Consider the following 56,488-nt stretch of genomic DNA (forward strand, 5'->3'; position numbering starts at 1 on the left):
CGACCAACTCACCAACCAAGTCGGCGAACTCACCAGCCGCGTTGACCAACTCACGAACCAGGTCGGTGAACTCGCGGCTTTACCTGCACGATTCGTCACGCTCGAGACTCAGATGGGCAATCTGCAAGCGCAGGTGAATCAACTCGAGGGGACCATCCATCAGAACTCCCGGACCCTCGACACCGTCGTCGAACTCCTGCGCAAACAGCAACCCGCACGACGCAGGGACGAACTCGAGCCTCCATTCTGAAACCAACGACCCGTTCCATTCGGACGAGCCCGATGTGCGGTGCAGCGGCCCGGCCCAATGCACCGCAGATCAGAGCCGTTTTCGCAGGTCGACATGCCGGTAGCGACGGATAACGTTGCGTGCCATGGGAATCGCCGCGTCCGGCGCTAGGGTTTCGCGGTCGACTGCGCCCGGGTCAGGAAGCGGCGGTGGAGTGGGGGGTGGCGGGGAAGCGGAGGAGGAGTTGGGCTATTTGGTCGGGGGCGTCGAGTTGGGGGCAGTGGCCTAGGCCGGGGAGGGGGAGGAATTCGCTGTGCGGGAGGAGGGCGTGTAAGGAGCGGGCGGCGGCGAGAGGGATGATGCGGTCCTTGGTGCCATGGGCGATGAGGACGGGACAGGTGAGGGCGAGCGGGCCGTGCCCGGCGGGATGTTCGCGGGCGTAGCGGACGGCGTCCCGACCGCGGGCGGCGACGGCCGCCATGTCGGGGATCGAACGGACTGCGCTGCTGAGGAATTCGGGAGTGGCGGCGAAGCCGGGGCCGTAGACGAAGGTGGCGACGGCACGGTGCACACCCCAGTGCACCACCGAAGCCGGTACCGGCAGCACCGCGAGCAGGCGGAACAACAGCCGGTACTCACGCAATCGGCCGACCCGCGCCAGCCAATGCCGAGCCAGCAGCGGCTCGTCCAACGCGACCACGGCGACGACCTCGTCAGCCGAATGCCGGGCCGCGGCATGCAGCGCGGTGGCCGCGCCGAGCGAGTTGCCGACCACGGTCAACGGACCGTGCTCGGCGATGATCGCATCGACGAACGCATCGAACTGCGGGGTCAACGCACCGGGCCGACGCCGATCCGCCAGGCCGAAACCCGGCAGGTCGACGGCGAACGCCGCACGCCCGGCGGCCGCGAGCGCGGTGAGCACCCCGCGCCAGGTATCGGCGCTGTCCGCATACCCGTGTAGCAGCAGGATCGGCGGGCCGGTACCCGCGACGGAAAGCACCCGGGTACGGACTCCGTCGTAGCGCGCGGTGGTTTCGGTGATCATGGCCGATGCCCTTCACGAACGGTGCACCCCGAAAGATGCACCGGGACAACGGCGTTGCAACGGCACAGCACGTTCGGAGCGCACACGCCGTTGTAGTGCGCCCCGAACGACGAGCTGTCAGGCCAGCAGGCCCTTGGCGATGTGGGTGACCTGGATTTCGTTGCTGCCCGCGTAGATCATCAGCGACTTCGCGTCGCGCGCGAGCTGTTCCACGCGGTACTCGGTCATGTACCCGTTACCGCCGAACAATTGGACGGCCTCCATCGCGACCTCGGTGGCCGCCTCGGACGCGTACAGCTTCATGGCCGAGGCCTCGGCCAGCGTCGGCGGCTTGCCCGCGCGGCCCCGTTCCAGCGTGTTGAACACCATGTTCTGCACGTTGATGCGCGCGATCTCCATCTTGGCCAGCTTGAGCTGCACCAGCTGGAACCGCCCGATCTCCTGGCCCCAGAGCTTGCGGCTCTTGGCGTATTCCAGGCAGAGCCGGTGGCATTCGTTGATGATGCCCAACGCCATGAACGCGACACCGACCCGTTCGGCGGTGAAGCTGGACCGGGCGCTTTCCCGGCCGTCGCCGCCCTTGTGCTCCTCGGTTTCGCCGAGCAGCCGGTCCCGGCCGAGGCGGACGTTGTCGAAGAACAGCTCACCGGTAGGCGAGGCGTGCAGGCCCATCTTCTTGAACGGCTTGCCCTGGGTGAGCCCCTCCATGCCCTTGTCCAGCACGAAGGTCAGCACTTTGCGCTCGCGCTTATCGGCGCCGTCGCCTTCGTCGAGCTTGGCGTAGACGATCATCACGTCGGCGAAGGGACCGTTGGTGATGAAGGTCTTCTGCCCGTTGAGCAGGTAGTCCTCGCCGTCGCGTTTGACGTAGGTCTTCATCCCGCCGAACGCGTCGGACCCGGAGTCCGGCTCCGTGATGGCCCACGCCGCAACCTTTTTCATGGTCACGATGTCGGTGAGCCAGCGCTGCTTCTGCGCCAGCGTGCCCCGCGACATGATAGTGGTGGCGCCGAGACCGATGCTGACACCGAGCGCGGTGACCACGCCCATGCAGACACCGGACAGTTCGCCGATGAGCACCGCCATCAACGATTCCTGCCCGGCGAACGGGCTACCGCCGGAGGACTTCTGCTTCTTCTCCGGCTTCGGCTCGCCCGCCGCGATGGCCGCTTCCTTCGCCTCCTGCTTGGCGAGCAGCTTCGTCACCGCTTCCTCGCCCATCGCGTCGATCCCGAACTCGCTGAACAGCTTCCGGATGATCGGGTACGGCGAAAGCTCGCCGCTGTCCAGGGCGTCCAGGTTGGGCCGGATCTCCTTGTCGATGAACGTCCGCACGGCGTCGCGGATCAGCAGATCGGTCTCGGACCATTCGAACATCGTTGTTCTCCTAACGTTGCGGCGAGCTCAGGGCAGCCGGGCGGAGATGTCGTCGATCAGCCAGGGCCCGTCGGTCTCGATCGTCTTCACATCGTGCCAACCGGCCAGCTCGGAAATGGCGCCGCCCTGTACCGCGAAGACCTTGCCGGTGATCGGGCACTTGTCCGAGGCCAGGTAGGCCACCAGCGGCGAGATGTTGGCGGGGCTGAAGGCGTCGAAGCCGCCCTCCTCCACCTCGTCGGCCTCGGCGGCCATCATCGCGCCCATGCCCGGGGTGGCGAGGGTGAGCCTGGTGCGCGCGATCGGCGCGATGGCGTTGACGCGTACGCCGTAACGGGCGAGTTCGTCGGCGGCGACGAGGGTCAGCGCGGCGATCCCCGCCTTGGCCGCGCCGTAGTTGCCCTGGCCGGCGTTGGGCACCGTGGTGCCGGAGGCGGACGCGGTGTTGATCACCGCCGCGTTCGGCTGGTTGCCCGCCTTGCTCTGGTCTTTCCAGTAGGCGGCGGCATGGTGCAGCACGGCGGCGTGGCCTTTGAGGTGCACCGCGATCACCGCGTCCCATTGCGCTTCGTCCATGCCTGCGATGAACGCGTCGCGCAGGATGCCCGCGTTGTTGACGACGATGTCGAGCCCGCCGAGCTCGGCGACGGCCTGGTCGACCACTCGCTTCGCGCCGTCCCAGGTGGCGATGTTGTCGGTGTTGGCCACCGCCTTGCCGCCTGCGGCGACGATCTCGTTCGCGACCTCTTGCGCGGGGGTGGTGTCGGTACCCTCGCCCTCATTGCTGCCGCCGAGGTCGTTGACGACCACGGCCGCGCCCTCGCGAGCGAACAGCAGGGCGTGCTCGCGGCCGATGCCGCGCCCGGCGCCGGTGATGATGGCTACTCGACCTTCGAGTGCACCCATCGATGTCTCCTATTCCTGAGGTCTGTGCTGAATTGTGCGGCCTGGTAAGCGTTTTCGCTCAGTCCGCGATCTCGGCGAGCCCGTCGCTGAGCACCACGTCCGCGCCACGCACGGTTTCGAACGCGTAGGTGGTGACACCGTCGGCGGAGCCGACCTGCCAGATGCGGGTTTCCAGGTCGTCGCCGGGGAAGACCATCTTGGCGAACCGCACGGCGAATCGCTTCAGCCGGTGGACATCCGAACCGCCCACCTCGGTGAGCACCGCCCACGACGCGAACGCCATGGTGCAGAGGCCGTGCGCGATGATGCCGGGCAGCCCGGCATCCTTGGCCACCTGCTCGTCGAGGTGCAGCGGCACCGGATCGCCGGAAGCCGGTGAGTAACGGAAGGTTTGGTCGTCGTCCACGTGCTGGGCCACGACCGCCACCGGCGGCTGCGCGCGCAGGCTCTCGTCGAACTTGTGCGCCGGCGCCGCCGTGCCGACCGATTTACCCGCGTCGATGTTGCGGAAGAAGGCGGTCAGGTACTGCTCGTTGACCAATTCCCCTTCCTCGGTACGACATTCGATGAGGATGGTGATGGTCGTGCCGTTGGACCGGCTGGTGTATCCGGTCGCCTTGGCCCGCGAGACCAGCTTGTCGCCGGGCTGGATGGCCCGGTGGAAGTGGAAGTCCTGCTCGCCGTGCACGACCCGGCCGAAGATGTCCATCGGCGCGACATCGATCACCGGCATCATCATCGCCTCGAACACCGGCACGATGGCGAAGACCGGCGAGGCGACCCGGCCCGCGAGGTGTGCCTCGATCGGATCGTTGGTGGCCGCGGCGTATTCGCCGATCCGTTCGCCGGTGACTTCGAAACGCTCGTCGTCACACCAGGTTTCCAGGCCCGCGTCGTCGAACTCGACCAGCCGCGCCGCGGCGGTCTCGGCGGTCATGCCGAGGCCAGCGCGTCGAGCTGCTCGAGGGACTTGTCCAGCTGCTTGAGGCCGTCCTTCTCGACCGCTTTGCCGAGCGCGCCCTTGATCAGCGCGCCCTCGAAGTCGCCGGACACCAGGATGGTGCTGCCGCCGTCGCCCTTGGGCTGGATGTCGAAGGTGAATTCGGTTTTGACACCGGCCATTCCGGTGCCGCCGAGGGTGAGCTTGGACGGCTGCGCGACGGAGACGACGGTCCACTCCAGCTTGTTCGCCATGCCGAGCATCACGATCTTGGCGACGAGCTTGGCGCCCTCGGTGAGCACGGCGGGCGGCTCCTCCATGAAGCGCTCGTGGATGGTGAACCACTTGTCCCAGGTCTGCGGGTCGGAGACGACCGCCCAGAGGGCATCGGGGGTGGCGTTGACGTCCTTGGTGGCTTCGATGTGTCCCATGAGTTGACTCCTCGTCGAGATATGTTGTGCGAGTTCAGCGGTCGGATGTTCGGTGCCGGTCCGGCTCAGCGGTCGGCGCGCTGGTAGGCCGTGACGACCGCGGCGCCGCCGAGGCCGATGTTGTGCTGCAGCGCAGCGGTGACGCCGTCGACCTGCCGCTTGTCCGCGGTGCCGCGCAGCTGCCAGGTGAGTTCGGAGCACTGCGCCAAACCCGTTGCGCCCAAAGGATGTCCCTTGGAGATCAGGCCGCCGGAGGGGTTCACGACCCACTTGCCGCCGTAGGTGGTCAGGTTGTCGTCGATCAGCTTTCCGGCTTCGCCCTCGCCGCAGAGACCCAGCGCCTCGTAGGTGAGCAGCTCGTTGGCCGAGAAGCAGTCGTGCAGTTCGATGACCTGGAAGTCTTCCGCGCCGAGACCGGCCTGCTCGTAGACCTTGCGGGCCGCCTGCACGGTCATGTCGTAGCCGACGAGGTTCTTGGCGGTTTCGTCGAAGGTGGACGTGAAGTCGGTGGTCATCGCCTGGCCGACGATCTCGACCGCCTGCGCGGCGAGGTTGTGCTTGTCCACGAACGCCTCACTGGCCAGGATCACCGCGCCGGAACCGTCCGAGGTCGGCGAGCACTGCAGCTTGGTGAGCGGGTCGTAGATCATGCGCGCGCCGAGGATGTCGTCCATCGAGTACGCGTCCTGGAACTGCGAGTACGGGTTGTTCACCGAGTGCTTGTGGTTCTTGTAGCCGATCTTGGCGAAGTGCTCGGCCGTGGTGCCGTACTGCTTCATGTGCTCGCGACCGGCCGCGCCGAACATCCACGGCGCCACCGGGAACAGCACCTCGGAGATCTCGGCGAGCGCCATGATGTGCCTGGCCATCGGCTGCTCGCGGTCGTCCCAGGTGGAGCCGAGCGAGCCCGGCTGCATCTTCTCGAAGCCCAGCGCCAGCGTGCACTCGGCCAACCCGCCCCGAATCGCTTGTGCCGCAAGGTAGAGCGCGGTCGAGCCGGTGGAACAGTTGTTGTTGACGTTCACCACCGGGACACCGGTCATGCCGAGTTCGTAGACCGCGCGCTGACCGGACGTGGATTCGCCGTACACATAGCCGACGTAGGCCTGCTCTACCAGGTCGTAGGCGATGCCCGCGTCGGCGAGCGCCTTGGTCCCGGACTCCCGCGCCATGTCCGGGTAGTCCCAGTCGGTCCCGTCTTCGTTCTTGCGGCGGCCCGGCTTCTCGAACTTCGTCATGCCGACGCCGACGACGTAAACCTTGTTCGCCATCGAACTCCTCAGATAGTGCCTAGCCCGGCGGCCCCCGCCGGGTACCGCCCGCAGGCGGACGACGCTGACCGATCCGTCCGGATCGAGCTGAAACAAACATACAGAGATGTATGTAAGTACGCAAGGTTGTCACCGGTACCCGCGGTTCCATCTACGTGTTGTCCAGCCGTCCGACACGCTTCTACGACATACCGTCGGAGGTGTATGTATTGCCAGTTCGTGCTGGTATCCGGGTCGGTTCGAGCAGCCGCCGGAGTACACCGAGCCGACCGCTGTGACCCAATTCACCGCCTCGGCGGTCGTAACAGCCGCGTAATGGTCCGGAAATTCATCGTCCACAACCGTGTACGACGGTCGACACGTCGCAGATCGTCAGTGCGAACATGAGGAGAAGAACGTGGTCGAGCTCGATACCCGGTCGTCGAATTCCGACGGGATCGCCGCAGCAAAAGAAACACTCGAGGACTACACCCTGCGGTTCGCGCCACGGAGTTACCGGAAATGGAGCCCGGCCGTCGTCGGCATCTCCGCCCTCGGTGGCATCGCGTACCTGGCCGACTTCGCCATCGGCGCGAACATCGGCATCGCCAACGGCACCGGGAACGCGCTGCTCGGGATCGGACTGTTCGCCGTCGTCGTGATGCTGACCGGCTTCCCGCTCGCCTATTACGCGGCGCGCTACAACATCGACCTCGATTTGATCACGCGCGGTAGCGGATTCGGCTACTACGGGTCGGTCATCACCAATATCGTGTTCGCCTCGTTCACCTTCATCTTCTTCGCGCTCGAAGGGTCGATCATGGCCCAGGGGCTGGAACTCGGCCTGGGCATACCGCTGTGGCTCGGCTACCTGGCCTCGACACTGATCATCTTCCCGCTGGTCATCTACGGCATGAACACCCTCGCCAAGCTGCAGGTATGGACGACGCCACTCTGGCTGCTACTGATGGTGCTGCCGTTCGGGTTCCTGCTCGTGCGCCACCCCGATTCGGTGTCCTCGTTCTTCGCCTACGGCGGCGAAAACGGTTCCGGCGTCAGCTTTTCCGGCACGCTGCTGGCGGCGGGCGTCTGCCTGTCACTGATCGCCCAGATCGCCGAGCAGATCGACTACCTGCGCTTCATGCCGCCCCGCACGCCGGAGAACGCCCGCAAATGGTGGAGCTGGATGCTGCTCGCCGGGCCCGGCTGGGTGGTCTTCGGCGCGCTCAAGCAGGTCGTCGGACTGTTCCTCGCGGTGTATCTGATCGCGAATGTGCCTGCCGCACAGGGGATCGCCAACCAGCCGGTGCACCAGTTCCTGGAGATCTACCGCGATATGGTGCCGGGCTGGCTGGCCATGACGCTGGCCGTCGTGCTCGTCGTGATCAGCCAGATCAAGATCAATGTGACCAACGCGTACTCTGGCTCGCTGGCCTGGACCAATTCCTACACCCGGGTCACCAAGAGCTACCCGGGCCGGTTGATCTTCCTCGGCGTGAACCTGGTGATCGCGCTGATCCTGATGGAAGCCAACATGTTCGACTTCCTCAACAACATCCTCGGCTTCTACGCCAACTGCGGCATCGCCTGGATCGTCACCGTCGCAACAGATATCGCGGTGAACAAGTACCTGTTGAAGATCTCGCCGAAGCAGCCGGAGTTCCGGCGCGGCATGCTGTACGACTTCAACCCGGTCGGCCTGGTCGGCTTCGGACTGTCCGCGGTGCTTTCGATCATGACGTTCTTCGGGCTGTTCGGTGAGCTGCTGAAGCCGTACTCCCCCATCGTCGCGGTGGTCGTCGCGTTCCTCGCCACCCCGCTGACCGCGATCGCCACCAAGGGCAAGTACTACCTGCGGCGCAGCGACGACGGCATCGATCTGCCGATGTTCGACGAACACGGCAACCCCTCCGGCGAGACCCTCACCTGCCATGTCACCGGCCTCGAATTCGAGCGCCCCGACATGATCGCCTCGGCCACCCCCGGCCCCGAAGGGGAGATCCAGTACATCAGCTCGCTGGCCCTGTCCACCGACAAACCCGGCCACCACCTGCTCCCCCGCCAGCACTGACCACCCCGCCGGCGGGACGCGACCGAACGGCACACCTGCCGCACCGGTCTCGTCCCGCCGACGGCGTTATCGGTTCGGCACGCCGGAGACGATGATCTTCAGACCCTGCTGCCCATGATCGAACTCCTCGCCCCGGCATTGCGGGGCGAATAGTCGCCGCGCCTCAGTCGACGGTGCGGACGCCGGCCAACGCCGCGGCGGCGATGTCGTGCAGGTGGGCGGTGGCGCGACGCCAACGGCGTTGGGCGCGTTCGTTGTCCGGGTCGATGAAATTGGAGACGAGGATGCCGCGCAGGGCATCCATCGCCGTGTAGATGAAATCGCGGGCTTCCTTACGCCGGATCTCGTCGGGGACGAAGCGGGCGACGGCCATCAGGACGGCGTTGTTGACGAACGGCTCGACCTTCTCCATCGCGGCGGCGAGCACGGGGTCGGTGCGGCCCGCCACCCACAGTTCGACGGTGGCGATGAACAGCGGGCCCTGGTGCAGTTCCCACAGGAACTCCAGCGCCGCCCCGACCGGGTCGTCACCGCGCTCGACCTTGGCCATCTCCCGCATCGCGGTCTCGGCCCGCAGCTGCGCGAGATGGCTGATCGCGGCGACCACCAGGTCGGTCTTGGAGCCGAAGTGATGCACCTGCGCACCGCGGGTGACGCCGGCACGTTCGGCGACCCGCGGTGTGGTCGTGCCCGCGTAGCCGTACTCGACCAGACAGTCGATGGTCGCGTCGAGCAACCGCGTGCGCATCTCGGTGCTGCGTTGCTCCTGGGTGCGGCGCTGCGGTTTCGCGACTTCGATCCTGGCCATCCGGCGATTCTACACTTACATACAGCTCTGTATGTTCAGGTGCGGCGCACCGTCAGGCGATCAGCGCCGCCGCCGCGACGAGGCGCGCATCGCGGCGGGCCGCCCAGACGGTGACGGCGAACAGCACCACGCCGATCACGGCGAGGCCCGCGCCGACCATGGCGGGCGCGGTGTAGCCGAGCCCGGCCGCGATCACGGCGCCGCCCAGCCAGGCGCCCGCGGCGTTGGCGATGTTCAGCGCGGCATGGTTCAACGCGGCGGCCAGCGTCTGCGCCTCGTGCGCCACATCCATCAGCCTGGTCTGCAAGCCGGGGGCGAGCGACGCGCCACTCGCGCCGACCAGGAACGCGCCGATCGCCGCGGTGTACGGATTGTGCGCCGCCGCAACGAATCCGGCGAGGATGACGGCCATGCCGATCATGGCGAAGTAGATCGCGCGATCCACGCCGCGGTCGGCGAGCACGCCGCCGACGATATTGCCGACCACCATGCCGACGCCGAACAGCATCAGCACCAGCGGAACCAGGCCGGCGGACATGCCGGCGACGCCGGTGAGCGTCGTGGTGATGTAGGTGTAGACGGCGAACATGCCGCCGAAGCCGATCGCGCCGACCAGCAGGGTCAGCAGCACCTGGGGACGACGCAGCGCGCCGAGTTCGGTGACGGGATTGGTCATCGTGATGCCGGTGAGTTCCGGGACGAACTTGATCAGTGCGGCGACGGTCGCCAGCCCGATCACGGCGACCACGACGTAGGCGTCGCGCCAGCCGAGATGCTGGCCCAGCCAGGTCGCAGCAGGAACGCCGACAACATTGGCGGCGCTCAACCCGAGCATAACCGCGGCGACCGCTTTCGCGCGCTGCCCCACCGGAGCGAGGGTGGCGGCGGCGAGCGAGGCGACGCCGAAGTACGCGCCGTGCGGCAGACCGGAGACGAACCGCGCGGCCACCAGCGTGCCGAAGGTCGGTGCCAGCACGGTCGCGATGTTGCCCAGCGTGAACGCCGCCATCAACGCGATGAGCAGTTTCTTCCGGGACACCCGCGCGCACAGCGCGGCGATGACCGGCGCGCCGATCACCACCCCGAGCGCGTACGCGGAGACGGCGTGTCCCGCGGTCGGTTCGGAGACGCCCATCGCGTGGGCGATATTGGGCAGCAGGCCCATGGTGACGAATTCTGTTGTGCCGATGCCGAATCCGCCGAGAGCCAGCGCGAGCATGGCCGGAATATGCCAGCTCGTCCGCTCAGCCTCGGGGCGTGCGGGTACCTGGGTGGCGAGTGGGGTGGTCACGTATTCATGAAACGCCTCCCGCGGCGGTTTCGCTTCCCGAGTAAACGTGAGTTGAAACACCTTTAGTTCGAGAAAACATGCAGGTCAGCAGGAAAAATCGCCCAATTTGGACGCGCCGTCCATTCGACCTGGCAATTTTCATTCGGAAACACTCGCGTACCCCGAGCGCACCTCCCGACGCCCCCACCGAATGTGCGCGGCGTCATCCCGCCTCCGGTTCGGTTCCGCCGACGAGCAATTCGGGCTGCCGGACCTCCGCCAGGGTTCAGCCGCGGCAGCTCACGGCGCCAGCGTTCACGCCGCAGGGGGTTCGCGGAGTTCGAAGGTGCGGCGGTATTCCGCGGGCGTCACGCCGACCACGGCGGCGAAGTGCCTGCGCAGGTTGGCGGCGGTGCCGAGGCCGCACATCCGGCTGACCCGATCGATGGGGTGATCGGTGGACTCGAGCAGCGATTGCGCGCGGGCCAGGCGCTGGGTCAGCAACCACTGTTTCGGCGTCACCCCGATCGACTGCTGTACGCGGCGATGGAAGGTGCGCGGGCTCATCGCGGCGCGGGCAGCGAGCTGGTCGACGGTGAGCGGCTCGGCGAGGTGGGCGCCGGCCCATTCGAGCGCGGGTCCGAGATCTGCGGCGGCCCGCGCCGTAACGGACAGGTCGACGAACTGGGCCTGTCCCCCGGCGCGGTTCGGCGGCACCATCAGCCGCCTGGCCAGCCGGTTCGCCACGGCCGCCCCGAAATCGCGACGCACCAGATGCAGCGAGAGATCCAGCGCGGCGGTCATTCCCGAGCTGGTGAGGATGTCCCCGTCGTCCACATAGAGCGCCGATCCGTCCACGTCGACGGCGGGAAAGCGCCGAGCCAGGATCGCTGCGTGCTCCCAGCCCACGGTGGCCCGCCTGCCGTCGAGCAGACCCGCGGCGGCCAGTACGAAGGTGCCGTTGCACAGCGCGACCATCCGCGCGCCGCGCCGATGCGCCGCGACGAGGGCGTCGATCAGTTCGGGCGGCACCGGGCGGTTGTCGGTCGTGCAGTCGTAGGCGATCGACGGGATGAAAACCGTATCGGCCGCGACCAGTTCGGCCACGCCGTACTCGGCGCGCAGGAAGGCGCCGTGCCCGATTGCCGATTCGGCCGTGCCGGGCAGGACCGAGCAGATTCGCAGCTCGTACCAGTCCTCGGCGATATCGGGCTGCGGTGTGCCGAAGATCGAGGCGAGCACGCCGAGTTCGTAGAGGTCCCAGGGATGCATCGCACCGGGCGTGACGGCGATGGCGACGGTGCGGCCGGTCATGCCGCCCAGGATATGGCAGGAAGCGTGCGCCGACGGTCGGTCCTGCCACTCGTGCGACACGACCCGACCGCGAAGACTGGGACGCGGGCGCCCACCCGACACTCACACAGATCTACGGAGGAAACGCATGACCAGCGAAAAGCGCACGCGGATAACGGTGCTCGGACTCGGGCGGATGGGCTCGGCGATCGCCGGACGCTACCTGGCCGCCGGCTATCCGACCACGGTGTGGAACCGGACGCCGGGCCGCGCGCCGCAACTGGACGAGCGGGGCGCGCACCGCGCCGCGACGCTCGCCGACGCGCTCGCGGCGAGCGAACTGATCATCGTCTCGCACGTCGACACGCCCGGCGTGGCGGCGCTGCTGGAGACCGTTCCCGGCACGCTGGCGGGACGCACGGTGCTGAACGTCTCGACGGGCCGCCCCGACGACGCTCGAGCGCTCGCGGCGCGGATCGCCGAGCGGCGGGGCCACTTTCTCGATGGTGCGATTCTCGGCATGCCCGCGACCGTGGGCACCGCGGCCACGCTCGTTCCCTACAGCGGGTCGGCCGAAGCCGCGGACACCTACGCCGCGGTGATCGCGGAGCTGGGCGCCACCACCTATCTCGGGGCCGACACCGGCCTGGCGGCCTTGCACGACATGGCGGTGCTCGCGGGCATGTACGGACTGTTCGGCGGTTTCTTCCACGCGGCGGCGATGCTCGGCGGCGCACCGGCCACCGTGCACGGACTCACCGCCGACTTCCTGGTGCCCTGGCTGCGTGCGCTGCTCGACGTGCTACCGGCCCTCGCCGCCGAAATCGACGCGGACGAGTTCGCACCGACCTTCGCGAGCATCGCGGAGATGGGTTCGGTGCTGGAAACGATCCGCGGCGTGAGTCGCGAGCAAGGCGTGCCCACCGACCTGCTGGACCCGTTGCAGCGCCTGCTCGACGTGAGCGCCGAACGCGGTCTCGGCGCGGAGAACTTCCCCCGCGCCGCCACGGTGCTGCGCGACCACACCGTCGCGGCCTGACCGGAAAACAGTCCGGGCACCCGTACCACCGTGTGGTGCGGGTGCCCGTAGAGTCGTCCCCGGCGCCGGATTCGCTTCCAGCGCCGGGACATTCAGCTGGTCAGCGCAGGGCGCGGGCCAGGTTGGCGTCCAGCGCGCCGAGGAATTCCTCGGTGCTCAGGTAGCCCTGATCGCCGCCGACGAGCAGCGCGAGATCCTTGGTCATCTGGCCGCCCTCGACGGTCTTGATGACGACATCCTCGAGGGTCTGCGAGAAGCCGATCACCTCGGGGGTGTTGTCCAGCTTGCCGCGGTGCTCGAGCCCGCGCGTCCAGGCGAAGATCGACGCGATCGGGTTGGTCGAGGTCGGCTTGCCCTGCTGGTGCTGACGGTAGTGCCGGGTGACGGTGCCGTGCGCGGCCTCCGCCTCGCAGGTCTTGCCGTCCGGGGTCAGCAGCACCGAGGTCATCAGGCCGAGCGAACCGAAGCCCTGGGCCACGGTGTCGGACTGTACGTCGCCGTCGTAGTTCTTACAGGCCCAGACGTAACCGCCCTCCCACTTCATGGAGGAGGCGACCATGTCGTCGATGAGGCGGTGCTCGTAGGTCAGGCCCGCCGCGTCGAACTGGGTCTTGAACTCGGCGTCGAAGATGTCCTGGAACGTGTCCTTGAACATGCCGTCGTAGGCCTTGAGGATGGTGTTCTTCGTGGAGAGGTACACCGGGTAGTTCTGCTGCAGGCCGTAGTTGAACGAGGCGCGCGCGAAATCGATGATCGAGTTCTTGAAGTTGTACATGCCCATGACGACGCCGCCGTCCTCGGGCATCTTCACGACCTCGTGCTGGATCGGCTCGCTGCCGTCCTCCGGCGTGAAGGTCACGGTGACCGTGCCCGCCTGATACACCTTGAAATCGGTGGCGCGGTACTGGTCGCCGAACGCGTGCCGGCCGATGATGATCGGCTTGGTCCAGCCGGGCACCAGGCGCGGGACGTTGGAGATGATGATCGGGGCGCGGAAGATGGTGCCGCCGAGGATGTTGCGGATGGTGCCGTTGGGCGAGCGCCACATCTTCTTCAGGCCGAATTCCTTGACGCGGGCCTCGTCCGGCGTGATGGTGGCGCATTTGACGCCGACGCCGTGGCGCTTGATCGCCTCGGCGGCATCGATGGTGACCTGGTCGTCTGTCTTGTCCCGGTACTCGATGCCCAGGTCGTAGTACTCGAGGTTCACGTCGAGATACGGATGGATCAGCTTGTCCTTGATGAACTGCCAGATGATCCGGGTCATCTCGTCGCCGTCGAGTTCGACGACGGTGCCTTCAACCTTGATCTTGGACATGGATCTTCGTGTCCTCCTAGGATGGTGCCCTCATTGCACGGCCAGGCGAACACGCTTGTGAGCGGACCCCAGCTGTTCCAACAGACAACGTATATGCCCCGCGTTGTCCGCGAGACGTGTGGTGCAAACAAGACAAGCGTACTGCTGCCGCCGTTCGCGGTGTGCGGGCAGCCCCCCGAGTGAGAAACCCCACGAACTTACTGACTGGTAGTTCCCAGCGCAATTCGCCGGTTGGCCCCGGCGTCGCGCACCGGCGGCTACGGCGCAATGCGCAGGTCGCCCGCGTCCCCCACGATAGGTCCGCGGACCGCCGCCTGGCGATCCGCGGACCGAGTCGTTATCCAGATGATCAGACCCCGACGTGCACCGGGCGCGCCGCGTCGTCGGCGCCCTCGATCAGGTTCGCCGGCCGGTCCCGGATCATCAGCCAGATCACCGGGATGGCGGCGAGGAAGAATCCGGCACCGACATAGAACGCCACGTCGTAGCTGTGGATCGAAGCGCGGGCGAGCAGGTTGTCCAGCGTCGCGTGGCTCTCGGCGTAGCTCTTGGCCGTCTGCACCGAAATGGTCGTCAGCAGGGCCGTGCCGACCGCGCCACCGACCTGCTGCGCCGCGTTCAGCAGCGCACTGGCCACACCCGAATCCGCTTCTTCCACCTGATGCAGCGCGACGGTCTGCATGCCGACGAACAGCGGGCCCATGCCGAGCGCGATGAGCAGCTGCGCGGGCAGCACGCTGGTCGCGTAGCCGTCCCCGAAACCGAGCTGGGCCAGCCACAGCAGGCCGAGCACGCCGAGCACGGCACCGGCCACCATCAGCGGCCGCGGACCGAGCTTCGGCAGCAGCGCGCTGGTCACGCCCGCGGAGATCGCGATGCCCGCGGGGAACGGCAGGAACGCGAAGCCCGCCTTCAGCGACGAGTAGCCGAGCGTGATCTGGAAGTAGTAGCTCAGGAACAGGAACATCGCGAACATGGCGATCGGCACCAGCAGCGCGGCGAGGAACGCGCCGCCCCGGTTGATCTCACCCGGAATATGCAGCGGCAGCAGCGGATTCGCCGAGCGGCGCTCGATCGCGACGAACGCGATCAGCAGCGCGGCCCCGGCCACCAGCAGGCCGAGCGTGCTGCCCGCCAGCCAGCCGTCGTCGGCGGCCCGGCTGAAGCCGTACACGATCGCGATCAGGCCGAGGGTGACGGTGACGGCGCCGGGCACGTCGTAGCCACCGGTCCGGGGTGTCGGCACATCTTTGACCGCCCAGGCCAGCGCGCCGACCAGAGCGAGCAGCGCGATCGGGGTGTTCACCAGCAGGCACCAGCGCCACGAGGCGTATTCGGTGAGCGCGCCGCCGGCGATCAGGCCGAGCGCGGCGCCACCGGCGGAGATGCCCGCGAACAGGCCGAAGGCCTTGGCCCGCTCACCGGGTTCGGTGAAGGTCACCGAGAGCAGCGAGAGCGCGGCCGGCGCGAGCAACGCCGCGAACGCACCCTGCAGGGCACGCCCGGCGAACATCTCGGCCCCGTTCTGCGCGAGACCGGCAAGTGCCGACGCGGCCGCGAAGCCGATCAGGCCGACGATGAAGATCCGCCGTCGGCCGAGGTAGTCGGCCAGCCGACCGCCGAGCAGCAGCAGGCCGCCGAAGATCAGCGTGTACGCCGTGAGCATCCACTGCTTGTTGCCGTCGCTGATGCCCAGGTCCTGCTGCGCGAAGGGCAGCGAGATCGTCACGATGGTGGCGTCGAGCACCACCATGAGCTGGGCCAACGCGATGACGCCGAGGGCGAACCAGCGCGCTGAACTGCCTTGTTTTTCTGGAACTGCTACCGCTGTCGCAGTGTCGGTCACTGTCTTCTCCCTCATTTCTCAGTGGAGCCATCCTGACATCGCGCGACATTTGGCGTCAAGAGAAAAATGTCGTATCACGACAGTTGTCCGTTAATGACACGATCCGGCCCGATTGCGATAGCATGGACGTATGCTCGAGTCACCGACGCCGACGAGTGCGAACACCGCGGTCCCCGCGCCGCAACCCCACCCCGGCCTGCGCGAGCGGAAGAAGCAGCAGACGCGGTTGCGCATCATCGAAGTCGGCCTGAACCTGTGCGACGCACAGGGATTCGACGCCACCACGATCGAACAGATCGCCAACGCGGCCGATATCTCGCCGCGCACCATCAACCGGTACTTCGAGAGCAAGGAAGACATCGTCCTCGGGCCGGTGGTCGACTTCGGCGCGGCCGTCGCGGAAACCCTGCGCGAACTGCCGCGCACCGGGAACGAACTGCACGCGCTGCGCGAAGCTTTCCTGCAGGTCGTCGACCGCGCGTCGACGAACGACAGCACCGACCCGGTGACCTTCCGCCAGTTCCAGCAGATGCGGCGGATCATGCGCAGCAGCGCCGCGGTCAGCACCCGCAGCATCGACCACGCCGAGAGCAAGAACGTCGCGATCGCGAGCGTGCTCGCCGAACGGCTCGACACCACACCCGACGCACTGCCGGTACGGCTCATCCTGGGCGCCTGGCAGCTGATCGGGCACGTCGGCATGGAATGTCAGGAGGCAGTCTTCGACGACGATGATCTCGAGGGCGCGGCCCAGGCCTCGCGCGCGGCGTTCACCACGACATTCGACGAGTTCCTGCGCCTGTGCAGCGGCAGCGGCAGCGCCGCCGCGGGGTGAGGTTGCGGCGGGCGCGGGCGCGCCGGTTATGATCGCCGTCAGGTCATGAGTACCAGCGCCAAGCCCCGGCTCGCTGGTCGGCAACCCTCCAGCAGCGGTGGGGTGCTCCGGGTGATGACCCGGCTCTCGACGGTCGAGAGCAAGCGCGCTTCCAGGAGGTTCCCGAAATGTGTTGTTGTTCTTCGCCTGCGCCCCGATAACCGAGCAGTTCTGGCGAGCAACCTTTTCTTTGGAGCAAAACCGAGATGACTGACCCCACCGTGTCCGAGGTCGATCCGAGCCAGTGGTCCTTCGAGACCAAGCAGGTACACGCGGGCCAGGCGCCCGACGCCAGTACCGGCGCCCGGGCCCTGCCGATCTACCAGACCACCTCGTACGCCTTCCGCGACACCGACCACGCCGCCGCGCTGTTCGGCCTCGCCGAGCCGGGCAATATCTACACCCGGATCATGAACCCCACGCAGGACGTGGTCGAGCAGCGCGTCGCCGCGCTGGAGGGTGGCGTCGCCGCGCTGCTGCTGGCCTCCGGGCAGGCCGCGGAGACCTACGCGATCCTGAACCTGGCCGCGGCCGGCGACCACATCGTGTCCAGCCCGCACCTGTACGGCGGCACCTACAACCTCTTCCACTACACGCTGCCCAAGCTCGGCATCGAGGTGTCCTTCGTCGACGACCCGGACGACCTCGAACAGTGGCGCGCCGCGATCCGGCCGAACACCAAGGCGTTCTACGGCGAGACCATCGCCAACCCGAGCAGCGCCATCTTCGATATCCCCGGCATCGCCGCCGTCGCGCACGCGGCCGGACTGCCGTTGCTCGTGGACAACACGGTGGCTACGCCGTACCTGATCCAGCCGCTGGCGCACGGCGCCGACATCGTGGTGCACTCGGCGACCAAGTACCTCGGTGGGCACGGCTCGGCCATCGCCGGCGTCATCGTCGACGGCGGCACCTTCGACTGGACGGTGACCGACGCGCAGGGACAGTCCCGCTACCCCGGTTTCACCACCCCGGACCCGAGCTACCACGGCGCGGTGTTCGCCGATCTCGGTGCGCCCGCGTTCGCGCTCAAGGCCCGCGTGCAGTTGCTGCGCGACCTCGGCGCGGCGGTCTCGCCGTTCAACGCGTTCCTGATCAGCCAGGGCATCGAGACGCTGAGCCTGCGGCTGGAGCGACATGTGGCCAATGCCACGGCGGTCGCCGAATTCCTGCGCACCCACCCGGACGTGACCTCGGTCAGCTACGCGGGTCTGCCCACGTCACCGTGGTACGAACGCGCCCAGCAACTGGCGCCGAAGGGCGCGGGCGCGATCGTCGCGTTCGAGCTGCGCGGTGGTGTCGATGCGGGCAAGAAGTTCGTGGACGGATTAGTCCTGCACAGCCATGTGGCTAACATCGGAGATGTGCGTTCTCTCGTGATCCACCCCGCGTCGACCACACATTCGCAGCTCACGCCGGACGAACAACTCCGCGCGGGCGTCACTCCGGGGCTGGTCCGGCTGGCGGTGGGCATCGAGGGGATCGACGACATCCTGGCCGATCTGCGCGCCGGCTTCACGGCGGCGGCGACGTGACGGTGGGTACCGAACCGAGTTTCCGCCGTTCGTCCGGGGTGGCCCTGCCACCGCCGGACGGACGGCTCGGGATCATCCCGGTCGGTGACATTCGATTGGAGAGCGGCGCGGTCATTCCGCAGGTCCATCTCGCGGTCCAGCGGTGGGGCGAGCTCTCCCCCGAGCTGGACAACGTGGTGCTGGTCGAGCACGCGCTCACCGGCGACTCGCACGTGGTCGGCTTCCCGGACGATATCCACCCGCTGCCCGGTTGGTGGGACGGCATGGTCGGTCCGGGCTGTCCGCTCGACACCGACGAGTGGTGCGTGATCGCGACGAACGTGCTCGGCGGCTGCAAGGGCAGCACCGGGCCGTCGACCCTGGCGCCCGACGGAAAGCCGTGGGGCGCACGGTTTCCGGAGATCTCCATCCGCGACCAGGTGACCGCCGAGGCGGCGCTGATGGATCGGCTCGGCGTCACGCGGCTGGCCGCGGTCGTCGGCGGATCGATGGGCGGCATGCGGGTGCTGGAATGGATGGTCGGCAGCCCCGACCGGGTCGGCGCCGCATTGGTGCTGGCCGTCGGCGCCCGCGCCACCGCCGATCAGATCGGCACCCAGACCACCCAGATCGCCGCCATCAAAGCCGATCCGGACTGGCAGGGCGGTGATTACCACGACACCGACCGCGCGCCGATGACCGGCATGGGCCTGGCCCGGCGCATCGCGCACCTCACCTACCGCACCGAGGACGAGCTCGACCACCGTTTCGAGAACAGCGCGCAGGGTGCCGAAGATCCTTGGCGTGGTGGACGTTACGCGGTGCAGAGCTACCTGGACCATCAGGCCGGCAAGCTGTGCAACCGGTTCGATCCGGCCACCTACGTGCTGCTGACCGAGGCGATGAACCGGCACGACATCGGCCGCGGCCGCGGCGGGGTGCAGGCGGCGCTGGCCGCGACGCCCGTGCCGTGCGTGGTCGGCGGCGTCGACTCCGACCGGCTGTATCCGCTGCGCACCCAGCAGGAACTCGCCGACGGGCTGCCCGGCTGCGACGGCCTCGAGGTCGTGCACTCCAGAGACGGTCACGACGGCTTCCTCACCGAGGCGGCAGCGGTGGCGAAGCTGCTGACCGAAACGGTGCGCCTGGCCCGCGCCGCCCGCCAACCCGCCACCTGAGGTTCACGCGCGCGATTGTCGCGGCGCGCAAGAACTGTCGCGGTGGGCACGAACTGTCGCGGTGGGCACGAATCGTCGCGGTGGGCACGAATCGTCGCGGTGGGCACGAATCGTCGCGGCGCGCACGAATCGTCGCGGCGCGCACGAATCGTCGCGGCGCGCACGAATCGTCGCGGTGGGCACAGAAGCGCCGACGAGTTCGTGCGCGTGGGGCCGGCGCGCACGAATTGTTGCCGCAGGCGTGGACTGTCGCGGCGCGCACGAGTCGTCGCGACGCGCGGGAATTGTCATGGCGCGCACGGAATTGCTTATTGATTCGTGCGCGGGGTGCTGAGATGTGCGCGGCGGCAGGGGTTATGGGGCTGGGGCGCCGACGAGTAGGCGGACGATGGCGTGTACGAAGCCCTGTAGGCGTTCGCGGGGGTACTCGTCAGGTTCGCTGACCGCCAGCCGCCCGAGCATCTCGGCGACCTGGAGCAGCGAGTTGGTGAGCAGCGCGGAATCCACTCCCGCCCATCGCGGTTCGAGTGCGGTGCCGATTCGGACCAGCGCCTCGGCCTGATCGAAGATGCCCGCCCGCGAATTACGCAGGGCCTCACGGTATTCGTCGGGCGCGTTGCCGGGCCCGGCGAGGATCAGCCGCCAGCGGGTCGGATTCTCCAGTGCCACACCGACGAACGCCTCGACCGTGGCCGAGGCCGCGACCACGGGGTCGGCGCCGATCAGATCGGTCGGCAGGGTGGCGGCGACCTGTTCCAGGCCGCGCTCGCGTTCCCGTTCCAGCAGTGCCGCGACGAGTTCGGCGCGGGTCTTGAAGACGGTGTAGAGCACCGGCTTGCCGACGCCGGCCTCCTGCGCGACCGCCTCCATGTTCAGCTCGTGCAGTTCCATCCGGCTCAGCACCGTGAACGCGGCGTCGAGCAACTGGGCCCGGCGCTGCTCGGGCGGCAGGCGCGGCGCGTAACGGCGACGCGGCCGCTCCGCCGCGGTACGCGATGTGGTCACTGCCGCCTCACCTCCATGCGGTCCATCCTGACAGCATTCGCCCACCTGCGGGGAATCCGCCGGTCACAAATGCTACGCCCCCGTTGTATTCGACGCACGCAATTGCTACGGTTGCGTTGTATTCACCCCCGCGCCCAGGGGCGATCACCGCAAAGGAGCACGTGATGCACTTCGATCCGACCACCCTGCGCCGGGACGACTACGGGTTCTTCGGCCCCGATTCGCCCAGCTGGAAGATCTGGACCGCGCCGACCGCGGTGATCGGGTTCCAGCGGGCCGTGGTGCTCGAGCACTTCGACCCGTACCTCACCGCCGCCGTCGCCGACTCGCAGGGCATCTACAGCAACCCGCGCCGACGGCTCGACCACACCTTCTCCTACTTCCTGATCGCCGCGATCGCCGACGGACGCACCGCCATCCAGGCGGCCGAACACCTGATGCAGGTGCACGCCCCGATGACGGGCATCGAACCGATCAGCGGCAACCGCTACAGCGCGAACAGCCCCGAGACGCAGCTGTGGATCCACATCACCGGCTGGCATTCGGTGCTCAAGGCCTACGAGATGTTCGGACCCGGCCCGCTCGCGCCGGAAGAAGAGACCCGGTTCTGGCACGAGTGCGCCATCGCGGCCGAACTGCAGACCTGCAAGCCGGCGGACGTACCACGATCCCGCGAGGAGGTACGCGCCTACTTCGAGCGGGTGCGCCCGCGCCTGTGCACCTCCGAACGCGCCGAAGAGGGCATGCACCACCTGCTGTGGACCTCGCCGCGCAATCGCGCCGGACTCGCGTATGCCATTGGCAGCAGGCTGCTTTCGCTCGCCTCGGTGGCGACGCTGCCGAAGTGGATGCGCAAGCTCGGCCGCTTCGATCGCTGGGGCATCGTCGATCTCGCGGTGAAGATTCCCGCAAAGGTCCTGGTGTGGAGCTTCAGCCGATTCAATTCGTTCGGGCTGCTCGCCGCGGCGCCGTTCATCGCGCCGATGGCGGGCCAGATCCTGAAGGAGCACATCAACGCCGCGCCGCCGACCCGGCCGGAAACCGTCACGCCGGCGCAGGCCCGCGCGCTCTACGGCAGCCGCGGCGCCCGGGCGGTACCGTCGCTCGTCGCGGAATCGGCCTGACCGGAAGGCATTTCACGGGATCCGCCCGCCGCGTCGAGGGGTGCGGCGCGGCGGGTCCCGCGCTCAGAAGACGCCGAGGGTGTTGATCGTCGCGGCGATGAAGACGATGGACGAGCCGAGCAGGGTCAGTGCGCCCACGTCGAAAGGCTTGCTGCGCACCGCGAGCAGGCCGACCCGCGCCGTCGGCAGGCACAGCCGGAAGGCGGCCGCCAGCAGGGTGGCCCCGCCGAAGAACAGGGCGCCGCGGCGCCACCGATCCTGGGCCACGAACACGATCGCCACCAGGATGACCAGCGTGACGAGCACGAGCGGCAGGTGGCAACGCAGGAACTGGGCTCCCGCGCCACCGGTCCGCTGATCCACTCTCGACCGCTCGACACCTGTCACCCCCCGATTCTTACAGACCCGCGTATCCCACGCCGCCGGCGGCCGCACTGGTCGCGCCGGGCGGTCGGCACGTGGCGAGTCCCACCCTTGCCGGGTTATTACTACCGAGCGTAGTTTGAGAAGGGATCAGCGGTACAGAAGGTGGGGCCATGCGAGCACTGACACGGATCAGGCATTATCTCCAGGCGATGCGCCAGGCCAAGCGGCACCGCTCGGATCTGGTCGGCTGGCAGCTGCGCCGGCCGCAATTACTGTTCAGCACAGCGGTGTTCGAGACCTCACTGCTGTTCTCGAACCGACTGGACCCGAAACTCAAGGAACTGGCCGAACTGAAAACCGCAGGCCTGGTGAACTGCGAGTTCTGCCTGGACATCGGCTCCGCGCTGGCCAGATCCGCGGGGCTGTCCGAACCGCAACTGCTGGACCTGCCGCGCTACCAGACCAGTTCCGCCTACACGGATTTGGAGAAGCTGGTCATCGCGTTCGCCGAAGCCATGACCAGCACGCCCGCGATCGGCATCGACGAATTACGTGAATCTCTGCTCGTCCATCTGTCCAAAGCGCAGCTGGCCGAACTGGCCGTCACCATCGCCTGGGAGAACCAGCGCGCCCGCGTCAATCAGGGGCTGGGTGTGCGCCCGACCGGCATGGCCGAAGGCGGCGTCTGCGCCCTGCCCGAACGGCCCGCCGCGGCCGAATAGCCCTGCGGTCTAACTCATTCGGTGCACCGCCCCGAGAAATGGGGGCGACGGCGCGTGGGTGACATCATCTCGACCATGACTCGACGATTTTCCCTCCTCGCGCTGCTCGCCGTCCCGGCCGCGGCGCTGGCGCTGCCCAGCACCACCGCCCACGCGATCCCCGGCCTCGACGCGCCGGTGATCGAAGAGGTCTTCTCGGTGTCGGGCACCGTGTCGGCGAAGTTCCACAACCCGAACAACGATGGCGTGTGCTGGATCTTCAACGCCAAGACCGGTGAAATCTTCGGCGGCAACAACCCGACCTCGTTCGCCACCAACGACCACAAGATGGTGCAGACCTCGACCGGCAACGGCAGCCTGCCCGCCGGACAGGTGATCGACGTGCGCGGCGCCTGCGCCTGGGAACGCCCCACCGGCCCGCACGACAACGTGACCGTCACCGACATCATCCCCGTCACCGTGGTCGGCAAACCCAGCACCGGCAGCTTCGGCTGACCCACCCGGTCCCGGGTGGTAGCCGCAGTACGATTAGCGCTATGACCGCAGCGCACGACTATGAAGACCTGCATCGCTTGGTCGATCGGCTGACGCCCGATCAAGCGCATGCGCTGCGCGCGGTCGCATTGCAACTGGTTGTCACCGACACTCCAGAGCAGAGCCCTACCAGCACTGAGCCCGGCAAGCGACGACGACACCTCTCGTTCGCCGGGGTAATGGACGCCGAGCCGGATCTCGCTGCGCGGTCGGAAGATCTGCTCCGCGAAGAACGTGGTCGGCAAGCCGAGTGATCGTCTGCGACACAGGCCCGCTCGTTGCAGTGCTGAACAAGAACGACGCGGATCATCAGCGCTGTCTAGACCTCCTGGAAACCCATCCTGGGCCACTGCTCGTCCCGAGCCCTGTGCTCGCCGAAGTCTGCTATTTCCTGGAGACTCGCGTCGGCCCTTCGGTCGAGGCGTCCTTTCTGGAATCAATCGCCCGCGGTGAGATCGAACTCGTCGATCTCACCCGAGCCGACCTTTCCCGGATGGCGGAATTGGTTCGGAAATATGCCGACTTCCCGTTGGGCGCGGTTGATGCCGCGGTCCTCGCTGTCTCCGAACGCCTCGACACGCACGAAGTCGCAACCCTGGACCGCCGGCACTTCAGCGCTGTCCGGACCCGCCATTCCACACCCCTTCGGCTGCTCCCTGACTGACCGGCCCCGCAACGGAATGCCGGCACCTGATTGACTTGGGGGCGTGTTCCGTCTGATGTTTCATGAGCCCGCTATTCCCGGGAACACCGGGAATGCGATCCGGTTGGTGGCCGGGACCGGGTCCGAGCTGCATCTGGTCGAGCCGTTGGGGTTCGATCTGTCCGAGGCGAAGCTGCGGCGGGCCGGGTTGGATTACCACGACCTGGCCTCGGTGACGGTGCATCCGAGTCTGGCGGCGGCGTGGGCGGCGTTGCGGCCGGAGCGGGTGTTCGCGTTCACCACGCAGGCGACGACGCGCTACACCGAGGTCGCCTACCGCGCGGGCGACGTGCTGCTGTTCGGGACGGAACCGACCGGGCTGCCGCCCGCGGTACTCGACGACCCGCAGGTGACGGCACAGCTGCGGATTCCGATGCTGCCGGGCCGCCGCTCGATGAACCTGTCGAACGCGGCCGCGGTCACCGTATACGAGGCGTGGCGGCAGCTCGGTTTCCCGGACGGCGTGTAATCCGGCTCAGCGGTCGATCTCGAACCGCTTGTGACGGGAGGTCGCACCCGCCGCCAAGCGCACGGCGCTCTTCGGAACCCCGTAGTGCGCGGCGAGCAGTTCGAGAGCGGCCTTGTTCGCTTTGCCCTCGACCGCGGGGGCGCGCACATACAGCTGCAAGGTCCCGTCGTCGAGGATTTCGACGAGCGGACCCTTGCGGCTGTTCGGTTTGATCGTCGCCCGGACGATGGTCGGCACCGCACCCTCCCGTCGGTCGCCCATAAACGGCTGGGCTCCAACAGTATTCGACGGCGGGGCGGGTCCGCCCTCGATCTCGGACCCACCCGGCCGCAGTCTGCTCAGGACTCGGATTCCGCCGAACTCCCAGTGCCCGAAGAACTCCCGGTGCCCGGTGGATTTCCGGCACCCGAAGGCTTCCCGGTGCCCGAAGAGCTTCCAGCTCCCGAAGCACCGCTAGTGCTCGAAGAACTCCCGGTGCTCGGAGTACCGCTCCCTGAAGCACCCTCGGCGCCTGCGGAACTCGTGCCCGCAGGCCCACCGCCCGGCCGCTCGGCACCCACCGCGACCGGCACAGAGTGACCCGATTCCCCGTGCGCCGGACCATTCGCCCCGGCCTTCTTCCGCCGCAACACCGTTCGCACGATGCCCCACACCACGGCGGCGAGCACCACGAGGAACCCGAGCCACGGAATCGCCTTGCCGGTGAACACCACCGCGTCCTTCAGCCAATCCACCAGTGAGTTCCAGCCGTCGACGATGCCTTCCCAGAAGCTGTCGGCGCGCTCCTCGTCGACCTTCTTGGTCGTGGTGGTGATGTCGATCGAGAGGCTGGACAGCGCGACCTGGTCGTCGAGGTGGCGCTTCTGCGCGGTCAAGCTGTCCAGTTCGCCCTGCCTGCTGGACAGCGCCTGCTCGGCGTTGAGCAGATCGGCGGTGTTCGTCGCGTTCGCGATGAGCCCGCGCAGCCGCTCGACGGAGGCCTGCAGCGCCTTGATCCTGGCGTCCAGGTCTTCCCACTGCATGGTGACGTCGTCGCGGTTGGTGCTCACCCGGGTGACCTTGCCGATGCCGCCGAGCCCGTCGATGAACGCGTCGGTCTTGTCCGCGGGCACCCGGACGGTGAGCGTGGCGCTGGCGTCGGTGTCGCCGGTGCCGGGCTGCTCGGTCCGGCTGTCGATCCGGCCGCCGACCTCGCGCACCCGATCGGCGATCTTGCCCGCCGCGTCGATCGGCTTGTCGGCGGTGATCTCCACGCTGCCGGTGACGATTTCCTTACGCGCCGAGGCGGTTTCGCCGCTCCCGGTGTTGTCCTTGCGCGCGGGGCCCTGGTCGCGCAGCGCGGGCGGCGGCACGGCGGCGGGCGCGGGCGCCTCGGTGGCGTAGGTGGAGGGCCGGCCCGGCGGCGCGGACTTCTTCGCGTCGTCGGCACCGCAGCCGACGAGCAACGTGAGACCGAGCAGGCCGATGCACAGCACAGCAAGCTTCCGCATGATTCGCACAGTAACCCCTCTGACTGCGGAAACGGCCCGACATAACGGTTCTCTAGAACGCTTCTAACAGTTCCTTAAAAGCGACGGCGGGCGCGGCCGCCGCCGCGGCTCAGCGGAAGTCCCGTGACTTCGAATCGACCCGCAGTTCCAGCCTGCGCAGGTGTTCGGCGACGACGGTGACCGCGCCCTCGGCGTTCTGCACCCGGCCCCGGATGAGCAGGGCGGGCGCACTCTGGGCCAGGCGGCGATAGCGCGTCCACAACCCGACCGAGCAGACGACGTTCACCATGCCGGTTTCGTCCTCCAGGTTCATGAAGGTGACACCGCCCGCCGTGGCGGGGCGCTGCCGATGGGTCACCGCGCCGCCCACCAGAACTCGCGAACCGTCGGGCACCGTGAGCAGATCGGCGGCGGGGACCACACCGAGCGCGTCGAGCCGCGGGCGCAGGAATTCGGTGGGGTAGCTCCCCGGGGAGACCCCGGTCGCCCAGACATCGGCGGCGGCCAGTTCGAGATCGCTCATGCCGGGCAGCGCGGGCGCGGTGGTGGCGGCGCCGGTGCCGGGCAGGCGATCGGGACGTTCCCCCGCGGCGGCGCCCGCGGCCCACAGCGCTGCCCGCCGGGTACCGCCCAGACTGCCGAGCGCGCCCGCGGTGGCCAGCGATTCGGCTTGCGCGACAGTGAGTTCCACCCGTCCGGTCAGGTCGAGGAAGCTGGTGTAGGGCCGCTGCCCCCGGGCGGCGACGATCTTTTCGGCCAGGTCGGTGCCGATGTGCCGGACCGCCGCGAGACCGAGCCGGACCTCGGTGCCCCGGCGTTCGAGGGTGGGTTCGGCCCGGCTGGCATTGATGTCGGGGCCGTGCACCACCACCCCGTGCCTGCGGGCGTCGGCGACCAGCGATTGCGGCGAGTAGAAGCCCATCGGCTGGGCGCGCAGCAACCCGGCGCAGAACGCCGCCGGGTAGTGCAGTTTGAACCACGCCGAATAGAACACGATCGAGGCGAAGCTCTGCGAATGGCTCTCGGGGAAGCCGAAATTGGCGAAGGCATAGAGCTTTTCGTAGATTCGGTCGGCGATTTCGCCCTCGATGCCGTGCAGCTCGCGCATGCCTTGGTAGAGGCGCGCTTTGAGCCGCTCCATGCGTTCGGGCGACCGTTTGGAGCCCATCGCGCGGCGCAGCTGATCGGCCTCGGTGGCGGTGAATCCCGCGACATCGACGGCCATCTGCATCAGCTGCTCTTGGAACAGCGGCACGCCGAGGGTCCGGGCCAGCGCATTCTCCAGCGCCGGATGGTCGAAGTCCCAGTCCTCCAGTCCGTTGCGCCGCCGGATGTAGGGGTGCACCGAGCCGCCCTGGATCGGGCCGGGCCGGATCAGTGCCACCTCCACCACCAGGTCGTAGAACGTGCGGGGCCGCAGCCGCGGCAGGGTCGCCATCTGCGCGCGCGACTCCACCTGGAACACGCCCACCGAGTCAGCGCGCGAGAGCATCTCGTAGACCGCAGCCTCTTTCAGGTCGAGTTTGTGCAGCTCGACCACCTCGCCGGTGTGCTCGCGCACCATGTCCATCATGTAGTGCAGCGCCGAGAGCATGCCGAGGCCGAGCAGGTCGAACTTCACCAGATCGATGGCGGCACAGTCGTCCTTGTCCCACTGCAGCACGCTGCGGCCGGGCATCCGCGCCCACTCCACCGGGCAGACGTCGGCGATCGGCCGGTCGCAGATCACCATGCCGCCGGAGTGGATGCCGAGATGCCTTGGGAGGCCTTCGATGTCGCCCGCCAACTGCAGCACTTCGGCGGGGATGTCGGTGTGCGCCTCCGCCTCGACACCGGTCCACCTGCTCACCTGCTTGCTCCAGGCGTCCTGCTGCCCCTGCGAAAAGCCCAGTGCGCGAGCGGCATCGCGCACCGCGGACTTGCCGCGGTAGGTGATCACATTGGCCACCTGGGCGGCGTACGCGCGGCCGTACTTGGCGTAGACGTGCTGGATGGCCTCCTCGCGGCGGTCGGACTCGATATCGATATCGATATCGGGCGGGCCGTCGCGCTCCGGGGAGAGGAAGCGCTCGAACAGCAGGGTGTTGCCGACGGGATCGACATTGGTGATGCCGATCGCGTAGCAGACGGCCGAGTTGGCCGCCGAACCCCGGCCCTGACAAAGGATGTCGTTGTCCTGGCAGAAGCGGACGATATCGTGCACCACCAGGAAGTAGCCGGGGAACTCCAGCTCCTCGATCACCGCCAGCTCGTGCTCGATCTGCTGGTAGGCCTTGGGATTTCGTTCCCGCGGCCCATAGCGCGCAGCCGCGCCCTCGAAGGCGAGCCGGCGCAGATAGGACGTCTCGTCGTGGTTCGCGGGCACGGTGAACGGCGGCAGTTTCGGGGCGATCAGCTTCAGGTCGAAGGCGCACTCGCGGGCGAGCAGGACCGCGTTGTGCACCGCCTGCGGGCACTCGGCGAACAGCCGCGCCATCTCCGCGCCGGAGCGCAGGTGCGCGCCGCCGGTGGGCGCCAGCCAGCCCGCGATCTCGTCCAGACTCTGCCGCGCCCGGATCGCGGCCAGCGCCATGGCGCGACGGCGCTGCCGCGGTGCGGCGAAATGCGCTCCGGTGGTGGCGATCACGGGCAGGCCGAGCCGCTCGGCCAGCGCGAGCAGGTGCGCGTTGCGTTCGTCGTCCTCCGGGATGCCGTGGTGGGTGAGTTCCACGCTCACCCGGTCGGCGCCGAAACGTTCGGTCAGATCGCGCAGCGCGGCCTCGGCGTGCACGAGACGGGTACTGCCCGAACGTAAGTCGTCCGCGAGCGCGCGGCGCAGATGTCCTTTCCGGCAGCCGGTCAGGATCTGCCACTGGCCGCCCGCCGCCGCGGTGAGGGTGTCGAGGTCGTAGCGCAGGATGCCCTTCTCCCCCGCGGCCATGTGCGCGGCCGCGATCTCCCGGGAAAGCCGGCGGTAACCCTCCTGACCGCGGGCCAGCACCAGCAGATGCGGTCCGGCGGGGTCGGGGGATCCGGTGCGCGGCACGGAATCCGGGGCATCGATGTGCCCGCTCCGCCCGGCGCCGTTCCCGTCCGGATCGGGCGCGCCGAGCACACCGTCCGGGCCGGTCGCCGAATCCCGTTGGCTGCCCGCGCGATCCGCGCCCTTGGTACGCCGCCGCGGCGACGGCCGGTCGGTACCGAGCGAGAGCTCGGAGCCGAAGACGGTCGGCAGGCCGAACTCCCTGGCCGCCTCGGCGAAGCGCACCGTGCCGTAGAACCCGTCGTGGTCGGTGAGCGCGATCGCCTCCAGGCCGAGTCGTACGGCCTCCTCCACCAGTTCCTCGGGCTGGCTCGCCCCGTCCAGGAAGCTGTAGGCCGAGTGCGCGTGCAGTTCCGCGTACGGCACCCGCGCCTCGTCGGCCGGCGCCACCGGCTCGGACCGGTACTCGCCGCGTTTACGGGACCAGGCCGGGCTGTCGCCGCCGTCGCCCGGATACATCGCGTCCGGGTTCGTGCGGCCGGGCCGGCCGGACAGCACCCGTTCCAGCTCGGTCCAGGTGGGCGGGCCGTTACTCCACCCCACCGTGCATCACCTCCTCGGGCGGGTTCAGCTCGACAGTGGTTCGGTCGAGCCGCGGGCCAGCGCGGCTTCGACGCGTTCGAGTTCGGACCGGATCAGCGCGCCGTACGCGTCGGCGGCGAGGACATCGAGGTGCCCGCGAGCGATGGTCAGCTGCATGCGCGCGGTGTCGAAATCGCCGACGCGGCGGTGGCTGTCGGCCAGGTTCAGATACAGCGACGGAAGGAAGCTGCGTAGCCCCTCGTCGAGCGGAATGCCGGGGCCGAACACCGCGGCCAGTGCCCGCCGATCCCAGAGCAGCGCGTCGGCGGCCGCGCCTTGGAGATCCGCCAGATGATGCGCGATCACGCAGCGGTGCAAGGGATCACCGCCCTCCCCGATCTCGTCCCACAACTTCTCCAGCGCCTGTCGCGCCGCCGCCGGGTTCCCCCCACCGAGCCGCACCGCGGCAAAGATGTCCGCCATCCGATCGTCCGCCATGCGCCGAGTATCGCACATATGTTCGATCGATTTCGAGGGGTTGTTCGACCCGTGTTCACCACCTCGGCCGCCGACCCGGAAAGTGATCAGCGCCACTTGGCAGGTAAACTTACTTCGGAGTAAGTTCGTGCCAAACAACCTGCAAAGGAGCAGCGATGACCGAGGCCTCCGCTGACGCTGCCGGCGCACGTCGCCGCCGTAACCGTGATATCGCCGGACGGCATGTCCTGATCACCGGCGCCTCGTCCGGCATCGGCCGGGCGGCCGCGATCGCCGTCGCGGGCAAGGGCGCCACGGTGTTCCTGCTCGCACGCCGCGCCGACGAACTCGCGAGCGTGGTCGAGGAGATCAAGGCCGCGGGCGGCAGCGCGTACGCCTACCAGTGCGACGTCACCGACTCCGACTCGGTCGATCACGCCGTGAAGACCATCCTCGATGAGCACGGCCACGTCGACATGCTGGTGAACAACGCAGGCCGGTCGATCCGGCGCGCGATCCACCGCTCCACCGACCGGCTGCACGACTTCGAACGGACCATGGCGGTCAACTACTTCGGCGCGCTGCGGCTGACGCTGGCCCTGCTGCCGCAGATGCGCGAGCGCAAGTTCGGCCACATCGTCAACATCAGCAGCGCGGGCGTGCAGGTGGCGACGCCGCGCTTCGCGGCCTACCTGGCCAGCAAGGCCGCGCTGGACAAATTCGCCGAGGTGGCCTCGGTGGAGACGATGGCCGACGGCGTCACCTTCACCACCATCCACATGCCGCTGGTGCGCACCCCGATGATCACCCCGAGCGGCGACCAGGGACCGTCCGAATCCCCCGAGTGGGCCGCGGCGACCATCGTGCGCGCGCTGACCGAACGCCCCAAGCGCATCGACGTGCCGCTGGGCACCTTCGCCGAATACGGCGCGCTGCTCACGCCCAAGTTTCGCGACCGCATCCTGCACCGCTACTACCGCGCCCTGCCGGACTCCCCGGCGGCCAAGGGCGAACAGGTGGAGGAGACCGAGGACAACGCCGAACCCGCTGTGTCCCAAGCGGAACCACGTCCACGATCGGCGGCCCGCCGCGTCACCGGCACCGCCCTGCGCCGCGCGGCCCGCTGGGTGCCCGGCACCCACTGGTGAGCCGAGCCGCTCGACGCGCTCAGGCGGCGAGGAACGGGTGCACGGCGGCGGCGAACTCGCGATAGCGGTCGCGGTGGATGCTGTGGCCGCAGGTGAACGCGGTGACCGTGCAGTCGGGGACGGCGGTGCGCAGGAACTCCAGCTTTACCGGGTCGACCATGCCGCCGGGCCCGCCGCGCAGCACCAGCGTCGACGCGGTGATGTCGGACAGCCGATCCCACCACTCCGGGTTCGGCTTGCGGAACTGCTCGAGCGCGGTCCTGGTCATGGACCGGTCGAAGGCCAGCACCGCGCGCGGATGCCGGACCAGGCTCGAGGTGGCGTGCCAGAGTTCGGGCATGGTCGGGAAACGCCGGGTCAGGCGTAATTCCTCGGCGCCGGACTGCAACGGCAGCGGGCATTCCTCGATGACCAGGCGACGCACCAGTGCGGGACGCTGCTGCGCGACGCAGGAGACGGCGTAGCCGCCCAGCGAATGGCCGACCAGATCCACCGAGGTCAGCTCCAGCCGCTCGCACAGGCGCAGTACGTCGGCGCCGAACTCGTCGAACCGATACGACTCGGTGTGCGCGCTACGGCCGTGACCGCGTAGATCGGGGATGATCACCCGGCGGCCCGCCTGCACCAGGGTCCGCGCGAACCGGTCCCAGGTGTGCCCGTCCCCGCCCATGCCGTGCACCAGCACCACGGGCACGCCGGAACCCGCGGTCGCCCCCGAGTCCCGGTAGGCGATCCGCACGTCACCGCATGCCAGCTCGGCCGCCGTCAGATCCACGATCTTCGAGAGTACCGGGGTCGCGGCGGCCGGACCTGCGACTTGTCACCCGGATCACGTGCGTCGATCAGCACAGATCCGCGGTGCCTGCGGCGCCGCCGGGAAAACTTCCTGGCGAAACCCGTTGTGCCGCGCAATACTCCGGGCATGCCGTCCTTCGCGGAGTACGACCGCCGAAACTATCCCACCGTCGACGTGGCCACCGGATACGACGGCTGGGCGCCGACGTACGAGAACACGGTCATGGACGAGATGGATATCGCGCTGCTGGCCCGGCTGCGCCGACCGGAGTGGGGCCGGGTGCGGCGGGCCGCCGACCTCGGCTGCGGGACCGGACGGACCGGCGCCTGGCTGCGCACCCAGGGCGTCGAAGAGATCGACGGGGTCGACGTGAGCACCCAGATGCTGCAGCGGGCCGCACAGCGCGGCGCGCACAGCACGCTCACCACCGGCGACGTGCGCGACACCGGACTGCGCGGCGGGGCCTACGACCTGATCATCGCCTCGCTGGTCGACGAGCACCTGCCCGAGCTGGCGCCGTTCTATGCCGAGGCCTGGCGGCTCGCCGCACCCGGCGCGCGGTGCGTGCTGGTCAGCTTCCACCCCCAGTTCATGATGGTGACCGGCATGCCGACGCACTACACCCCGGCCGGCGGCGCACCGGTGGCGATCAGCACCAACCTGCACCTGCTCAGCGAGCACCTGACCGCGGCGCTGGACGCGGGCTGGGTGCTCACCGAATTCGCCGAGGCACTGATCGACGAGGCCTGGCTGGCCGCGAAGCCGAAGTGGACGCAGCTGCTGGGGCAGCCGTTCACCATGGCTTCGGTGTGGACCCGGCCTCAGTCGTAAAGCCCTTCCGCGCGCCAGTTCTCGTCGTAGTAGAGCAGCAGCAACACCCGCACCTCGGCGGCCGCGCCGTCCAGCTGCACCTGGGCGCGGGCCGTGAAAGTGGCTGCGCTGTCGGCCTTTCCGGGGGTTTGCGGCGCCCACCAGCGCTCGTCCACCGGCCACGGCCCGGCCCACCCGGTCAGCCGCCACTGCCTGCTGCCCCAGCGCAGGCGCGACGGGTCGGCGCTGAACAACGCGCGTTCGGTGATCCGGATCGGCGCGCCGTCGGCGTCCTCCAGGTGCACCACCGGGCGGTGCAGCAGGATCAGCGCGGGCGCGGGCTCCGGCAGCCGACCCGGCCACGGCAGCGCCGGATCGGCGGCGGGCACGAGCTCGTCGCCCAGCGCGACCATGGTGACGCGCTCGGTGGGGCCGCGACCGCCGCTGAGCACGCCGACCCGCACCGCTTCTCCGCCGAGCAGGCCCTGCACCCGGACGAGCGCACGACGGGCCCGCTCGTCCTGTTCCCCCACACCGCCCCACAGGCCGAGCTGCAGCGCACCCGCGGCCACCACCTCGACCGGGTCCAGGCGCAGCCGGACGACCGGCGCGGTGGGCCGGTCCCGGTGGGTGAGCCAGCCGTCGAGCTGCCAGCGCACCCGGTCCGCGGTACCCTCCGGGGTCAACGGCTCCGCGCAGCGCCAGATTCGGGAAAGCTCCTCTCCCGCTTCGGTTTCGGCGGAAATCGAGAGCCGGGTACAGGCCAGCCCGGCGGCCGCGAGCGCGGCGTGCAGGCGGGTGGCGAGCAGGCGGCCCGCGAAGGCGGCGGCGTCCACCCGCTCGATCGGTGGATCGCAGGGGTACTCCACCGTCAGGTCTTTCGGCGGCGGCCGCGCGGCGGGCGGCCGCTCCGGCTCGGCATTGGCGCTGCGGTGCGCGAGCACCGCGTCCGCGCCGAAGCGCGAGGCCACCTCGGCGGTGGACAGCGCGGCGAAATCACCGACCCGGCGTAAACCCAAGCGGTGCAACAGATCCACCAGGTCGGTCCGCTCCGGAGCAGCCAGACTCGGCTCGACCGCCAGCTCGTGCACCGGCAGCGGCGCCAGGAAGCGCGCGCCGTGCCCGGCGGGCACCAGCACGCCGCGCCGAGCGGCGATCACCGCCGTGGACACCTCATCGGCGATGCCGACCTGCGCCTCCACCCCGGCGGCGGCCGCGGTGTCGACCAACCGCTCGGCCGCCACCTCCTCGGAACCGAAAAACCTTGCGGCGCCCCGGGCCCCGAGCACCAGCAGACCCGGCCGCAACACCTCCACACCGGGCACCGTCTCGTCCACCGCCGCCACCACCGGCTCGAACAACCGCGCGTCCCGATCCGGATCCGCCTGGGCGAGAAACAGATCGGGGCAGCGGGCCTGCGCTTCCCGGCGCTTGAGCCCGCGCCGCACCCCGTCGGTGCGCGCGACCGCCGAACACGCGACCACCCGATTAGCGAACAGCACCGCCACCGGCCGCGTCGCGGGTAGCCCGGCCAGCGCCGCCGCGGCGACCGCGGGCCAATCCGGGCACCACAGCGCGAGCACCCGGGTCGCCTTTCCCGACTTCGGACGAATCATGGTGCCGCTGAGCCGTTCCCGCGCACCGGGGCCGGGTACCTCACGAGGCGGCCTCGTCGGCGTCGACCACCGGCACGGCCCGCCGGCCCGTCTCGTGCCGGACCCATTCGACCCGGCCCGCCCGCGAACACAGGTCGAGCCTGCCGCGCCGGGGCTGCCCCTCCTTGCCGTGCACCTCCACCTCCAAGCCGAGGGCGCGCAGACGTCCCCGGCCCCGGCCGAGCCCCGTGCAACCGGCGACGCGCGCGTCGAGCCGCAGGGTGGGGCCGGGCCAGCGACCGTCGGTGACCACCAGCGTCGAGCCCTTGTTGCGGGCGCGGGCGGCGATCACCCTGGTGCGGGCGGGCGGCACCGCCGCGCCGCTCAGGCCGAGCACGACCAGGTCGAGACCGTCGAGCAGGACGGCGGCCACCTCCACCGGGTCCTGGCCCGGGTCGGCGATCACGGCGAGCCGCTCCAGCTGGGCGCCCATCTCCGCCGCGGCGAGCAGGCCGAGCCGCGGCACCCCGACCACCGCGGCATGGCCGCCTGCTCCGGTCACCGCGGCGACCAGCCCGGCGAGCAACGAACGCGCCCCGGTGTAGGACACGACGGAACCTTTGGCCAGCCCGCCGTCCGGCAACAACTCGGCGAGCGGCGGCGGCACCGCGAGCACCTCCCGGCGCAACCGCGCCTGCGCCGGTACTCGTTCGACCGCCGCCGCCCCGCGCCCGGGGATGGCCGCCATCTTTCTGCGCAGCTCAGCCAAGGTCGGCCGGGTCTCTCGACCGGCCGACGGCGACGAGCCCCGCGGTTGTGCCCCCTCCTGCGTTCGCGCATCCGAACCCATCCCTACCACCTACTTCCCACGATGGACCCGGGTCGGCACCGACTCAGCTATCGATCCGTAATCGAATATACGTTCGATACCTGCTCAGTAGAAACCGACCCCCGGGTTCCGTCAAGAGGGCGCACCCGCGGGCGGCGATTTCGAAACGCGGCCGTTGTACAACGACGGCCGCTCAACCCGGTCGTTATGCGGGTGCGACGGCGGCATGCGGTGTCGCCACGAATCAGGCCAGCTAAGCCCATTTTCCGCTACCCTCGCACCCGTGACCGAACGCGCTCGTCCCATCGTCGGCCCCGACTACCTCGTCGCCGGCCGCTACCGGCTGCAGTCGAAGGCGGGCGGAGGTGGCATGGGCGCGGTCTGGCTCGCGCACGACCGGCTGCTCGATCGGGATGTCGCGATCAAGCAGGTCATCTCGACGGCCGGGCTCGACGAGCAAGAGGCCAACGAGATCCGCAGCCAGATCATGCACGAGGGCCGGGTCGCCGCCAAGCTCTCGCACGAGCACGCGATCGCGGTCTACGACGTGGTGCTGGAGGCCGGCGAACCGTGGCTGGTGATGGAGCACCTGCCGTCCCGCAGCGTCGCCAAGGCGCTCGCACTGGTCGAAACCCTCCCCCCGATCGAGGTGGCGCAGATCGGCGCGCAGGTGGCCGACGCGCTGGCCACCGCACACGCGGCAGGCATCGTGCACCGGGACATCAAGCCCGGCAACATCCTGGTCGCCGACCGCGGTCCGATCGTCGGCATGGCCAAGCTCAGCGACTTCGGCATCTCGCGCGGCGCGGGCGAGCACTCCGACGAACCCGACGGCGTGATCACCGGCACCCCCGCCTACCTGCCGCCGGAGGTGGCGCGCGGCGCCCAGCCGACCAAGGCCAGCGACGTGTTCTCCCTCGGCGCCACGCTTTACACCGCGATCGAGGGGCAACCGCCGTTCGGTTTCGACGAGGACCAGGACGTCGTGGTGACCCGCGCGGCCATGGCGCAGATCATCCCGCCCACCCGCAGCGGCATGCTCACCGAGGCGCTGCTGCACATGATGGAGCCCGCCCCGCAGCGACGGCCGACGATGGCCGAGGCCAGAGACGAAATCCTCACCGCCGCTTTCGGTCCCGGCACCGGTCCGTACATTCTCGGCGCGCCGGTACGCACCGAGGACGGCACGATTCCGGCGTGGGCGGCCCGCAATTCGGCCTCCGGCTTACGCAGCCCGCACTCCACCCCGTTACCCCGCCCGCACCGCACCCCCGCGAGCACCGCGGCGGCCCCCGCCCCACAGCGCACGAAGGCCCCGCAGCCGAGCAGCGCTCCGCTGGCCATCGCCGTCGGCCTGCTGATCGGCCTGATCATCATCATCGCGATCATCGTCGCGGTGATGTAAGCACCTCTCCCCCAAGACAACCTGCCCGGAGCGGGCGGCCGTTCGGGTGCGGCGAACTCAGTCGATGCGGCGCCGATGCGCCCAGCGGGTGAGCGCATTGCGATTGGACTGCTGGGTTTTGCGCAGCACGTTGGAGGCGTGGGTCTCCACGGTTTTCACCGAGATGAACAGGTTTTCGGCGATCTCCCGATAGGTGTAGCCGCGCGCGAGCAGGCGCAGCACCTCGAGTTCCCGCGGGGTCAGCGAATCCAGTTCCGGATCCAGCGGTGGTTCCGGAACCGGCGACTTACCGGTGAACGAGTCGAGCACGAAGCCGGCCAGGCGCGGGCTGAACACGGCGTCGCCACCCGCCACCCGCCGAATGCCGTCGGCCAGTTCGGCGCCCGAAATCGTCTTGGTCACATAGCCTCTGGCGCCTGCCCGGATCACCGCGATCACGTCTTCGGCGGCATCGGACACGCTCAGGGCCAGACATACCGGCCCGTCCTCGATACCGCCGAGCACCGCGACACCACCACCGTCGGGCATGTGCACGTCGAGCAGCACCACATCCGGCTTCGCCGTGTTGATCCCGGCGATCGCCTCGGCCACCCCGCCTGCCTCACCGACCACTTCCATGTCGGCTTCTCTGCTCAACTCCGCCCGCACACCCGACCGGAACACTGCGTGATCGTCGACGAGAAAGACTCGCACGGTCACCTATCCGCCTCTCCGCGTACTCCGCCGGACATGAAAGCCACCGCGCTGTCGCCGCGGGCCGCCGGCCGCACGCTGAGTCTAATGAAAAATCGTCACGGCACGGGTTGCCGGACTTCGGCCTGCGCCGCCGGCTCGGCGGCGGCGTCCTCCTGGCCGCCGGAATCCGTGCGCGGCATGAAGATTCGCACCTCGGTGCCGCGTCCCGGATGGGACAGGATCTCCACTTGACCACCGCGGCGTTCGATGCGGCCGCGGATGGACTTGGCCAACCCCTGCCGGTCCTGCGGTACCGCCGCGGCGTCGAAACCGGTGCCGCGGTCGCGCACGAAAATGCTCACCTGATGGGGTTCGGTCTCGGCGAAGAGATCGATCTCCGGGACGCCCGCGTGCTTCGCGGCATTGACCAGTGCCTCCCGGCTGGCGCCGAGCAGCGCGGTGAAATGTTCCTTGGGCAGGCCGGATCCGGTGTCGCCGAGATCCATCGAGACGTCGCCGACGGTCACCGGGGCGACCTTCACGCCGTGCTGGTCCTCCACTTCACCCGCGATGGTGCGCAGCGCGACGGCCAGACTCGACTGCGCGGGCCCGGCATCCTCGAACAACCACTTGCGCAGTTCCCGCTCCTGGCTGCGCGCCAGCCGCGCCACCTCCTGCGGGTCGTCGGCCTGCCGCTGGATCAGGGCCAGCGTCTGCAAGACGGAATCGTGCAGGTGCGAGGCGATCTCCTCGCGTTCCTCGTTGCGGATGCGCGCCGCGCGCTCGGCGTTCAACGCCCGCATCATGCGCAGCCAGAGCGGCACCGTCAGCAGCGCCGCCCCGACCAGGGTGACCGCCACCGCGACGAGCGCGGACCCGAGCGAGCTCAGATCGATCCGGGCCAGCACCACCACGCCGAGCCCCGCCACGATCAGCGTGCCGCCCGCGACGATGCGCGCCCAGGTCACCACCGAGGGACGGGCGGGCAGGCCGAGCAGCGAGCGCGGACCGTCGGCGTCGTATTCGCGCCAGACCAGCGCCGCGCCGATGGCCACCACGATGATCGGCACGATCACGCTCGCCGCGGTCCCGCTGAACAACCAGGACACGCCGATCGCGAGCGCGAGCCCGAGCAGGGCCAGGCCGATCGCCTGCCGCCGCTCCGAGCCGGAGGCCTTCACCACATCGTTGCCACCGGGGGTGAAGATCCACAGCAACCCGTAGGTGACGATGCCCGCGCCGAACGCGGACAGCAACACGAAGGCGATCCGTACCTTGAAGACGTCGATGCCGAGGTGATCGGCGATGCCGCCCGCCACCCCGCCGACGATCCGGCCGCCCGAGCGCCGGACCATCCGCGCATGCGGCGCCCGCCCGGGGTCGAACACCGGCGCCGGGCCGAAACCGCGCACAGGATCGAACCCCCGCGTGGCTTCGAACCCCCTGGTGTCGAACGAGGGCGCAGACGGGTACATGTCTTCGATAGTGACACGCGCCCCGGCAGCTAGCTATCAGGAATCACCCTGATCTTCGCGCGCACCCGCCGCTGACCGGCCGGTCCAAAGGATGGGGGGAATTATTCAGGGTTCCCCCCGATGTGCGGATGCGCTGGTCAGGCACAGTATGGGAACCATGACGAAAACGAGCTTCGGGGACCAGCTCCAGCACATGTGGCGCACGCGGCCGGTGCGGCTGCCTCGACAGGGGCCGATCGCCGGCGTCGCGGCCGGGTTCGGCCGGCGGTACAACGTCGACCCGGTGCTCGTTCGCGTGGCGTTCGTGGTGTCGGCAATCTTCGGTGGCGCCGGCGTCGTGCTGTACCTGCTCGCCTGGCTGCTGTGCAGCGAGGCCGGGGATCAGGCGTCGGCGGCCGAGTCGCTGGTGGGGAAGGGCCACAGTTCCCAATCGCAGACCAAGACGATCGTGTTGATCGTCGCGCTCGCCATCGCGGTGAGCACGATGGGTCCGGTCGGGGTCGGCCTCGGCGGCTCGGGGCTGATCAGCCTCGTGCTGATGCTGGCGGGCTGGTGGATGCTGCATCTGCGCAACCCCGCGGCGCCGCCCGGCACCACCAGTGAGTTCAGCGGGTTGATGACCGACGACGGCATCACCGCCACCGGGTATCCCGGCGCCGCCTTCCCGCCGGGCGCTCCGCGCACCGCCGGAGCCATGTATGAGCCGCCGACCAGTGTGTACACCCCGTACACCAAGCTGCCGGACGCCTACATCCCGGCTGCCACCGCCCCCGAAACCGCGCCGCCGCAACCGGATTCGCCCGTTGCCGCCGAAGCGCCCACCGCCGTGCTGCGGGTGGACGAGCAGTCGACGACGATCATCGACCTCGAAAAGCCCGATACGCCGGACGAACACAGCACCGTCCTGCTGGACAAGCAGAGCGCGCCGGTCGAATCCGCCGACGACATCCAGGACGCCGAGATCGTCCCCGATCCCGCGCCCGTACTGCGCAAGGACGCTCCCGCCGGGCGACTCGACACCGGATCGCCGTCCGGTGCAAGCAGATCCGTAGCGTTCGACCGCCCGGCGCCGCCGTCCTGGGATCCGCTCGGCGTCGCGCCGCTCGCCTGGGACCTGCCCGAACCGACCCCCGTCCGCACCGTGGTCGCGCCCCCACCGAAACGCCCACGCTCCCGGCTGACCCCGGTGGTGATCGGCCTCGCCATCCTGGCGGCCGCGGGCGCCGGTGCGCTGGCCGCCTCGGGCGTCGAATGGATGACGCCCGGCCGGATCGCGGCGGTGGCGCTGGCGGTGGTGGGCCTGGGCCTGGTGCTCGGTGCCTTCCTGCGCCGCGGCTACGGACTGCTGGTGCTGACCGCCCCGCTGGCCGGCTTCGTGCTGCTCGCCTCGGCGATCGGCCCGGTCGAACTCGATCGCGCCGCGATGGGCGAACACGTCTGGACCCCGACCTCGATCGACCAGTTGGACGCGAAGTACCGGATCAACATGGGCGCGGGCAAACTCGACCTGCGGTCGCTGAATCTCAGCGCGAATCGCACCGTCGATATCAATGTCCGTATGGGCGACTTCCAGGTGCTGGTGCCCGCCGGCATGACGGTGCGCACCAAGTGCACTGTGGCGATGGGTGATTGCGTCAACGGCATTACCGGACCGAATACACCCGACACCCCCGTGCTCGACCTGCAGGTCGACGTCCGGGCCGGCTCGATGGCGGTGCAACGTGGCTGACAACTCGTACAACGAGACCGACACCAAGCGCGGCCCGTCCGCCTCGCTGCTCATCGTCGGCCTGCTGGCCCTCGGGGTGAGCGCCTGGGCCTTCATCGGCCCCGAGTCGTGGTCGAAGACCAGCGGGGTGCCGCTGGGCTGGATCGTGGTGCTCGCCGCCATCGTCATCGGCGTGGTGCTGGTGGTCTCCCCACGCAAACGACGCTGAACACGCCACACAGGAAAGGCCCCGTCCGGTTCGGACGGGGCCTTTCCTGTCGGGTCAGTGCCGGATCACTCCCATTCGATGGTGCCCGGCGGCTTGCTGGTCACATCGAGGACGACCCGGTTGACCTCCGGCACCTCGTTGGTGATCCGGGTGGAGATCCGCTCCAGCACCTCGTAGGGCAGCCGGGTCCAGTCGGCCGTCATCGCGTCTTCGCTGGAGACCGGGCGCAGCACGATCGGGTGACCGTAGGTGCGGCCGTCGCCCTGCACGCCGACGCTGCGCACATCCGCGAGCAGCACCACCGGGCACTGCCAGATCTGCTTGTCGAGCCCGGCGGCAGTGAGTTCCTCCCGCGCGATGGCATCGGCCTGGCGCAGCGTGGCCAGCCGATCGGGGGTCACCTCGCCGACGATCCGGATGGCCAGGCCGGGGCCGGGGAACGGCTGCCGGCCGACGATCTCCTCCGGCAGGCCGAGCTCACGACCGACCGCGCGCACCTCGTCCTTGAACAGCAGGCGCAACGGCTCGACCAGTTCGAATTCCAGGTCGTCGGGCAGGCCGCCGACATTGTGGTGACTCTTGATGTTCGCGGTGCCGGTGCCGCCGCCGGACTCCACCACATCCGGGTACAGCGTGCCCTGCACGAGGAATTCGACCTTCGAGCCGGTGTCCGCGGCATCCGTGCCCTGCTCGAGCACGACCTCGGACACCGCGTCCTCGAACGAACGAATGAACTCGCGCCCGATGATCTTGCGCTTCTCCTCGGGGTCGGTGACGCCCTTCAACTCGCCGAGGAACTTGTCGACCGCGTCGACGGTGACCAGCTTGGCCCCGGTGGCGGCGACGAAATCCTGCTGCACCTGCTCACGCTCGCCCGCGCGCAACAGGCCGTGGTCGACGAACACACAGGTCAACCGGTCCCCGATGGCGCGCTGCACCAGCGCGGCGGCGACCGCGGAATCGACACCGCCGGACAGGCCGCAGATCGCGTGCCCGGTGCCGATCTGCTCCCGCACCCCGGCGATCAGCGATTCGGCGATATTGGCGGGCGTCCAGGTGGCCCGGATGCCTGCGATCTCGTGCAGGAAGCGGCTGAGCACCTGCTGGCCGTGCGGCGAATGCAGCACCTCGGGGTGGTACTGCACACCGGCCAGGCGGCGGGCCCGATCCTCGAACGCGGCGACCGGCGCGCCCGCGGTGGTGCCGGTGACCTCGAAGCCCTCGGGGGCATCGGTCACCGCGTCGCCGTGGCTCATCCACACCGGCTGGATGGTGGGCAGGCCGCCGTGCAGCAGGCCGCCGTCGATATTGAGTTCGGTGCGGCCGTACTCGCGGGTGCCGGTGTGCGCGACCGTGCCGCCGAGCGCCTGCGCCATCGCCTGGAAGCCGTAGCAGATGCCGAATACCGGCAGGCCCAGATCGAACAGCCGCGCGTCCAATTGCGGTGCGCCCTCGGCATACACGCTGGCCGGACCGCCGGACAGGATCACCGCGAGGGGCTGGCGCTCGGCGATCTCCTCCACCGTGGTGGTGTGCGGGATCACCTCGGAGAACACACTCGATTCGCGGACCCGCCGAGCGATCAACTGTGCGTACTGCGCGCCGAAGTCGACGACGAGGACCGGTCTCTGTGTTTGCGCCACCGGCACAGTTTAGTGAGCGCGCCGCACGAGCGAATCATCGGCACCGCGGTGCCGCTACCAGCACCGACGAGGCTGTCTCGGTAGTACGCGGGCACCGGCCGTCGCGGGCGTCGCGACGAGCATCCGCACAGCGAAGGCCAGGGCGAGCGAACTGTCGGCACCGCCGACACGCGGCCGCGATGCCCGATCTCGAGCGCCGCGGCGCCGAACCCGGCCGCCCCGCAACGAAGTCCAGCGATCCAGGTCGCGGCCCTCCGGACCGCTCGGCGCGGGCGATTTCGGCACTCGCCGCACCCACGAACTCCAGCAAGTAATCGGGCGACCCAGCAAATCGGCCCGCGAGCCGGTGCCCCGCTGGCTATCCTCGTGCAGTGCCATTCGCCCGCGCGATCGACGCCGACATCCACTACGAGGACAGCGGCGGGAGCGGCCCGGTGGTCTTGCTAGCACATGAATTCTTCATGGACCGGACCATGTTCGCGGCTCAGATGGCCGCGCTGGCACCGGAATTCCGGATCGTCTCGTGGGATGCCCGCGGCCACGGTCGCACCAGGGACGAGGGGTTGCCGTTCACCTACTGGACCGCGGCCCGCGACGCACTCACGGTGCTCGACCACGTCGGCGCCGAACGGGCCGTGGTCGGCGGCACCGCGCAGGGCGGCTTCACCGCCCTGCGGACCGCGCTCATCGCGCCGGAACGGGTCTCGGCACTGATCCTGATCAGCACCGAGGCGAACGGCCCGACCCCCGAACAGTCCGACGCCACCCAGAAGTTCCTCGAGGAGTGGTACGACGACGGCTCGCGCCAGCAGGCGGCGCACCAGCTCGCGTCCTGGCTGATCGGCAACGACAACTGGTACCGCACCATCTGGACCACCCGCTGGCTGCTGCGCGACTGCCGCGGCATCGAGGTGGCGGCGGGCTGCCTGCTCAGCCGGGACTCCGTGCTGGAGCGGCTGTCCGAAATCACCTGTCCCGCCTTGGTGATCCACGCCACCGACAGCGGCATCCCGCCCGACCGGGCCAGGCAGCTGACACACGGCCTCACCGGCTCGACCTACGTCGAGATCGCGGGCGCGCGGCTCGCGGTCACCATGACCCATCCCGACCCGGTGAACACCGCGATGCGCCGCTTCCTGCGCGAACGCGTCATCCCGAGCATCGCCCGCTGAAACAGTTACGGCGAGCGCGGAATTCGCGACGCCGTGCGCTCGGCCCGGGCAATCAGCCGCGGACGCTGAGGCCGACCTTCTGGAACTCCTTGAGGTCGGAGTAGCCCGCCTTGGCCATCGAACGGCGCAGACCGCCAACGAGATTCAGCGAGCCGAACGGGTCGTCGGAGGGGCCGAACAGCACCTGCTCCAGGCTGGGGCGCACCGCATCGCCGGAACCCTCCTCCTGGTCCCACTCGACGCCGAGCAGCGAACCACGGGGCACCGAGGGGTGCGCGGCGGCCGAGGGCCAGTACCAGCCGCGGCCGGGCGCCTCGGCGGCCACCGCGAGCGGCACCCCGAGCATCGCGGCGTCCGCGCCGCAGGCGATCGCCTTGGCCAGCTGACCGGAGGTCTCGATATCGCCGTCGGCGATGACGTGCACGTACCGGCCGCCGGTCTCGTCCAGATAGTCGCGGCGCGCGGCCGCGGCGTCGGCGATCGCGGTGGCCATCGGCACACCGATGCCGAGCACCTCGCGGGTGGTGGTCGCGCCGGGGAACGAGCCGTAGCCGACGATGACACCCGCCGCGCCGGTGCGCATCAGGTGCAGCGCCGTCCGGTGATCGCTCACCCCGCCCGCCACCACGGGCACGTCCAGCTCGGCGATGAAGGTCTTGAGGTTCAACGGTTCACCGTCGCCGACGTGTTCGGCGGAGATGATGGTGCCGTGCACGACCAGCAGATCGACCCCGGCCTGCACCAGGGCGGGCGTCAACGCGCGCGCGTTCTGCGGGCTCACCCGCACCGCGACGGTCACCCCGGCCGCCCGCACCTGCGCGACCGCGGCCGCAAGCAGCTCCGGCTGCATCGGCGCGGCGTGCAGCTCCTGCAACAGCGCGACGGCCCGCTCGTAGCCGCCCTTGCCGACCAGCTCGAGCAGTTGCTCGATCTTCGCGGCGACGTCCGCGTGCCTGGCCCACAGGCCTTCACCGTTGATGACACCGAGCCCGCCGAGGCGGCCGAGTTCGATGGCGAACTCCGGCGACACCAGCGCGTCGGTCGGGTGCGCGAGGAACGGGATCTCGAAACGGTAGGCGTCGAGCTGCCAGGACAGCGACACCTGCTTCGACGAGCGGGTCCGGCGCGAGGGGACGATATCGATATCGTCCAGCTCGTAGGTACGCCGGGCGGTCCGGCCCATGCCGATCTCGACCATGTCGCGCACGTTTGTACTCCTATCTATCGGCCGCGCGGGCGCGGCGTGTTCGTGGCCCCCTCGTGTCTTGCGCGCGAGCCGTCGAGACTCGCCGCGCGAGACGGGCCACGAACGGCGCTCGTGAGACTCGCGCTGTGGTGACCTTGTCCTGACCGGAGGTCGCGGCCCCAGGCTAGTCGCAGCCAGGTCAACGGCCGCGCGGACACGGCACGCCGGGCCCCGTCATCGGGGTCCGGACGCGCCACTGCGGCCGCTGTTCGCCCGGCGGCGCACCGCCGGGTTCCTACCTCCGCTAGCCGCGGCCGGTGTAGTTGGGGGCCTCGACGGTCATCGTGATGTCGTGCGGGTGGCTCTCCTTCAGACCCGCCGCGGTGATCTGCACGAACTGCGCGTCCTGCAGATGCGCGATGGACTGCGAGCCGGTGTAGCCCATGGCCGCGCGCAGACCGCCGACGAGCTGGTGGATGACCTGGTTCACCGGGCCGCGGAAGGGCACCCGGCCCTCGATGCCCTCGGGCACCAGCTTGTCCTCGGCGAGCACGTCGTCCTGGAAGTAGCGGTCCTTCGAAAAGGACTTCGCCTGGCCCCGGCCCTGCATCGCGCCGAGCGAGCCCATGCCGCGATAGCTCTTGAACTGCTTGCCGCCCACCAGGATCAGCTCACCCGGCGATTCGGCGGTGCCCGCGAGCAGCGAGCCCAGCATCACGGTGGACGCGCCCGCCGCGATGGCCTTGGCGATATCGCCGGAGAACTGGATGCCACCGTCGGCGATCACCGGCACACCGGCGGGCTTGCACGCGGCCACGGCCTCTAGGATCGCGGTGATCTGCGGCGCGCCGACACCGGCGACCACGCGGGTGGTGCAGATGGAGCCGGGACCGACGCCGACCTTCACCGCATCCGCGCCCGCCTCGACCAGCGCGGCCGCGCCGGCCCGAGTGGCCACGTTGCCGCCGACGACCTGGATCCGGTCGCCGACCTCGGCCTTGACCTTGGTGACCATCTGCAGCACCTGCGCCTGATGACCGTGCGCGGTATCGACGATGAGCACGTCCACGCCCGCGTCGGCCAGCGTCATCGCGCGCGACCAGGCGTCCTCGCCCACACCGACCGCGGCGCCGACCAGCAGGCGGCCGTCGCGGTCCTTGGTGGCGTTCGGGTACTGATCGGTCTTGACGAAGTCCTTGACCGTGATGAGGCCGCGCAGCCTGCCGTTGCCGTCCACGATGGGCAGCTTCTCGATCTTGTGCCGGCGCAGCAGGCCGAGCGCCGCCTCGGCGGTGACGCCTTCCTGCGCGGTGATCAACGGCGCCTTCGTCATCACCTCTTCGACCCGGCGGTTCTGATCGACCTCGAACCGCATGTCGCGATTGGTGATGATGCCCACAAGGGAACCGGTCTCGTCCACCACCGGCAGGCCGGAGATGCGGAACCGGGCGCACATGGCATCGACCTCGGCGAGGGTGTCCGACGGACGGCAGGTCACCGGATCGGTCACCATGCCCGCCTCGGACCGCTTCACCGTCTCCACCTGCGCGGCCTGATCGGCTGCTGCGAGGTTGCGGTGCAACACGCCCATGCCGCCGGCGCGGGCCATCGAAATGGCCATCCGCGCCTCGGTCACCGTGTCCATCGCCGAGCTCACCAGCGGGGTCCGCAACCGGATCTCCCTGGTCAGCTGGCTGGACGTCTCCACAGAACTGGGGATGAGATCCGAGGCGGCGGGCAACAACAACACATCGTCGAATGTGAGGCCGAGCATGGCGATCTTGTGCGGATCGTCACCACCCGTAGATGGGCGGACAGCAGTGCGTTCGCCCGATACGGGATTACTCATTCGGATCGACCCCTCCTGGACGTCGACAGCGAGCGGCGCCGGGGTCACCGGCGTCGTGCGCAGCTGATGGGATGGACTGGTGGCTCCGGATATCGTGTCGGGTGCTCGCCGGAGCCTGACACCATGGTATCTGTCCCGCAAACTCACCGACCAAGTGAGCCCACCGGGCGGCGCAGCCGACGCGAAACGCCCGGGCACGGGGCGACAGCGCGGACCGGTGGCGGGTGGGTACCGGCGAAACTTGCGGCCCACATCGCTGGCGCAGACCACCCTGTTCTGCGTACCGTGGGGATGTGCGTGACCATCTACCACCTGGCTTGCCGCCGGATCCCTTCGCCGGAGACCCCTCCGACCCGTCCGCCGCGCTCGATGCCATCGAGCCCGGTGAGCCGCTGGATCCCCATGAGCGCCTCGCGGTCGAGGAGGATCTCGCTGATCTCGCCGTCTACGAGGCACTACTAGCGCACCGCGGTATCCGCGGACTCGTGGTCAGCTGCGAAGACTGTCGGCAGGACCACTACCACGACTGGGACATGTTGCGCGCCAACCTGCTTCAGCTACTGGTGGACGGCACGGTGCGCCCGCACGAGCCCGCCTACGATCCGACGCCGGAAGCGTACGTCACCTGGGATTACTGTCGGGGCTACGCGGATGCCTCGATGAACGAGGCGTTCCACGGCGACGGCTTCGACGGTTTCGACAGCTGAGCGGTTCGACCGCCGAGCTTCGTCCCTACCGCGCCGCGCCGATCGCCCGGACCCGCGCTACAGCGCCCTGTGGCGCTGTGATTTTCGCCGCATAGATCTCCACCGCACAGCCCCCGCGACAACCCGGCCGGACCGCCCCGAAAAGACAGAAAACCGACCGCCGTTCGGCAATCGGTTCATGTCTTGTTCGTTTGTGCTGCGATCAGTCAGCTGGTGCTGGGCAAACCTGCGCCGGACGGCACGGCGAACGTCGGCCCCGAGTTGCCCGTCGGCGGTTTGGTCACCGGCTGGGTCGGCGCACCGTTCGAATCGCCGGTCGGCTCGACCACCGTGGGCCCGGACACCGTGGTGGGTGTCGCAGGCTGGGTGGTCGGCTCGACGGTCGGCGGCGGCGTGGTCACCGGCGGCGTGGTCGGTTTGTCGTCGGTCGGCTCGGTCGGTTCGGTCGGCTTGTCCGACGGATCGCCCGGCTTCGTCTGCAGGATCGAGTTGTCCGGCGTGGTCTGCACCGGCGGCACCGGCTTCGTGGGCTTGACCCCACTACTCGGCGACGGCGTCACCGGGTCCGACGTGCCGTTGTTCAGCTGGTCGGCCAGGTCCTGACGCACCTTGGCCAACTCGGCGACGAGCCGGTTCCACTCCTCCATCGCCTCGGTGTGCTTCTTGGGGTCGCTGATCTGCCCGGCATTCTCCTTGGCCGCCGCCAAGCGCTGCTTGGCCGCAACGGGATCCTGCTTGACCAGCTTGCCGGCCTCGCTCAGATCGCTGTCGGTGCGCTGCACCACGGTGCTCTGCGCCTGCTCACTGAACACGACCTCTTTGAGCCGCCACAGCGGATCATCCGGCTCGGCGTTGTAGGAGAACGCCGTCATACCGCCGAAGACCAGGGCGAGTGCCGCCGCGGCCCCGAGGAGTGGGCGGACCAGCCGTAGTCGGCTGCTGCCTTGGCCCCTTATCTGTACCTGACGCGCACCGATCTCCTGATTGACCGCGGCCACGATCGCATCCAGATCGGGTGCGTCGGCCATCGGCGGAGCGATGAGCTCCGCGCGCCAGTCCGCGAGCAAAGCCGCGAGCTGATACTCCTCCGCGCTGTCGGTGCGCACCTGGCCATCGCTTGCGATGGCATCGATCAGCACATCGTCGCGGCGTACCGCGGCGATGTCGACCGGGCCGGTGTCCCCTGACGCGTCGGCGTAGGGACCGCTGTTTCGCGATCCAAGCCGCGCTTTCCAGTCGCCCCGACCGCGCCCGCCATCCCTAGCCATACATTTCACCTGCCCTCGCCACTTGAGACTTGAGTTTCGCGAGTGCCCTGTGCTGAGCCACTCGTATCGCGCCCGCCGTACTGCCCATGGCGACTGCGGTTTCTTCGGCTGACAAACCCATGACCAATCGCAGGATCAAGATCTCTCGATGTTTCTCGGGGAGTGTCGCGAGCAGACGGTTCATCTGCCTGCTCGTCTCCGATTCGAGAGCGCGTTGTTCCGGACCATGGTCGGTGGATATGACATCTGGTACTTCGGCCATCGCCTCCGCCTTGTTACGGGCGGCGTTGCGATGGGCGTCGGCGACCTTGTGCGAAGCGATTCCGTAAACGAAGGCCATGAAGGGCCTGCCCTGGTCTTGATACCTGGGCAAGGCGGTCATCACGGCCAAACAGACCTCCTGCGCAACGTCGTCCGCGGAGAGCTGCCCACGCTCCGCGGCTCCGATCCGCGCGCGGCAGTAGCGCACCACCAGCGGGCGGATCATCTCCAGTACCTGAGCTAAAGCGGATCTGTCGCCCTGCGCAGCGGCAGCGACGGCGAGGTCCAACTCTTCGCCCGTGTTCGTCATCGTCAGAGAGATTCCTGGCGTTACAAGTGGCACGGTCGGTGTTGACCGGTGCTTCCACCGAAGCGGCGGAACGGAACTAACAATAGCGATACAGCGCGCGGAACAAGGCAACTGGGAGCGCATGCGTACACGAATTGCGCGCGGCCCCGCGGCCGCCGGGCGCGAACCTCATCCCACGGTCATCGGACGGAACCGCCCGCCACGTCGGACGATGGTCGCCGCGCAGTCCTCGGCCTCGGCGGCGGCGCCCGGGACGGACAGGCCGGCGCGCAGCATCGCGCTCGCCCAGCGCAGCGGCAGCAGGCCGTGTTCGCGGCACTGCGCGCCGACCTGTTCGGCGAGTTCGCGCGACCGGTCGTGTTCGTTGGCCGCCGCGGCGGCAGCGGCGACCAAGAGGCGGGACTTGACCCGATGCCGCACCGAGGGACTGTGCTCGGCGAGTTCGAGCGCGGCGGCCGCGTCGCGCCGTGCCGGCTCGACAAGGCCTGCGGCGAGCGCCGTTTCGGCGCCGACCCAGTGCCTGCGCAGGGCGGGCCGCCAGCCGAGTTCCCCGCCGGGCAGCAGTTCGTCCACCCGTTGCAGCAGCCGCCAGGACAGCGCGAGACGGCCGGTGCCGAGCGCGTCCGCGGCGAGACCGGTCAGCGCGTCGCAGATCGCTTCGGCGGCGGGGAAGCGAGAGTGGGCGGGGTCCGCGCGGTCTCCCAGCGCTCGCGCCGAGACCAGCGCGGCCGCGCGACCGTCGTAGGCGGCGGCGCGGGCGTGCCAGCCGAGCTGGCGCAGCAGCGAACCCGTGGTGCTCGCGGCCAGCGAAAGCAACACCGGATCCGTGCTCGCGCCGCCGATAATTCGTAATTCCACGCGCGCCGCCGCATAACGTCCCTGTCCGCCGAGAATCACCGCTCGATACCACGAAGCGAGCGCACCGGGTGCGGTCGGCAACTCGGCAGCGGCGAGGCCGGGACGGGCGCCGAACGCGCCGTCGGCGAGGACCTCGATACGGGGATCTCCGAGCGGAGCAGGCACGAACACCGCCGCACTGTATACCGGGCACACCCCACACAGTGACCGGGAGAAAGACCGGAAACAACCAACCGGCTACCGCACAGCATTTACGACGACTATGTCATGTTTCCGTCAGGTAAATCTCATCGACGTAATCCCGAGGTGGCCGTGATCGTTATTCACACGCGTTTCGCGCAATTTACCTGGATGCCCCGTTTTCGCCATCTCGGCGCCGCACGCTGCAGCGGCCGCCGGACGCCATCGTGACCGCCCCCACACCGGCCAGCGCCAGCTCTGAACGGTTCAGATCTCCAAAAAACGCACTCTACCTGCGAAAATAAGCCCAGATCACGGGCAGCAGCGACCGATGCGCCTCTGGTCAACCGATCAGTATCGCCGGAACCAATGCGAAAAGTAAACAGCTCAGAGGTTAAATTTCGCAGCCTAAGATTTGGAAAACTGCTGCGCCGAACTATTGACGGAATTTCGCGGCTGGACCTAACGTAGCTCATCGCCACAGTCGGCGCCGCGCGAAATTGCAGCGACCGCAACGGGCAGCACAGGGGCACTCGCCGACACAGCGCCGTGGCCTACAACTTTGCAGAACAACTGCTCGACAACGCTGACGAGCTCGCACCACGAGGAGTTCACCATGCCCATGCCCACCCACCTCCCCGGGCCGAACGCCGATGTCTGGGATTGGCAGATGCGAGGGTCCTGCCGTGGGCAGGACTCCGCCGTGTTCTTCCACCCCGACGGCGAACGTGGCCGTGCCCGTACCGCGCGCGAGATGCGCGCCAAAGAGATCTGCCGGGCCTGCCCGGTGCTGATGCAGTGCCGCAGCCATGCCCTCAAAGTCAGCGAGCCCTACGGCATCTGGGGTGGCATGTCCGAAACCGAACGCGAGATGCACGCCCGGCGCAATCGCCGCCGCATGGCGGTCTGATCCAAAAATTTTCCCATCCATGTGGCGCGGCGCGCCGAATCCCTAGCAAACAACCGGCAGGCGATATGCGGTCACCACCGCGGCGCCGCCGGTGCCAAAGGCCAGAAGCCAAATAACCTGACGAGCCCTGCGTTTCGCAGTTAATTTCGGCGTGTCACGGCGTGTCTCAGCTCGAGATGCTCCGGCGTGTCGAAGTTTTCCGCAAAGTCGCTGGGCCACAGTCGGTTTGCCGACACCCCAGTCGAAGGGAGGTCATAGCGGCCCGCTACGGTGGTGACCGATGACACAGAATGGAGCGTTGTGACAACGCGGCAGCCGGCCGCAGAGGGCGACTCGTTCCGAAGAGATGCCTTCCCACCCGGTGTGGATTCTGCGGTTACGGCCCGCGCCGCCGAAAGTATCGAGCTCGCCGCCTTGCTGGACAAGTGCGGCCAAGCCGACCAGGAAGCCTTCGCCGAGCTATACGACCGGACGTCCGCGCGCGTCTTCGGTCTGGTGCTGCGCGTCCTACACGACCCCGGATACGCCGAGGAGACGACCCAAGAGGTCTATCTACAGATCTGGCGCACCGCCGCCAGTTTCGACCCCGACAAGGGCTCGGCCGTGACGTGGTTGATGACGCTGGCACATCGGCGAGCCGTGGACCGGGTCCGCGCCGAGCAGGCGCACACCCAACGCGAGGTCGCCTACGGCATCCGGGTGCTCGGTAACGAATTCGACGAAGTGACCGAAGAGGTAGAGCGAAGGCTCGAACAGCAGGCCGTCCTCGACGGTCTCGCGACCTTGACCGAAACCCAGCGAGAAGCCATCTCGCTCGCCTACTACGGCGGGCGAACCTATGCGGAGGTAGCCCACTACCTTGGCGTAGGGTTACCGACCGTTAAGTCCCGAATTCGGGACGGATTGACACGACTCAAAAGAAGTTTGGGGGTGACGTGAGATGAACGAACGCCAGGTCGATCTCGCGCACACCGTCGCGCTCGGATCGATCGACGACGAAGACCACCATGAGGTGCAGGAACTGCTCGACACCGAGGACCCCGCGCTACGTGCGGAGTTCATCACCGAGATCCGGCGGACGCGCGAGGCCCTCGCGACGCTCGCCACTGCTTCGGCCAGCCAACCGCCCGCAGCGTTGCGGAGTCGGTTGCTCGCCACCATCGCGGCCGAACAGCCGCCCGTAGCCTCTTGAGCACATAGCAGCCACTCGAGCACATAAAACGAAGGCCCCCGGACGATGTCCGAGGGCCTTCTCCGGTTCTACGCCGGGGTCAGCTCAGTGGCTGTGCCCGTGGTGGCTGTGCTCCGGCGCCTCTTCGGCGGGCTTGTCCACGACCGCGCTCTCGGTGGTCAGGATCATGCGCGCCACCGACGCCGCGTTCACCACGGCCGAGCGGGTCACCTTCACCGGGTCGACGACACCGTCGGTGACCAGGTCACCGTAGGTGAGGGTGGCGGCGTTGAAGCCGTCCTTGCCCTCGGCGACCTTGCTGACCACCACGGCACCGTCCACGCCCGCGTTGGTGGCGATCCAGAACAGCGGGGCCGACAGCGCGGTCCGCACCACCTCGACGCCGACCGCCTCGTCGCCGGACAGCGAGTCGCGCAGGTCGCCGAGCTTGGCCGCCGCCTGCACCAGCGCGGAGCCGCCGCCGGGCACGATGCCCTCCTCGACCGCCGCCTTGGCCGCGCTCACCGCGTCCTCGACCCGGTACTTGCGCTCCTTGAGCGCCGTCTCGGTGGCCGCGCCGACCTTGATCACCGCGACGCCGCCGGACAGCTTGGCCAGCCGCTCCTCGAGCTTCTCCCGATCCCAGTCGGAGTCGGTGGCCTCGATCTCCCGCCGCAGCTGCGCGCTGCGCGCCGAAATGTCCTCGGCGGTACCCGCACCATCGATGATGGTGGTGTCGTCCTTGCTGACGACGACGCGGCGCGCCTTGCCCAGCACGTCGAGGCCGGCCTCGCGCAGCGTGATGCCCAGGTCCGGGTTGATCACGGTGCCCGCGGTGACCACGGCCAGGTCGTCCAGGAACGCCTTGCGCCGGTCACCGAAGAACGGCGCCTTCACCGCGACGGCCTTGATCGTCTTGCGGATCGAGTTGACCACCAGGGTGGACAGCGCCTCGCCCTCGACGTCCTCGGCGATGATCAGCACCGGCTTGCCGGATTCGGCGATCTTCTCCAGCAGCGGCAGGAAGTCGGGCAGCGAGCTGACCTTCTCCCGGTGCAGCAGGATGTAGGCGTCCTCCAGCACGGCCTGCTGGGCGTCGATGTCGGTGACGAAGTACGGCGACAGGTAGCCCTTGTCGAACTGCACGCCCTCGGTGACGACGAGCTCGGTCTGCAGCGTCGAGGACTCCTCGACAGTGACGACGCCGTCCTTGCCGACGACAGTCAGCGCCTTGCCGACCATCTCGCCGATTTCCTCGTCCCGCGAGGAGACCGTGGCGACCTGCGCGATCGCCTTCTCGCCGGACACCGGGGTGGCCGCGGCCAGCAGTGCCTCGGCGACCGCGTCGGCGGCCTTGGCGATGCCCGCGCCGAGCGAAATCGGATTCGCGCCCGCGGCAACGTTCTTCAGGCCGGCCCGGACCAGTGCCTGGGCCAGCACGGTGGCGGTGGTGGTGCCGTCGCCCGCCACATCGTTGGTCTTCGTGGCGACGCTCTTGACCAGCTGCGCGCCGAGGTTCTCGAACGGGTCCTCGAGGTCGATCTCGCGCGCGATGGTGACACCGTCGTTGGTCACGGTCGGGCCGCCGAAGGCCTTCGCGAGCACGACGTGGCGGCCACGCGGGCCGAGGGTGACCTTGACGGCGTCGGCGAGCTTGTCGACGCCGCGTTCCAGAGCCCGGCGAGCGTGCTCGTCGAACTCGATCTGCTTTGCCATAAGTCCTATTCCTTGGATTCCAGGGCTTGAGATGACACTGCCCCGGCCCCGCTCAGCGGAACCGGGGCAGTGGCACGACTAGATCCGGGCGGTCGGGTGGCAGCGGACCGTCACCACCGCGCGGAGCGCGGTCACTTGGTGACGACGGCCAGCACGTCGCGCGCCGACAGGATGAGGTACTCCTCGCCCTGGTACTTGATCTCGGTGCCGCCGTACTTGCTGTAGATGACGGTGTCACCTTCCTTGACGTCGACCGGGATGCGGTCACCCTTGTCGGTGACGCGGCCTTCGCCGACGGCGATGACGGTGCCCTCCTGCGGCTTTTCCTTCGCCGTGTCGGGGATGACCAGGCCGGAGGCCGTCGTCGTCTCGGCCTCGTTGGCCTGGACGAGGATCTTGTCCTCGAGCGGCTTGATGTTCACGCTCGCCACGTTGAGCCCTCCACTTTCAGGGGATTACCGGAACTGTTGTTCCGGACCATCGGTATCTGTATCGGTCACAGGTTCTTTCGAGCGACCTGCAAACAGTCGCAAGCGGTAGCCGACCCTGCGCTCAGCCCCGTCGTCGCGGGTGCCGGGACCCCTGCTCAGTAGTCGAAACTGCCTGGCACAAGTACAAAGCACCGAGCGGACGGGTGTCCGGCCGGGCATGTCACACAGTGCCGACTAGCACTCTATACATGAGAGTGCCAGCGCTCAAGGCCGGGCGGTGCCAATTTCGGATCGCCGTGCAGCCCAGGCGGTCGCGACACGCCCAACGCACGCTCGCGGGGGTTCCAAATAGATCCGGAAAACTGTAACGTTCGGATAACGGATTGTGACACTATTGACGACGGTCGCTGTCCGACCACTGTGTTCGTCCCGAACCAGTGCCGTCGGAGACCAGGGGTCGTCAACAGCAGGCACGTCGTCACGGCACTCGGCTTCACCGAATACCTCAGCGGCACCGAACAGTTCAGCGGCACCGAGCAGTTCCACGGCACCGACGCCCCGGAGCCCGCGAACCACCCGGCACCGGGGAACACCCAGCGTCACCAGAACTACGTCTCATCGAGAGCTGCACCAGAGAGCTAGCCACACGTGATCCACCGCCGGTCCCCGCGACCCCACCGGACAACGGGACCGACCGGATTTCGGAGTCCGAACCGTGCGTCGACCACGACGATTCGGCAGTCCAACGAGATGGTCGGCGACGACGAGTTGCTTACGAGAGCGAATACCCCAGCCGCACATGACCATCCGCTCGAAGGGAGGTGAATGAACATGCGAACATCCCTCGGCATCTCCGCCGGGTCCGAGGTCGTCTGCTCGGCACTGGTCGCCACCGCCGCGAACGGGGCGCAGAGCTTCGATTACCGGGTCGTCTCCGCCGACGCGGCGCATTCCGATCTCGGCGACCTGGTCGCCTCCTCGATCGAGTTGATGACCACCCAGCTGCCGACCACCCAGCTGGCCCACGACGTGGACTACCCCGTCGGCGCCCGGTTCGCCGGCGCGAGCCCGCGCAACCTCGAATCGCCGACCAGCAGGCCGCCCACCAGCGTCGCCGTCGCCTACCGGACCAAAGAGCAGGCGCAGGCCATCCGCTCGGCCACCGGCAAACAGCGCGAACTGCGCCTGGTGCCCGAGGGCACCGCGGCACTCACCTACCTCCGGCACACCGGGCTGCTCGACCGCTACGAGACGGTCGCCATCATCGATCTCGGCGCGAGCGGGCTCACCGTCACCGTGGCCGACCAGGCCGACGGCACCGTGCTGCGGTCCGAGCGCACCGGCGCGATCAGCGGCAACGCCATCGACGACCTGATCTACCACCATCTGGTCGACCTGCACTACGCCCGGCGCGGCACCCGGCCCAACCGCGGCATGCTGACCAACCGTGGCCGCGCGGCCAAGGAACATCTGTCCATCGCGCCCGCCGTCACCATCGACCATGTCGCCGGGCAGCCGCTCAAACTGACCAGGGCCGACTTCGAAGAGCTCATCGCCGACCTGCTCCGCGAGACCGCCGTCTTCGCGGCCGCGGTATTCGCCCGGGCGCCCAAGTTCCCCGAAGCGGTGGCCGTGATCGGCGGCGGCGCCAATATCCCCGCCGTCGTGGACACCCTCGCCCACCAGCTCGACGTGCCGGTGTTCACGGTGGAAGATCCCGACGCCGTGATCGCGAAAGGGGCCGCGCTGGTTGCCGATTCGGTCCAGCCGTCGGTGATCCCGCTGGCCGCGCTCGGCAGCGACGCGCCGGTCGGCACGTTCACCAAGGTGGTCGGCACGCTCGCCGGTGCCATCGTCGTGGTCGGGCTGATCATCGGCTACGGCGTGAAGACGTTCGCGCCCACCTCCGACGACGAGGTCTCCCCCGCGGGCACCACCAGCAGCGCGTCCCAGCTGCCGCCCGCACCGGTGAGCGTCGTCCCGCCGACCGGAGCGGGCACCGCGACCAGCGGGCGTACCCAGGAGAGCACCAACCGGCCGAGCGACGGCAACCTGCCCTCGATCACCCAGGACCGCGGGCAGCCGTCGAGCACGCCGGCACCGTCCGCCGCCCCGCCGCCCAGCCCGCCCACCCTGCGGCCGGACCCGAACCTCCCGGTCATCCCGTTCCCCGAACTGCTCGGCCCGCTGTTCGGCAACCCCACCACGCCCCCGGGCGGTTCCTCGGGGCCGGACAAGCCCAAGCCCGGCGCCGCCCCCACCCCGACCCAGGTCCCGCCCACCGGCCAACGCCAGGCCCCCGCCCAATCCCAACTCCCCATCATCCCCCG

53 protein-coding genes and 1 riboswitch (1 of these 54 cut by a window edge) are annotated in these 56,488 nt (G+C 68.8%); of the genes, 23 read left to right on the plus strand and 30 right to left on the minus strand.

From position 1 onward, the window contains the following. A partial coding sequence (locus NVU01S_RS44390; RefSeq protein WP_218023645.1) for a hypothetical protein occupies window positions 1-250 on the plus strand: 250 nt, incomplete at its 5' end. Between the two features lie 175 nt (window positions 251-425). On the opposite strand, the gene NVU01S_RS37520 is transcribed toward NVU01S_RS44390, so the two are convergent. The 6 genes from NVU01S_RS37520 to NVU01S_RS37545 form a co-directional block, all read right to left on the minus strand. After that, entirely contained in the window at window positions 426-1,277 is an 852-nt protein-coding gene (locus NVU01S_RS37520) for an alpha/beta fold hydrolase (RefSeq protein WP_063048226.1), read from the minus strand. 117 nt (window positions 1,278-1,394) lie between these two features. Continuing rightward, window positions 1,395-2,654 carry an acyl-CoA dehydrogenase family protein gene (locus NVU01S_RS37525; RefSeq protein ID WP_043682786.1) on the minus strand — a complete coding sequence of 420 codons (1,260 nt, stop codon included), beginning with the start codon at window positions 2,652-2,654 and terminating at the stop codon, window positions 1,395-1,397. 27 nt (window positions 2,655-2,681) lie between these two features. Then, window positions 2,682-3,560 carry an SDR family oxidoreductase gene (locus NVU01S_RS37530; RefSeq protein WP_042263515.1) on the minus strand — a complete coding sequence of 293 codons (879 nt, stop codon included), beginning with the start codon at window positions 3,558-3,560 and terminating at the stop codon, window positions 2,682-2,684. 58 nt (window positions 3,561-3,618) lie between these two features. Continuing rightward, on the minus strand, window positions 3,619-4,497 hold the full coding sequence (locus NVU01S_RS37535) for a MaoC/PaaZ C-terminal domain-containing protein (RefSeq protein ID WP_043682783.1): 879 nt from the start codon (window positions 4,495-4,497) through the stop codon (window positions 3,619-3,621). Continuing rightward, window positions 4,494-4,931: a type II toxin-antitoxin system Rv0910 family toxin gene (locus tag NVU01S_RS37540; protein ID WP_029894958.1), complete on the minus strand. Its 438-nt coding sequence runs from the start codon at window positions 4,929-4,931 to the stop codon at window positions 4,494-4,496. The genes NVU01S_RS37535 and NVU01S_RS37540 overlap by 4 nt, the downstream gene beginning before the upstream one ends. Window positions 4,932-4,996: 65 nt before the next feature. Continuing rightward, entirely contained in the window at window positions 4,997-6,202 is a 1,206-nt protein-coding gene (locus tag NVU01S_RS37545) for a lipid-transfer protein (RefSeq protein WP_043682781.1), read from the minus strand. A 397-nt stretch (window positions 6,203-6,599) separates the two neighbouring features. On the opposite strand from NVU01S_RS37545, the gene NVU01S_RS37550 reads away from it, so the two are divergent. Continuing rightward, on the plus strand, window positions 6,600-8,252 hold the full coding sequence (locus NVU01S_RS37550; protein WP_051066898.1) for a purine-cytosine permease family protein: 1,653 nt from the start codon (window positions 6,600-6,602) through the stop codon (window positions 8,250-8,252). 163 nt (window positions 8,253-8,415) lie between these two features. On the opposite strand, the gene NVU01S_RS37555 is transcribed toward NVU01S_RS37550, so the two are convergent. From NVU01S_RS37555 to NVU01S_RS37565, 3 genes are all read right to left on the minus strand, one after another. Beyond that, window positions 8,416-9,060, minus strand: coding sequence for a TetR/AcrR family transcriptional regulator (locus NVU01S_RS37555; protein ID WP_043682778.1), 645 nt, complete (start codon window positions 9,058-9,060; stop codon window positions 8,416-8,418). Window positions 9,061-9,112: 52 nt separating this feature from the next. Beyond that, window positions 9,113-10,279 carry an MFS transporter gene (locus NVU01S_RS37560; protein ID WP_043682775.1) on the minus strand — a complete coding sequence of 389 codons (1,167 nt, stop codon included), beginning with the start codon at window positions 10,277-10,279 and terminating at the stop codon, window positions 9,113-9,115. 366 nt (window positions 10,280-10,645) lie between these two features. Continuing rightward, on the minus strand, window positions 10,646-11,644 hold the full coding sequence (locus NVU01S_RS37565) for a GlxA family transcriptional regulator (RefSeq protein ID WP_043682798.1): 999 nt from the start codon (window positions 11,642-11,644) through the stop codon (window positions 10,646-10,648). Between the two features lie 127 nt (window positions 11,645-11,771). Here NVU01S_RS37565 and NVU01S_RS37570 point away from each other — a divergent pair, with 127 nt between their 5' ends. Beyond that, window positions 11,772-12,662 (plus strand): NAD(P)-dependent oxidoreductase, encoded by an 891-nt coding sequence (locus tag NVU01S_RS37570; protein ID WP_043682773.1) that lies wholly within the window; start codon window positions 11,772-11,774, stop codon window positions 12,660-12,662. A 100-nt stretch (window positions 12,663-12,762) separates the two neighbouring features. Here the strand turns inward: NVU01S_RS37570 and NVU01S_RS37575 are convergent, their stop codons facing one another. Together NVU01S_RS37575 and NVU01S_RS37580 are read right to left on the minus strand one after the other, a co-directional pair. Continuing rightward, entirely contained in the window at window positions 12,763-13,980 is a 1,218-nt protein-coding gene (locus NVU01S_RS37575) for an NADP-dependent isocitrate dehydrogenase (RefSeq protein ID WP_029894971.1), read from the minus strand. 349 nt (window positions 13,981-14,329) lie between these two features. Further along, window positions 14,330-15,841, minus strand: a complete 1,512-nt coding sequence (locus tag NVU01S_RS37580; protein ID WP_043682770.1) for an MFS transporter — start codon at window positions 15,839-15,841, stop codon at window positions 14,330-14,332. Window positions 15,842-15,956: 115 nt separating this feature from the next. On the opposite strand from NVU01S_RS37580, the gene NVU01S_RS37585 reads away from it, so the two are divergent. The 3 genes from NVU01S_RS37585 to metX all read left to right on the plus strand — a co-directional run bounded on the left by NVU01S_RS37585 (window position 15,957) and on the right by metX (window position 19,392). Then, on the plus strand, window positions 15,957-16,661 hold the full coding sequence (locus tag NVU01S_RS37585; protein ID WP_052281438.1) for a TetR family transcriptional regulator: 705 nt from the start codon (window positions 15,957-15,959) through the stop codon (window positions 16,659-16,661). Window positions 16,662-16,702: 41 nt separating this feature from the next. Next, window positions 16,703-16,813: riboswitch (SAM riboswitch) on the plus strand. Window positions 16,814-16,906: 93 nt separating this feature from the next. After that, window positions 16,907-18,235, plus strand: a complete 1,329-nt coding sequence (locus NVU01S_RS37590) for a bifunctional o-acetylhomoserine/o-acetylserine sulfhydrylase (protein ID WP_052281437.1) — start codon at window positions 16,907-16,909, stop codon at window positions 18,233-18,235. After that, entirely contained in the window at window positions 18,232-19,392 is a 1,161-nt protein-coding gene (gene metX / locus NVU01S_RS37595; RefSeq protein ID WP_043682767.1) for a homoserine O-acetyltransferase MetX, read from the plus strand. Before NVU01S_RS37590 ends, metX begins: the two co-directional genes overlap by 4 nt. A 354-nt stretch (window positions 19,393-19,746) precedes the next feature. On the opposite strand, the gene NVU01S_RS37600 is transcribed toward metX, so the two are convergent. Beyond that, complete coding sequence (locus tag NVU01S_RS37600) at window positions 19,747-20,397, minus strand: TetR/AcrR family transcriptional regulator (RefSeq protein ID WP_043678878.1); 651 nt, start codon at window positions 20,395-20,397, stop codon at window positions 19,747-19,749. 164 nt (window positions 20,398-20,561) lie between these two features. On the opposite strand from NVU01S_RS37600, the gene NVU01S_RS37605 reads away from it, so the two are divergent. Further along, window positions 20,562-21,521, plus strand: a complete 960-nt coding sequence (locus NVU01S_RS37605) for an oxygenase MpaB family protein (protein WP_043678882.1) — start codon at window positions 20,562-20,564, stop codon at window positions 21,519-21,521. A 63-nt stretch (window positions 21,522-21,584) separates the two neighbouring features. Here the strand turns inward: NVU01S_RS37605 and NVU01S_RS37610 are convergent, their stop codons facing one another. Further along, a complete protein-coding gene (locus NVU01S_RS37610; protein WP_244467463.1) occupies window positions 21,585-21,908 on the minus strand; it encodes a DUF3017 domain-containing protein in 324 nt (107 codons plus the stop codon). A gap of 149 nt (window positions 21,909-22,057) precedes the next feature. Between NVU01S_RS37610 and NVU01S_RS37615 the strand changes: the two genes are divergently transcribed. From NVU01S_RS37615 to NVU01S_RS37635, 5 genes are all read left to right on the plus strand, one after another. After that, window positions 22,058-22,609, plus strand: coding sequence for a carboxymuconolactone decarboxylase family protein (locus NVU01S_RS37615; protein ID WP_043678885.1), 552 nt, complete (start codon window positions 22,058-22,060; stop codon window positions 22,607-22,609). Window positions 22,610-22,684: 75 nt separating this feature from the next. After that, on the plus strand, window positions 22,685-23,104 hold the full coding sequence (locus NVU01S_RS37620; protein ID WP_156161874.1) for a hypothetical protein: 420 nt from the start codon (window positions 22,685-22,687) through the stop codon (window positions 23,102-23,104). A gap of 41 nt (window positions 23,105-23,145) precedes the next feature. Then, window positions 23,146-23,397 (plus strand): hypothetical protein, encoded by a 252-nt coding sequence (locus NVU01S_RS37625; protein WP_043678891.1) that lies wholly within the window; start codon window positions 23,146-23,148, stop codon window positions 23,395-23,397. A gap of 29 nt (window positions 23,398-23,426) precedes the next feature. Continuing rightward, entirely contained in the window at window positions 23,427-23,807 is a 381-nt protein-coding gene (locus NVU01S_RS42850) for a type II toxin-antitoxin system VapC family toxin (RefSeq protein ID WP_244467464.1), read from the plus strand. Between the two features lie 43 nt (window positions 23,808-23,850). Then, entirely contained in the window at window positions 23,851-24,315 is a 465-nt protein-coding gene (locus NVU01S_RS37635) for a tRNA (cytidine(34)-2'-O)-methyltransferase (RefSeq protein ID WP_014981850.1), read from the plus strand. Between the two features lie 6 nt (window positions 24,316-24,321). On the opposite strand, the gene NVU01S_RS37640 is transcribed toward NVU01S_RS37635, so the two are convergent. From NVU01S_RS37640 to NVU01S_RS37655, 4 genes are all read right to left on the minus strand, one after another. Then, window positions 24,322-24,576, minus strand: coding sequence for a DUF167 domain-containing protein (locus NVU01S_RS37640; protein ID WP_156161875.1), 255 nt, complete (start codon window positions 24,574-24,576; stop codon window positions 24,322-24,324). Between the two features lie 77 nt (window positions 24,577-24,653). Continuing rightward, window positions 24,654-25,805 (minus strand): DUF4349 domain-containing protein, encoded by a 1,152-nt coding sequence (locus tag NVU01S_RS37645; protein ID WP_043678980.1) that lies wholly within the window; start codon window positions 25,803-25,805, stop codon window positions 24,654-24,656. A gap of 109 nt (window positions 25,806-25,914) precedes the next feature. Then, entirely contained in the window at window positions 25,915-29,370 is a 3,456-nt protein-coding gene (locus tag NVU01S_RS37650) for an error-prone DNA polymerase (protein WP_043678897.1), read from the minus strand. A gap of 24 nt (window positions 29,371-29,394) precedes the next feature. After that, window positions 29,395-29,847, minus strand: a complete 453-nt coding sequence (locus tag NVU01S_RS37655) for a hypothetical protein (protein WP_043678982.1) — start codon at window positions 29,845-29,847, stop codon at window positions 29,395-29,397. A 155-nt stretch (window positions 29,848-30,002) separates the two neighbouring features. Here NVU01S_RS37655 and NVU01S_RS37660 point away from each other — a divergent pair, with 155 nt between their 5' ends. After that, entirely contained in the window at window positions 30,003-30,974 is a 972-nt protein-coding gene (locus tag NVU01S_RS37660; RefSeq protein ID WP_043678900.1) for an SDR family NAD(P)-dependent oxidoreductase, read from the plus strand. Between the two features lie 19 nt (window positions 30,975-30,993). On the opposite strand, the gene NVU01S_RS37665 is transcribed toward NVU01S_RS37660, so the two are convergent. Continuing rightward, window positions 30,994-31,749 carry an alpha/beta fold hydrolase gene (locus NVU01S_RS37665; protein WP_052281198.1) on the minus strand — a complete coding sequence of 252 codons (756 nt, stop codon included), beginning with the start codon at window positions 31,747-31,749 and terminating at the stop codon, window positions 30,994-30,996. A gap of 147 nt (window positions 31,750-31,896) precedes the next feature. Between NVU01S_RS37665 and NVU01S_RS37670 the strand changes: the two genes are divergently transcribed. Continuing rightward, window positions 31,897-32,601, plus strand: a complete 705-nt coding sequence (locus NVU01S_RS37670) for a class I SAM-dependent DNA methyltransferase (protein WP_043678903.1) — start codon at window positions 31,897-31,899, stop codon at window positions 32,599-32,601. Here NVU01S_RS37670 and NVU01S_RS37675 read toward each other — a convergent pair. Together NVU01S_RS37675 and imuA' are read right to left on the minus strand one after the other, a co-directional pair. Continuing rightward, window positions 32,592-34,196, minus strand: a complete 1,605-nt coding sequence (locus tag NVU01S_RS37675) for a DNA polymerase Y family protein (RefSeq protein WP_043678906.1) — start codon at window positions 34,194-34,196, stop codon at window positions 32,592-32,594. The two genes, NVU01S_RS37670 and NVU01S_RS37675, sit on opposite strands and share 10 nt — an antisense overlap. A 40-nt stretch (window positions 34,197-34,236) precedes the next feature. Continuing rightward, a complete protein-coding gene (gene imuA' / locus NVU01S_RS37680; protein WP_043678909.1) occupies window positions 34,237-35,025 on the minus strand; it encodes a DnaE2-dependent mutagenesis accessory factor ImuA' in 789 nt (262 codons plus the stop codon). Between the two features lie 262 nt (window positions 35,026-35,287). Between imuA' and NVU01S_RS37685 the strand changes: the two genes are divergently transcribed. Further along, window positions 35,288-36,409, plus strand: coding sequence for a serine/threonine-protein kinase (locus NVU01S_RS37685; RefSeq protein WP_043678912.1), 1,122 nt, complete (start codon window positions 35,288-35,290; stop codon window positions 36,407-36,409). Between the two features lie 57 nt (window positions 36,410-36,466). Here NVU01S_RS37685 and NVU01S_RS37690 read toward each other — a convergent pair whose 3' ends face one another. Together NVU01S_RS37690 and NVU01S_RS37695 are read right to left on the minus strand one after the other, a co-directional pair. Continuing rightward, window positions 36,467-37,102, minus strand: a complete 636-nt coding sequence (locus tag NVU01S_RS37690; RefSeq protein WP_082032360.1) for a response regulator — start codon at window positions 37,100-37,102, stop codon at window positions 36,467-36,469. Between the two features lie 98 nt (window positions 37,103-37,200). After that, window positions 37,201-38,439 carry an ATP-binding protein gene (locus NVU01S_RS37695; protein WP_156161876.1) on the minus strand — a complete coding sequence of 413 codons (1,239 nt, stop codon included), beginning with the start codon at window positions 38,437-38,439 and terminating at the stop codon, window positions 37,201-37,203. Between the two features lie 268 nt (window positions 38,440-38,707). On the opposite strand from NVU01S_RS37695, the gene NVU01S_RS37700 reads away from it, so the two are divergent. Next, complete coding sequence (locus NVU01S_RS37700; protein ID WP_043678918.1) at window positions 38,708-40,288, plus strand: PspC domain-containing protein; 1,581 nt, start codon at window positions 38,708-38,710, stop codon at window positions 40,286-40,288. Then, on the plus strand, window positions 40,281-40,496 hold the full coding sequence (locus tag NVU01S_RS37705) for a hypothetical protein (RefSeq protein WP_043678922.1): 216 nt from the start codon (window positions 40,281-40,283) through the stop codon (window positions 40,494-40,496). The genes NVU01S_RS37700 and NVU01S_RS37705 overlap by 8 nt, the downstream gene beginning before the upstream one ends. Before the next feature lie 65 nt (window positions 40,497-40,561). Here NVU01S_RS37705 and guaA read toward each other — a convergent pair whose 3' ends face one another. Beyond that, entirely contained in the window at window positions 40,562-42,139 is a 1,578-nt protein-coding gene (gene guaA / locus NVU01S_RS37710; RefSeq protein WP_041563402.1) for a glutamine-hydrolyzing GMP synthase, read from the minus strand. A gap of 371 nt (window positions 42,140-42,510) precedes the next feature. Between guaA and NVU01S_RS37715 the strand changes: the two genes are divergently transcribed. After that, the gene (locus NVU01S_RS37715; RefSeq protein ID WP_043678925.1) at window positions 42,511-43,311 is read left to right on the plus strand and encodes an alpha/beta fold hydrolase; all 801 of its coding nucleotides are present in this window, start codon (window positions 42,511-42,513) and stop codon (window positions 43,309-43,311) included. A gap of 52 nt (window positions 43,312-43,363) precedes the next feature. Here the strand turns inward: NVU01S_RS37715 and NVU01S_RS37720 are convergent, their stop codons facing one another. Together NVU01S_RS37720 and guaB are read right to left on the minus strand one after the other, a co-directional pair. After that, entirely contained in the window at window positions 43,364-44,518 is a 1,155-nt protein-coding gene (locus NVU01S_RS37720; protein ID WP_043678928.1) for a GuaB3 family IMP dehydrogenase-related protein, read from the minus strand. A 283-nt stretch (window positions 44,519-44,801) separates the two neighbouring features. Then, on the minus strand, window positions 44,802-46,346 hold the full coding sequence (guaB, locus tag NVU01S_RS37725) for an IMP dehydrogenase (protein ID WP_081869290.1): 1,545 nt from the start codon (window positions 46,344-46,346) through the stop codon (window positions 44,802-44,804). Window positions 46,347-46,639: 293 nt separating this feature from the next. On the opposite strand from guaB, the gene NVU01S_RS37730 reads away from it, so the two are divergent. Further along, the gene (locus NVU01S_RS37730; RefSeq protein ID WP_011207424.1) at window positions 46,640-47,053 is read left to right on the plus strand and encodes a DUF5319 domain-containing protein; all 414 of its coding nucleotides are present in this window, start codon (window positions 46,640-46,642) and stop codon (window positions 47,051-47,053) included. 206 nt (window positions 47,054-47,259) lie between these two features. On the opposite strand, the gene NVU01S_RS37735 is transcribed toward NVU01S_RS37730, so the two are convergent. The 3 genes from NVU01S_RS37735 to NVU01S_RS37745 all read right to left on the minus strand — a co-directional run bounded on the left by NVU01S_RS37735 (window position 47,260) and on the right by NVU01S_RS37745 (window position 49,921). After that, complete coding sequence (locus NVU01S_RS37735) at window positions 47,260-48,321, minus strand: anti-sigma-D factor RsdA (protein ID WP_043678931.1); 1,062 nt, start codon at window positions 48,319-48,321, stop codon at window positions 47,260-47,262. Further along, window positions 48,314-48,892 carry a sigma-70 family RNA polymerase sigma factor gene (locus tag NVU01S_RS37740; protein ID WP_014981830.1) on the minus strand — a complete coding sequence of 193 codons (579 nt, stop codon included), beginning with the start codon at window positions 48,890-48,892 and terminating at the stop codon, window positions 48,314-48,316. The genes NVU01S_RS37735 and NVU01S_RS37740 overlap by 8 nt, the downstream gene beginning before the upstream one ends. Before the next feature lie 168 nt (window positions 48,893-49,060). Further along, the gene (locus NVU01S_RS37745; protein WP_082032361.1) at window positions 49,061-49,921 is read right to left on the minus strand and encodes a hypothetical protein; all 861 of its coding nucleotides are present in this window, start codon (window positions 49,919-49,921) and stop codon (window positions 49,061-49,063) included. Between the two features lie 625 nt (window positions 49,922-50,546). On the opposite strand from NVU01S_RS37745, the gene NVU01S_RS37750 reads away from it, so the two are divergent. The 3 genes from NVU01S_RS37750 (at window position 50,547) to NVU01S_RS37760 (ending at window position 52,032) form a co-directional block, all read left to right on the plus strand. Next, window positions 50,547-50,840, plus strand: coding sequence for a WhiB family transcriptional regulator (locus NVU01S_RS37750; RefSeq protein WP_014981828.1), 294 nt, complete (start codon window positions 50,547-50,549; stop codon window positions 50,838-50,840). A 363-nt stretch (window positions 50,841-51,203) separates the two neighbouring features. Then, the gene (locus NVU01S_RS37755) at window positions 51,204-51,779 is read left to right on the plus strand and encodes a sigma-70 family RNA polymerase sigma factor (RefSeq protein ID WP_014981827.1); all 576 of its coding nucleotides are present in this window, start codon (window positions 51,204-51,206) and stop codon (window positions 51,777-51,779) included. A 1-nt stretch (window position 51,780) separates the two neighbouring features. Beyond that, entirely contained in the window at window positions 51,781-52,032 is a 252-nt protein-coding gene (locus NVU01S_RS37760) for an RskA family anti-sigma factor (RefSeq protein WP_043678935.1), read from the plus strand. An 84-nt stretch (window positions 52,033-52,116) separates the two neighbouring features. On the opposite strand, the gene groL is transcribed toward NVU01S_RS37760, so the two are convergent. Beyond that, on the minus strand, window positions 52,117-53,727 hold the full coding sequence (gene groL, locus NVU01S_RS37765; protein WP_043678938.1) for a chaperonin GroEL: 1,611 nt from the start codon (window positions 53,725-53,727) through the stop codon (window positions 52,117-52,119). Between the two features lie 131 nt (window positions 53,728-53,858). Continuing rightward, the gene (gene groES / locus NVU01S_RS37770) at window positions 53,859-54,158 is read right to left on the minus strand and encodes a co-chaperone GroES (RefSeq protein WP_014981824.1); all 300 of its coding nucleotides are present in this window, start codon (window positions 54,156-54,158) and stop codon (window positions 53,859-53,861) included. An 831-nt stretch (window positions 54,159-54,989) separates the two neighbouring features. On the opposite strand from groES, the gene NVU01S_RS37775 reads away from it, so the two are divergent. Further along, window positions 54,990-56,488 carry the 5' portion of a DUF7159 family protein gene (locus NVU01S_RS37775; RefSeq protein ID WP_043678999.1) on the plus strand. Its footprint extends 58 nt past the window's final position, so 1,499 of the gene's 1,557 nt are visible here — the first part of the coding sequence; the start codon lies at window positions 54,990-54,992; its stop codon lies off the right edge, out of view.

The organism is Nocardia vulneris (genome assembly GCF_001613425.1).
GTDB lineage: Bacteria > Actinomycetota > Actinomycetes > Mycobacteriales > Mycobacteriaceae > Nocardia > Nocardia vulneris.

What these genes read in the sequence shown, in the direction of transcription:
- NVU01S_RS37520 (WP_063048226.1), bottom strand. Translation starts at nt 1,277, where the DNA reads ATGATCACCGAAACCACCGCGCGCTACGACGGAGTCCGTACCCGGGTG.
- NVU01S_RS37525 (WP_043682786.1), bottom strand. Translation starts at nt 2,654, where the DNA reads ATGTTCGAATGGTCCGAGACCGATCTGCTGATCCGCGACGCCGTGCGG.
- NVU01S_RS37530 (WP_042263515.1), bottom strand. Translation starts at nt 3,560, where the DNA reads ATGGGTGCACTCGAAGGTCGAGTAGCCATCATCACCGGCGCCGGGCGC.
- NVU01S_RS37535 (WP_043682783.1), bottom strand. Translation starts at nt 4,497, where the DNA reads ATGACCGCCGAGACCGCCGCGGCGCGGCTGGTCGAGTTCGACGACGCG.
- NVU01S_RS37540 (WP_029894958.1), bottom strand. Translation starts at nt 4,931, where the DNA reads ATGGGACACATCGAAGCCACCAAGGACGTCAACGCCACCCCCGATGCC.
- NVU01S_RS37545 (WP_043682781.1), bottom strand. Translation starts at nt 6,202, where the DNA reads ATGGCGAACAAGGTTTACGTCGTCGGCGTCGGCATGACGAAGTTCGAG.
- NVU01S_RS37555 (WP_043682778.1), bottom strand. Translation starts at nt 9,060, where the DNA reads ATGGCCAGGATCGAAGTCGCGAAACCGCAGCGCCGCACCCAGGAGCAA.
- NVU01S_RS37560 (WP_043682775.1), bottom strand. Translation starts at nt 10,279, where the DNA reads ATGCTCGCGCTGGCTCTCGGCGGATTCGGCATCGGCACAACAGAATTC.
- NVU01S_RS37565 (WP_043682798.1), bottom strand. Translation starts at nt 11,644, where the DNA reads ATGACCGGCCGCACCGTCGCCATCGCCGTCACGCCCGGTGCGATGCAT.
- NVU01S_RS37570 (WP_043682773.1), top strand. Translation starts at nt 11,772, where the DNA reads ATGACCAGCGAAAAGCGCACGCGGATAACGGTGCTCGGACTCGGGCGG.
- NVU01S_RS37575 (WP_029894971.1), bottom strand. Translation starts at nt 13,980, where the DNA reads ATGTCCAAGATCAAGGTTGAAGGCACCGTCGTCGAACTCGACGGCGAC.
- NVU01S_RS37580 (WP_043682770.1), bottom strand. Translation starts at nt 15,841, where the DNA reads ATGAGGGAGAAGACAGTGACCGACACTGCGACAGCGGTAGCAGTTCCA.
- NVU01S_RS37585 (WP_052281438.1), top strand. Translation starts at nt 15,957, where the DNA reads ATGCTCGAGTCACCGACGCCGACGAGTGCGAACACCGCGGTCCCCGCG.
- NVU01S_RS37590 (WP_052281437.1), top strand. Translation starts at nt 16,907, where the DNA reads ATGACTGACCCCACCGTGTCCGAGGTCGATCCGAGCCAGTGGTCCTTC.
- NVU01S_RS37605 (WP_043678882.1), top strand. Translation starts at nt 20,562, where the DNA reads ATGCACTTCGATCCGACCACCCTGCGCCGGGACGACTACGGGTTCTTC.
- NVU01S_RS37615 (WP_043678885.1), top strand. Translation starts at nt 22,058, where the DNA reads ATGCGAGCACTGACACGGATCAGGCATTATCTCCAGGCGATGCGCCAG.
- NVU01S_RS37620 (WP_156161874.1), top strand. Translation starts at nt 22,685, where the DNA reads ATGACTCGACGATTTTCCCTCCTCGCGCTGCTCGCCGTCCCGGCCGCG.
- NVU01S_RS37625 (WP_043678891.1), top strand. Translation starts at nt 23,146, where the DNA reads ATGACCGCAGCGCACGACTATGAAGACCTGCATCGCTTGGTCGATCGG.
- NVU01S_RS37640 (WP_156161875.1), bottom strand. Translation starts at nt 24,576, where the DNA reads ATGGGCGACCGACGGGAGGGTGCGGTGCCGACCATCGTCCGGGCGACG.
- NVU01S_RS37645 (WP_043678980.1), bottom strand. Translation starts at nt 25,805, where the DNA reads ATGCGGAAGCTTGCTGTGCTGTGCATCGGCCTGCTCGGTCTCACGTTG.
- NVU01S_RS37655 (WP_043678982.1), bottom strand. Translation starts at nt 29,847, where the DNA reads ATGGCGGACGATCGGATGGCGGACATCTTTGCCGCGGTGCGGCTCGGT.
- NVU01S_RS37660 (WP_043678900.1), top strand. Translation starts at nt 30,003, where the DNA reads ATGACCGAGGCCTCCGCTGACGCTGCCGGCGCACGTCGCCGCCGTAAC.
- NVU01S_RS37670 (WP_043678903.1), top strand. Translation starts at nt 31,897, where the DNA reads ATGCCGTCCTTCGCGGAGTACGACCGCCGAAACTATCCCACCGTCGAC.
- NVU01S_RS37675 (WP_043678906.1), bottom strand. Translation starts at nt 34,196, where the DNA reads ATGATTCGTCCGAAGTCGGGAAAGGCGACCCGGGTGCTCGCGCTGTGG.
- imuA' (WP_043678909.1), bottom strand. Translation starts at nt 35,025, where the DNA reads ATGGGTTCGGATGCGCGAACGCAGGAGGGGGCACAACCGCGGGGCTCG.
- NVU01S_RS37695 (WP_156161876.1), bottom strand. Translation starts at nt 38,439, where the DNA reads ATGGTCCGGCGCTCGGGCGGCCGGATCGTCGGCGGGGTGGCGGGCGGC.
- NVU01S_RS37700 (WP_043678918.1), top strand. Translation starts at nt 38,708, where the DNA reads ATGGGAACCATGACGAAAACGAGCTTCGGGGACCAGCTCCAGCACATG.
- guaB (WP_081869290.1), bottom strand. Translation starts at nt 46,346, where the DNA reads ATGAGTAATCCCGTATCGGGCGAACGCACTGCTGTCCGCCCATCTACG.
- NVU01S_RS37735 (WP_043678931.1), bottom strand. Translation starts at nt 48,321, where the DNA reads ATGGCTAGGGATGGCGGGCGCGGTCGGGGCGACTGGAAAGCGCGGCTT.
- NVU01S_RS37740 (WP_014981830.1), bottom strand. Translation starts at nt 48,892, where the DNA reads ATGACGAACACGGGCGAAGAGTTGGACCTCGCCGTCGCTGCCGCTGCG.
- NVU01S_RS37750 (WP_014981828.1), top strand. Translation starts at nt 50,547, where the DNA reads ATGCCCATGCCCACCCACCTCCCCGGGCCGAACGCCGATGTCTGGGAT.
- NVU01S_RS37760 (WP_043678935.1), top strand. Translation starts at nt 51,781, where the DNA reads ATGAACGAACGCCAGGTCGATCTCGCGCACACCGTCGCGCTCGGATCG.
- groL (WP_043678938.1), bottom strand. Translation starts at nt 53,727, where the DNA reads ATGGCAAAGCAGATCGAGTTCGACGAGCACGCTCGCCGGGCTCTGGAA.